Origin of the sequence: Microbispora sp. ATCC PTA-5024 (genome assembly GCF_000511135.2) — a bacterium.
In the GTDB taxonomy this organism is placed as follows: domain Bacteria; phylum Actinomycetota; class Actinomycetes; order Streptosporangiales; family Streptosporangiaceae; genus Microbispora; species Microbispora corallina.
Genome location: NZ_KI866522.1, coordinates 2364981 through 2414512 on the forward strand (window position 1 = coordinate 2364981; position 49532 = coordinate 2414512).

The window sequence follows — 49532 nt, forward strand, 5'->3', positions numbered from 1 at the left end:
GCCGCGGAGTCGGTCCGGTTGGTCAGGGAGTTGTACGGCACGGGTTACCTCCTGTGTGTGGGATCCGCAGCCCCGCGCCGTGCCGGGTGCGGCCTCAGGATCAGCCCAGTCCCGCGCTCTGGCGGATGAGCTGGTTCATGTCTGTGGTGGTGGCGGTCCTGCGGGGGCCGCCGTTGAACGGCGGAGTCGTCTCCGCCGGCGCGACCGAGGCGAGCCTCGCCACAGCCGCTTTGATCGCCTTGGAGTCCGGTTCGCCGTCCTCCGTCAGAAACTTCGCGAGGTTCAGGTCTTCGAGCACGGCGTCGAGGTCCTTGACCTTGCCGGCCGCCTCCGCCTTGAACTCGGCCTTCACCAGGCGCTGCCCCACGGTGGACAGAACCTCCGTGCGCCCTTGCGTGGCGCCCTCTTCGCGGGCCTTTGCCACAGCCCGCTCCAACTCGGTCTGCTGGGCCGCCTGCAGTTCGTCGAACTTGTCGGCCTTGGCCTTCACGTCCCGGTAGTTGGCGTACTTCTTCCGCTCGCGAGACAGCCGCTCTTCGACGATCCGGTCGACGTCGGCCTGGCTGAGCAAGCCGCCCTGCTCAGGACTCGCCTCTGCGGTTTCGGGCGTGCTGGTTTCGGGTGCGTTCTCTGACATGGTGATTCTCCGTAAGCCCGTCGGCACTGCACCGGCCTTGAGCGCGGCCGTAGCGCACCCCCGGCCATGCGGCCGGGGAAGTCTCAGATGATGTAGCCGAACCTTTTGAGCAGGCGGATGGCCTCCTCGCGGTCCCCTGCGGCGTCCTCCAGGATCTGCTCCGGCATCAGCCGCACCGGCGACTTGCGCCGCCCGGTGGAGCCCATCCGTTTACCGGCCACGCCCCTGCGGGTGGTGCCCTCCGTGGTGACCTTCCGCCCCTCCAGGGTGGTCGTCATGCCGCGGCGGGCGTTGACGACCTGCCCGAGGTCGGCGCCGAGCCGGATCGACTCCGCCCCGGCCTTGCCGAACACCCGGTCCTGCTCGCGGGAGGGCATCGACTCGAACAGCTCCGCGGGGCTGCGCGGCTCGGGCCCTTCACCGCCGACGCGGGGCACCATCGTGCAATCGCAGTTCGGGTGCCTAAGGAACCCCGTCGACCAGGAGTATTCGCGGCCGGCGAGGATGATGCACCGCGAGCAGGCCGGGAGGCTGACGTGCCGCACGTATGTGGTGAACGACCGGTTCGCGGTCGTGGCCACGCTCACGGCGGACCGTCCAGCGTCCGCGACCTGGGTCTCGATGATCCGTGTCAGCGACGACAGCCCGGTCACCATGGCGGCCTGTTCGTCCGCCCCGGCCCCGAGCGCCGCCAGCGACCGCAGCGCGGGCTGCACCAGCAGCGACTGCAGCTGCCGGCCGTCGGAGGCGACACCGGAGAACAGGCGCGGCACCAGCCGCAGCCGGGACCGGCGCCCGCCCTGCTGCGCCGCAAGCAGGTCGACGTACGGCTGCGCGAGCGTGGCCGCCTTGACCTGGCCACCGATCAGCAAACGCAGCAGGTCGTTCAGCAGGGCCAGCCACGACGGCACGATCGCTTTGGGCTTGACCTGCCGCCACAGCTCCTGCCCCTGCTGGGCGGTGTCGCGGACGATGGCCTGCTGCCGCCGGTAGTGCTCCGCGGCAAGTTCCTGGACAGGCATGGCCTACCCCGCGGCCGGCGGCCCCGCGGGGGGCGGCTGCTGGTCGTTCGGCCCCGCGTCCGGCTTGGGACCAGTGAGGGCGGCCAGGTCCCCGCCGAGAAGGCGCGAGGCGGCGTCCTGCTCCCGCTGGTCCCGGATCTCCCGCCACCGCTTGATCTCCTGCGGCGACGCCCCCCACCGCTCCCACAGCGCCTCATCCGGAACACCGAGCGTCTTCATCTTGGTCAGCGCATCCACCAGCTCGCCCTCGGTGCGGAACTCGGGGTTCTTCCACACCACCTCGGTGGAGTAGTCCACGGGGCGGGCGTCGCCGGCCGCCTTCAGGTACAGGCGGGTCGTGTCCTCGATCGCCTCACCGAGGTACAGCATGTGGTCCCGCACCTTGGAGATCAGGCCCGCCTCCGCCGCCTTCAGCGCCTCCGCGGACAGGTTGACCATGTCGCCGAGCAGGTAGTGCGGCGGAGTCGCGGTGATCGCGGCGATGTCCTTGATGTCGTCCCGCATCGCCGACAGGTACGGCGTCAGGTCAGTGGCGTTGAAGTCGCCGAACCGCGACGCGGGATCCTCCGACAGGAACAGCCGATCCACCGCCGCCTTGTACGGCTCGACCGCCTGACCCGTCTCCGGATCGCTGGGGATCTCGATGCCCGTGGCCCACTTCTGCCGGAACGCCCCGTACTCCTGGGCCATCAGCCGGTCGGCCAGCGTCTTGTTGATGCGGTCCTGGATGTCGACCACACCGGCGATCTCCGACGTGCCGGGCTCCAGCATCTGCGGCCGGTTCGCGTACTCGACCAGCGGGACCTCACCCAGCGGGTTCGGGCCATCCTCGCCCGCCTCCCACCGGATCTCCTGCTGCCCCTGGCTGTACTTCGCCTGGAAAGGGTAGATGCGGTCCGGCAGCATCAGCGTGGCCACGATATTGCCCGTCCAGTCATCGAGGAAGCACTTCAGCCCGGCCGCCTTCTTCCTACGGGACCCCGGCTGGTACTCCACGATCGCCTGCGAGGGATGCTCCGGCGTCACCAGCGGCATCGCCGGGTCATCCTTGTTCGGCTCGACCAGCATGTACGCCGTCCCCAGCTTCACCGACTCCGAAAACACCAGGCGGGAGTCCGCGTCGAGGCGGTTGGCCTGCCAGATCTCCCACACCCGGTCATCCGGCTCATCCTCCGCCGACGACATGCGGATGCCCATCACCTGCAGCCGACCCACCACCGCGTCGACCACGAGCTGCATGTAGTTCGCCCGCGCCATGCGCAGCAGCCGCCGGAACTCACCCCGGGCCTTCTCCGGCAGGAACGGCAGCGGGTGCTCCCCGCAGTAGTAGTCCTGCAGGACGTCCAACGGCTCCTGCCGGTCGGCCAGTTGCTTGTGCAGGCGCCGCACCCACCAGTCAGGGGACAGGGGCTCGTACTGGGTCGCCACGAAACCCCCTCACCTGGTCAAAAGCCCATCGCGCGATAGGTGCGCTTCTTGCCCCACCCGGCGGCGACGGCGTCCGCTCGCGCCTCGTACGCGAGGGCTGCGGCCACCACAGAGTCGATCTTCCGGGGGGATGATTCGTGTTCCTTGCGGACCAGCCGGTGCGCGCCCTTACGCCGCACGTAGGCGTTGCCCACATGCTCAGCGACCACCGGGTCACCGTCGTGGAACACCGTGCCGGCCACCACGTCCGTGCGGAGCCGGTCCAACGCAGCAGCCATCTGCACATCGCGCCGGGTTTCCCACGCCAGCACCCGCTCCGCCCCGAGGTCCTCAGCGAGCTTGTCGACGTCGCTGCGCCACTCGTGGGGGTCCGCGTACAGGCGGGTCACCTCGTACCGGGAGAACGCCTCACGGACCGCTTCCAGGACGTCCCCGCGGGGCACCTCCCACCACGTCCCCTCCGGGCCGTTCGGCTTGGCCCAGATCCCGATCGGGAACAGGAACCCATCCGACATGCGGGACGCCATCAGCACGGTGGCGTCGTCCCGCAGCGACCCGTCGAACCCCAGCGCGATCGCCGTGCCCGGCGCCACCACCTCGGTGCGGGCCTGCCGCTCCCACACATCCCCCGCCAGCCAGGCGTCCTGCCCGGAGATGGCGCGGTTCAGGTAGTAGCGGGCGGCGGTCGCGTCGTCCGGGCACGAGCGGGGGTCCCGCATCTCGCGGTAGATCCGGTCCAGGTCCATCCAATCGGCGGCCGAACCGTACACGTGCCGCAGCTGCGCGAGCGTGTGGTGCTCGTCGTCGAGGTCGATGCGGCCCTTCGCCTCCCGGTGATCCACGTATACCGTGGACGACAGGTCGCCCTTCCGCCACGCGGTGAGGGTTTCCTCGGCGATCGACTGCTCCCCCGGCCGGTACGCGGTGGTGGTCTGCAGCATCCACGGCTCGGCGAGCTTCCTTTTGCCCAGGTTGCGGCGCACCGTGCCGTACATCGCCTTGAGCTCGCGCAGCACGTACAGGTGCGTCTCGTCCGGGACGACGAACGTCTCTTTCCCACCGTCCTTCGAGGCCGACCCCGCGGTGCAGGCCCTGATCTCCCCGCCGTGCGGCAGGTACAGGGCGGTCGCCGACTGGTACTGCCGGATGCCCGACACCCCGCCGAACACCTCAGGGTGAGCGTCCGGGCCCCAGGTGCCCGCGATGAACGCGATGTTCTCGAAGGTGTTTCCCGCCTGGGACTCTTCCGTGGCCAGGCACTTGATCAGCGGCGACCGGACCGGCCGGCCAACAGGCTGACCGTCGGCGTCCCACCCGTCGAACCTGACCGGGCCGAACCCTTCAGCCACCCCGACGAACCCCGCGAGCTCCGACTTCGCTCGGCCCTTCGGCCGGGACAGCACCGCCTCGTCATACACCCGCCGGCCAGTCGCCGGGTCGATCCGGTACGCCTCTACCAGGAAGGCCAGCCACTCGTCGTCCAGGTCGATCGGCTCGCCCTGCACATCCCCTGGGCCGTGGCAGCAGTACGCGGTGATCCAGTCGGCGACCTCGTACCCGAGTGAGCAGACGTGGCCGGGGAACAGCGGGCCTGCCCACCCCATCGCCTACGCCCCCGACGCCCGCTGCCTCATGCGGTCCAGCGACGACACCGAGCCCGCCCCCTTCGGCGCCTGCACACCGCGCGCCGGCCTGGACTGCGGGCGCTTACCCGACGCCGGGTCAGGAAGCCGCAGCGACGCCACCAGCTGCTTGAGGAGGTTCTGCTGCTGCCGCGACTCCGCGAACGCCGGGTGCGCGATCAGCCCGCCCTTGTCGGTCTCGATCACCGGCTCCGACACCCGGCAGATCGCGTCCAGCCGTTCCAGCCGGTCAGCGACCCGGCACGCCTCCAGCACGACCTCACGCTCGGGGTCGGTCAGCCCCGGGTGCTGCTCGTGCACCGACGCCCAGAGGCGGGCGCCCCGCTCGTCCAGCCCCTCAGGGACCGCAGGAATGTCACTCATCGTCACCACCTCGCGCGCGCGTGGGAAGGTCTCAGGGGTCTGGACTGCGAGCCACCTCTCCCGCGGTCCTCATTTAAATCGGACATAGGGGACACCCGCCTGGGGCCCCCTTCTGCCGGTCACGCTGCGTGACGCGCCTCGGTGAGGCTGTGCCATCTCGTCCGGGGGCTACATGCCGTGGCGTGCCCTTGTGCGTGCTGCCTTCTTGGCCATGCGCACTCTCGCCTCGTGTGTCTTGCCGGCGTTGGCGATGCGGGCTGCTGCTGTCTGCCCAGCCTGGGCTTGAGCGCCTCGTAGACGTTGACCCGGGTGGGGGTGATGCCGCGGACGCGGCCTGCTCCCTTGGGCATGGGCTGTGCCTCGCCTCCGTGCTAGGTGCCCATCTGGCGGTCGTAGAAGCCGAGGCTTTCCGCCACCTGCTCGGCGTTGGTGGTTGCGTCTGCCCAGGCTTCCTGGCTTGGGCCGTCGATCACGAGTCCCCAGCTGTCGTCTGTGGCTGTGATCTCCAGCCTGTCGGCGGGCGGGTTGTTGCCGTTCCAGTCGCCGAAGAGTTGGACCCGGACCTGGCCCACGTTGGTGGGGAAGGTGACGGCTGTGACGCCTTCGGCTGCGTCGCCCTTGGTGAACTCCTCGAACTCGTCGAGCTGGTCGATCACCACGTCGACCGCCCGGTTGAGCTTCGCGAACGAGGCGGGATCGAACCGGGTTTCGACGGGCCGGCCGTCGTCTCCGAGGTGTCGGATGCCGAAGGTGTTGTCGTCGCCGATGAACAGGTCGGCGTCGCCGTTGCCGGTGTCGATGCGGGTGGCGGCCTCGGAGCGTTCGTGGGCTGCGTGGATGCGGTCGAGGTCTCTGCCGTTGAGCTGTGTGGGCGGGGTGTCCGCGAGGTCGTCCCAGCTTGGGTCGTCGTCGCGGAGCCGCAGGTCGTATGTGTTCTTCCCGGTGCGGTCGAGCCGGCCGAGGAGTGTGGTCCGGGCGGCGGACCGGTCGGGGAGGACGTCCACGGTGCGGATGGGCTCGGTGTCCCCGACATCGAGATCGTCGGCGTTGGCGAGGTCCTTCATCAGCCGGTCGGTTTGGGCTTTGGTGTAGGTGACCTGGCCGTTTCCGGTGGTGATGGTCATGCCGCCGTCGGTGTGGCGGTCCATGGTGAGGGTGTCGCCGTTGGCAAGCTTCGCCTGGTTGGTGGACAGGACGCTGGGCATGCCGCGCTGGTCTCCGTGCCCGCCGGCGCCATGCTCGTGGTGTGGTAGGCCGTGGCCGTGGCCGAACCTGCCGTGGTCGTCCCTCGGGTGGTCGCCCTCGTTCCAGTGGGCCATGCTCACCCCCAAGGCTCAGCGGGCGTTCCACCCGCCCGGCGCCGTCGCCCCGGTCTTCTTCGCATGACAGCCGTTACAGACGCCCCTCATGCGGTGCGGGGCGTCAGGGTCGGTCACGCCTGCGGCGACCAGGTCTTTCCGTTCGTGCGGGTAGTGGTCGGCCACGGTGGACGGCTTGCCGCAGCGTCCCTCATGGCCGTGTCCTGAGTCGGTGCACACGCAGGTTGGGTCGCGTCTCAGGACGGCGTTGCGGGCGCTGTCCCATGCCCGGCCGCCGTAGCCGCGTTGCCGGGCGGTTCCGCGCCGTTGCTCCGCCTCGCGCTTGTGTTCGTCGCAGCGGCCCCCGGCGCACAGCGTCGGACACGAGGGAACCGAGCAGACGGTCAACGCCTTGCGGGGCATCTCAGACGTCCGTGACGGTGATCCACCCGACGATGGCGGGTTCGGTCTCCCCTGACACGGTTGGGATGATCTTGTACCACCAGGTCGACGGGGCGTCCGTCACCAGCGTGGGGATGTCCAGTCGCACCGTGCCCTCTGCGGCGTCCAGAATCGTGAGCCCGTTGCCCGCGGTCAGGGTGTGGGCGGCAGCGTCGTCGTCCTCGTACGCCGGGGACGGCTTGATCACCGCGGTCACGGTCACGCCGCTCAGGTCGAGCGGTGCCCCGTCCGTGGTGAGGCGCCAGGTGCGGGATGTGTCGGAGCCTTCGGGGATGGTCACGCTGACGGTGTCGGCCATGTGACCTCCCTAAACGAGTGAACCGCCGAGGGTGCCGGCGGTGTCTGGTGCGCCGCCGTACTTGGTGGTAACGGCGGACCCGCCGAGCCCCTGATCTGCGGCGGACCCGCCGAGCCCGTCCGCCAGGACCGACCCGCCGAGCACCCGGGTTGTGACGATGGCCCCCCCGAGGTGGGTCAGCGTTGGTGCGCCTGTGGTCGTCACCAGCGGCGTGGGGACGGTCGCCACCGCTGCTGCTACGACCGGGCGTGCCGTGGTGGACAGCAGCGCCGCGGGGACGTTGGCCATGGCCTGTACGGCGGCTGGTGTGGCCGCGACCAGCACCGCCCCTGTGGCGGTGGGGATGGTCGCGGTCGCGAGGACCGGGGTGGGCGCCGCTGTGGAGCCGATGCCCGGTGGGGGCACGGCGGCGACGCCTGTGACCGGGCCTGGGGTGGCGGTGTCGTTCCCGCCGGCGGACACGGCCGGGGCCGGCACTGCGGCGGTGCCTGCCACCACCGCGGGGGTGGCTGTTGCTCCGGTGCCCGTTGCCGGGGCTGTGATCGCCGCAGACGCGTTTACGGGGGCGGGTGTGGCCGTTGACCCTGCCGACCCGGTGGGTGCGGGCACAGACGCGGTCGCGCCCACCACAGCGGGGGCTGTGGAGGAGCCCGCACTTGTGCCCGGGGTGGGAACGGTGGCCGAGCCGGTCACCAGGGTCGGGGTGACCGTGGTTGAGCTGCCCGACTGCACCGACGGCCCAGGCACCGACCCTGCACCAGTGACCACGGTCGGGGTGGTGGTGCTGCCGGCCGAGACCGTGCCTGTGGGGACGCTGCCCGCGCCTGTGACCGCTCCTGGGGTCGTGGACGCGCCCGCGGACCCTACCGGTGAGGGGACCGCAGCAGACGCGGTCACAACGGCTGGTGAGGCGGTCGACCCCGACGACACGCTGGCGGTCGGGACCGACCCCGCGGCGGTGACAACGGTCGGGCTGGCCGTGGTCACCGCAGTGACCGACGGCCCAGGAACACTCGCAGCCTTCGCCACCACGCTTGGTGAGGCGGTCGCCCCGGCCGAGACCGTGGGGCCTGGAACCGAAGCCGCCTTAGCGACGACGGTTGGGGAGGCTGTGGTGACGGCGGTGACAGCCGGGCCGGGCACCGCTGCCGTGCCTGTGACCGCAGACGGGGACGCGGTGGCACCCGCCGACGGCGTGGAGGCTGGGACGGTGCTGGTCGCCGACACCACACCAGGCGTGACCGTGGACCCTGCGGACCCGGTCGGCGCGGAGACCGAGCTGGTACCGGCCACCACAGGCGGTGTCGCGGTCGAGCCTGCTGACGGCGTCGGGGCCGGAACCGAACTCGTGCCGGAGGCGACCGACGGGGTGGCCGTAGAGCCCGCCGACTTGGTAGGCGACGGCACCGACGACGACGCCGACACCACAGACGGCGTCGCCGTGGCGTCCACGCTGGTGACGGACGGGCCCAGCCATGTGACGTCGGTCACGCCGACGTCGTCGTACAGCCACGTCATGGTGGACGCGTAGGTGAAGTCGACCGTGACGGGCACCTGCGTGCCGAGGTTGATGTTGTTGGCGGTCGTCGTCTCGGACGAGGTGGTGGAGTCCGCGGAGTCGAACCTTCGGATTTCACACGAGCTGTTGCTGGTCGTGGTCCCGATGGACCACATCACCTCGACCCGCACCCACTGGTTGATCGGCACCGAGCCGGTCTGCTTGGCGAAGTCCGTGGTGCCGCTGCCGCGCCGGACCGACAGGCGGCGGGAGGTGTCTATGTACAGCACGGCCGGTGTGCTGGAGACGCCCGTGCAGAACATGCACAAGTCGGCGGCGCTGGGCGAAGCCGTGATGTAGATGTAGGCCCGCACATACATCGTGCGGCCCGACAGGGTGAGGCTGCCCCACTCCAGCTCGTCGTTGGTGCTGGACTTGACCTGTGCGACCATCGGCGACCGGTTGCCGCTGGCCTGGCTTGTGGTGTAGGTCGGGGAGCCGGTCACCGCGGTGAAGGCGTCGCCCGACGTCCCGCCGCTGTTCCCCGTGGTGATCGTCGCGGCGTTGGTGCCGCCAGCAAACGAGTTGGTCTTAAGCACCAGCGCCGACCCCCTCGATGATCAGCAGGGGCGATCAGGCCAGGGTGAGGCGGAAGATCCCCGACGCGGACCACGTGATCTGCAGAGTCCCATTCGACGTGGAATACGAAGCGCCGAGGTCGACCAGTACCAGGGCGCCCTTCCCGGCGAGGGTGTTGTCGTAGATCAGCACACCGCGGGCGCCCGAGATGGTGGAGCTGGCCCAGGAGGTGTCGGCGGCGTCGAACGTCGCCACACCACCCGAACCGGTGAACGTCGTCGAGGTGAGGGTGGCGCCACCGGCGGTGTAGCCGGTGCCGGTCAGCTCGGTGCCGGAGTAGACGCCGGCGTTGTAGGCGGCGTTCGCGGCGGTCGCATTAAAGTCCGGGGTGATCGTGCTGGGGTAGAGGGCCGCCTTGAGCGTGTCGGAGTCGAGGTTCACGGCGAGCTGCGTCGTGTCGAAGATGTCGACCACGGTGGCGACGAACAGCCCGGACTGGGTGATCGACATGGTTACGCCTCCTCGTCCACGTAGGCGTCGCCGCCGACCGTGTGCCCTTCGGACCGGATGGTGGCGCGGGCTTCACGCAGCGCCAACGCCACCCGCTGCTTTTCGGCGCGGGTCTTCTCGGTGGGGTTGGCCGCGTACGCGGCCTTGGCCTTGGCGAGGTCGGCTTCCAGCCCGGCGATCGAGTCGAGGGCGTCGGCCTGGGCGCGGAGTTCGGCCGCGCGGTCAGCGGTAGACATTCAGCCCTCCTGGGGCGGGCAGCGGGGCGAGTTTGGCAAGGTAGGAGGCGTGCGCAAGTACAGGCAGCCCGCCGAGGTCACCGTGGACGACGACGGGCAGCCGGCCCGGTTCACCGCGTGGGGGCGGACCTACCTCGTGGTCGAGGTGCTGGGGCCGCACTGGGAGTCGCTCGACGAGTGGTGGACCAACGCCAACGTGGGCCGGTCGCTGGAGGAGCTCACCGTGCGGCACTACTTGGTGCGGGCGCACGGGGTGCAGAGGGACGCCGTGGTCGCGTTGGAGCAGCACGCCGACGGGTGGCTCGTCGTGGGCGTCGAGGACTAGCGGGCCCGCATGTCCCGCTCAACCTCGGCGAGGTCTTGCAGGTCGTAGGCGTTGTACCGGCCCAGCTTCCCGAGCGGGCGGACACCTTTGCGTTGGATCCACTTGCGCATCAGTTCCGGGGAGACGCCGAACAGTTCAGCGGCCTGGGAGGGGATGACCACGTCCTGGGGTCGCATGGTTCACCCCCCGGAAAACGACGATGCCCCCGGACGTGACGTCCGAGGGCATGGTTATGGCTGGGACCAAGCGTGACATACCCCTGACCTGCGGGCAAGTCACACGGCGCGATCAGCCATGAGGTGTCCGCCACTCCACGTGATCGGAGGTCAGGACAGCTTGTGTTGCTTGCCCTCGCGGCCGAACACCTCGGGCAGGGCCACCTCCGCTGCGGCGACCACTTCGGCAACTCCTCCAGGCGTGTCCGGATCGGCGGTCGCCATGGCGTCGATGATCGGGCGGAGGATGGCCCCGAGGACGGGCCAGACCACGGCGACGTACGGGCTTTCTGGCCCACGCTCCCAGACATCGTCCACCATCGCGCGCGCTGTGGTCTCGGTGACTTGCTGGGTGGCGGCGAGGCGGGATGCGAGCGCGGCGCGGGTGTTGTCGTCGACGTCGGTCATGGCTGGTCCTTCGGGTAGTCCAGGTGCGAGGCATTGGCGATGACCGCTTGCACGTCGGGGCGGTCCACCCAGTCCAACAGCCCGGCGATCACCTCCGCGCCGAGGAAACCGAACTGGGCGACCAGCCCCTCCGCTGCTGCGCCGAACCGGTTGTAAGCGCGGTCCATCAGGTCGGGCGGGAGGGGCGGGGCGTCGTAGTGGACGTGCATGGCGTCCAGGGACGGCCATTCCGAAGGGGCGGTCACGGCTTCCACTCCTCGCGCCAGCCGGGCCGGTGGCGGTAGCCGTATGCCAGCCGCCGCACAGCGTCTTCCAAGGCGCCCGCCCGGGCAACCCCCTGGTCGGACTCCGAGTCCCACGAGCGATGACCAGGCCACTCCGCACGCTCCCGCTCACACAGGTCGAGTATGGCTAGTTCCACCTCGCAGCGGGCGATCGTATGCATGGGCTGCTGAAGCACGATGTGCTCGGCCGCCTCGCGCGCCCAGACGCCACCCCCGTCCTCGTAGTTGAGCGTGGCCACTCGGGACGGGACGCGGACGACATCGCCCACCTCGTCGTTCCATTCGACGCCTGACTCCTCCGTGGGTGCTCCGTGGATCTGCCATGCATCGCCGAGCCCGGCCTGCCCGCTGTTCACCCACGGACCCGGGCTAGCAGCTTCCGCCGCCTCAGATGCCGCCTTGTCGCCCTCGATGGTGGCGCGCAGCCAGGTCATCAGCTCGTCGCTCATGATGCTTTCGCCTCCTGCCTGACCGCCTGGTCCACCATCGCGTCGTACTCGTCCAGCCGTATCACCCTCCCGCACCCCGGCGTGGCACATCGCACAGAGTCGTCCCCGTCCCGGTACTCCAAACGGAACGTCTGGCAGGCCGGGCAGCGCAGCGACTTCCGCTGCACCGTCACGTCCGACGGGTCGTACAGGCGCAGCCGCCCGTACCACTCGTGGACCTGGCCGGCGAACCGGTCCGCCAGGTCAGGGCGGCGGAGGATCCCTTCGACGCGGGCGACCAGCCACGCCGCGCCGACGGTGATGGAGTCCATCAGCTGCCGGCTGCGGGCCAGGGGTGTGATGCCGAGGTACTCGGCGTGCCAGGCGCGGAGCCACTCATCGAGCTGGTCCAGGTCATCCACGGTGGGCGACGGGGAGCGGGCGCTGCGTGAGGAGCTGACCTTCGCCTCCCCCGCCGCCCCACGGTGGCCGTCGGCTTCGCGGGCGTACACGGCGGCGATGCCGTCGAGGCGGGACAGGCGGGACTTCACCTCCCAGGAGCAGATCTGGCAGAAGATCGGGTTGCCGTAGACGGGGATCACCTTGGGCGGTTCAGGGGCGCGCGGCTCCGGTCCCCGATCGGGGTCGTTGTTGTCCTCCCAGTCGTTGAGGGCTTCCTGGTAGGCGGCCATGGCGCGGGCGTGCGCGGCGACTCGTCTGCGCGAGCCTGCCATGCAGGGGCCGATGCACCAGTGCTCCATGTCGTCGAACGGCATGCGTGTCCTCCAGGTCTCGTACGCTTCCAGGTGGCCCGGTTGTGCAGCGGGGTCGGGTGGGCGGCTCCCCCGGAGGGGTCTGAGGGGAGCCGCTCCCGAACGTCAGGGGACCGGCGGCAGCGAGCCCAGCGGGACGTCGAACGGGACCCGCTTCGCGATCTCGCACTCCTCGACGATGTGCCGGTGGTTCAGCGGGCAGTACCCGTTGCCCCGCTCGTCGCGGTCGTACTGGAACACCCGCCCGAACAGGCAATCCCCCGGGTACACCTCGATGCGGTAGGTGTCGACGGGGTCGATGTCGTTGGAGCACGCCCAGTCCTGCAGCCGGGCGAGGAGGCCGGGTGTGGAGGTGATGCGGGCCCACTCGTCGCGGTCGTGGCAGTCGATCACCGCCAGCGGTTTCAGGTCGGCGGTCACGGTGGCGTCTTCTGTTTGAGGTCCGCTTTGAGGCTGGTGATCCTGTGCAGTGGGCGGCTCAAAGTCAGCGATCATCGGGTGGTCTCCTCGGTGGTGAACAGGCGGTACATCTCCTCGTCCGTGGCGTCCGCGTAGCAGGGATCGCAGCCGGGGTCGGAGCAGGGCGGGACGTGACGGATCAGCTCACCCATTGCCGCCTCCGGTCTGCTCCTCGGAAACGAACCGGTCGAGGTGCTCGATCAGGTCGCCCGCGTACCGGGCTGCGATCCCGTTCGGTGAGCACCAGAACCGAAAGTCGTCGTCGAGGAACTTCCGGAAGCGGGCGAGGGCGCGGAGCGCTGAGAGCGTCTCAGAAGCGATGGGATGAGCGGATGACCCAACGCCTCGGGAGACACCCTCCGGGGCGCTCTCCGTGGATTCTGGGGCCGCCTGCGACCCCTCCACGCCCGACCGGTCCCCCGTCATCACTTCGGGAGGTGCCGAAGTGAACGCCTCGCGGGCGATCCGCATGCACCTGCCGACCGCGTCCACCCCATACGTGGTGCGGTGAGCCCCGGCAACCTCACGGGTCCACTCCCACACAGGCATCAGCGACGAGGCGATGCACTCGGCGAGGACAGGTGCGGCGGCCTCGACCGCCATGCGTGCCCGGTCCACCTCGATCTCGCTCAGGTCGCCCAGTTCGCTCGTCAACGCGGCGAGTGCGGCTTGTACGGCATCCGCCGGGATCTCAGGCATCCGGGGTCTCCTTCGCGCAGGGGCAGGCACAGGGGTTCTTGGCGGCCGTCTCCGCCGGGAGTGGCCACGGGTGGCCCGCGTGCTCGGCGTCCTCGCGGTCCATCCACGTGTGGGCCTTCGGCGGGTCGTGGTGTTCGCCGAACTGGCAGGGCCAGCAGCGCGTGTAGCAGACGACCGCTGAGCCGTCGCTGACCGCGTTGGCGATGGCGGCCAGGTGCTCCGCCGGGATCTCAGGCACCGGGCACCTCCGCAGGCAGGTCGTACTTCCCGGCCTTGGCCTCGTCGAGGAACCGCGTCCACTCCCCCGGACCGAACACCAGCACCGGGCCGCCCGGCTGCTTGGTGTCGGTGACGCCCACCCCGTCCGGGAGGACCGCCACAGCCACGCATGAGCCGCCGTTGCAGGCCGACGACGAACGCCACACGATCCGGTCAGACATGGGCGGGCTCCTCACTGTTCGCGATCTCCATCAGCACAGATCGGTGGCAGTGGTCCGGCTCGCCATCGGCGGGCAGCGCGCAGAAGCACGCCAGGTCCTTGCCGCCCAACTCGCGGCGGATCCCCTCCGGCGGCCACTCGTCGTCGTGGAACTCCACGTAGGCGCGGAACAGGGCGGTTGCGTCCTCGGCGTCCCGCACCTCGCGGATCACGTAGCCGTAGGGGCCGCCCATCCCGGTCCACCGGTAAGTGCCGGGCTCCATGAAGCCGCTGTACGGGCATGTCGGGCTGTTGTAGGGGCCGGGCTCCATGACGAGGGAGCCGACCTTGAACGGGTTGCCCCACCGTGAGGTGCGGTCCACGATCACGGCTCCTTCGGGGAGCCGCCAGCCCTTCGTGCGGCGGCGCTGGATTCGCTCAGGCATTGGTGGTCCTTTCGGTGGTTTCGGTGAACAACAGGCGGGCGGCCTCCCACGAGGAGTCGACCCGGGCGGTCTCATCCATCAGCTCGGCCAGCGCCAACCACTCGTCCAGCCCGTCCGCGTCGGTGACCTCCCAGTCGGCCTTCCACCGGGGCAGGCAACCTGGTTGGGCTTCGGCGTACACCGACGACACCCACCCGTTGGGGGCGGGCACGCAGGGTGGTTCGGCCGGCGCGGTCTCAGCGGGCGGGTTCACGCCGCCACCCCCTCACGAGCAGCGAGGCGGGCGTCCACGGCGACCAGCCGGCGGCTCACCCACTCGGCCATCGGGACGGGGACGGCGTTGCCGAGCTGCCGGTAGCGGGGGCGGTCGTCCTGGCCGGCCGTCCACCCATCAGGGAAGCCCTGCAAACGCTCGCACTCCAAAGGCGTGTGCCGGCGCACCACGTCGGTCGCCACCATCGGATACGAGGACCCGCCGCCCGGAGTGCGGAGCGTGAACGCCGGATCGCCCGGCTCCCCCCACTCGATCTGCGACCCCGAGCTGCGCCCGCGCAACGCCACGGGCGCCGGCGTCACCCGGCCGCGGTCGTCTCCAGCGCCCGGCGCAGCCAAGGCGGCAGGACGCGGCCGGCCGCCCCCGCCCGGCGCAGAATCCCCACCGCGGCCTTCGGGCTCAAGAAGTACCTCGACAGGTCCTCGTGGGTCTCCTCCAGCACGTCCGACAACGACGAGCCGGCGACGCTGCTGGGGGACTCCGAATCGTCGAGCGTCCAGAACCCGCCAGCAGAACCCCATCCCGAGCTTGGCCAGGTCGTCGAGGACGACAGCGAAATCCTGTCCGCGGTTGACGCCCAGAAGACCGGTGACGTTCTCGCCGATGAACCAGGCGGCGCCTGTGTCAGCCAGGAGGCGCACGACATCTCGCCACAGTCCGGAGCGTGGGTCAGCCAGGCCGCCACGACGTCCTGCCGCGCTGTTGCCCTGGCAGGGCCATCCTGCGGTGATGATTCCTCGTCGGGGAACAAACCCGGCTGCTCGTAGGGCATGGCCGGTCACCTCTCTCACGTCTTCGAACAGGGTCACGTCGGGGAACTGCCGGCGCAGGACGGAGCGGGCGGCGGGGTCGATCTCCACGGCGGCGACCACCCGGACGCCGGCCCGTGTGAGGGCGAGATCGAAGCCGCCGATCCCAGCGAACAGGCTCACTGCGGTCAGGTCGGTCATGACGGGTCCTCCTGGTTGCCGGCCCACGAGGTCCCGCACCGGCACACCAAGGCGTCAGGACCCTCACCCGGGTAGCAACCGAGGCAGGAGGGGTTAGGGCAGCGGATCACGACGCCTCCCCCGACTCCCAGCGGGCTTCCTCGCGGACCATGGCCGCCCACTCCTCCACCGACTGGTCGTCACCGCCGGTCTCCCGCTCCCGCCACACCGCTGCGAGGTCCTCCGGGGTGCAGGGCGGCGGGGTGGTGGTGTGCCAGTCGAACGGGTAGCCGGTGGCCTGCAGCCACTCGACCCAGCGGCGGCGCTCCTCGCGCGCGGCGGTCATGACGCCTCCCGCATGGCGGTACGGGACACCCGACGGCCACAAGCAGACGCAGCACCCTCCAACACCGCGTTCCAGTCGGTGGAGGCGAACCAGTTCTTAGACATCAGCCGGGCCGTGGTCGTCGCCAGCCGCGGCCAGGTCCGGACCTGAGCCACGGGCACGTCGTAGGCGTCGCCGCCGTCGTCCGGGGCGCACGCCGTGTGGCGGGCATGCCACGTCGGCCGGGTGGGGCGGCTCATCAGGGACTCCAGCGACAGGACCGTGGTGTCCTCGTCGGCCTTGGCGGACCACAGGTCGCGGACCTTGGCGAGCTCCACGTACAGGAAGCCTTCGCCGTCGTCGATCGGCCGGCCGCAGCCGTCGCAGATCACCAGGAGCATCTCCTCGGCCATCAGGCACCCCGCAGGCCGGCGGTGGGCGACCACTCGACCGGGGGCTCGTGACCGATCTGCATTGCCGACCACGGCCACACGCCGCCAGCGCCGAGCCGCTCCGGCCAGTTGCGCTCGTCGCGGTCCCCACGCCAGGACTCGAAATCAACGATCCGGCGGCTCTTGGCTTCCTCGGTGTCGGCGCGGCGGATGCCGTACCCGCACTCCGGCCAGCCGAGCAGCGCCGACGACCCGCGGGGGCGGAGATCGCGCCGTCCGCCGGCCATCAGGGCGTGACCGGCGTGCGCCTCCAGCAGGACGCAGGCACCTTTGGCGCGGATCATGTTCAGCACCGCGAGGATCGGCGCGGCCTCGTCGTCGGTGTTGAGCGCCCGCGGGGCCAGGCGGTACAGCGGGCCGAGGAACACGATGTCGGGACGGATCAGTGAGATGCGGCGCAGCAGCCAGGACACGTCCCGGTCGTTGGCGAGGTCGAGTCCCTCGGGGCGGATCTCCAGCCACAGGTTCGTCTCCTCGATCGGTCGGCGCTGGAGCTCGGCCTGGGCGACCATCGGGCGGATCTTCCGGCGGACCTGCTTGGGCGTGTTCTCCACGTCCACGACCAGGACCCGCTTGGGCTCGATCTCGTAGTGGTCGAACGGATGGATCCCCGCGGCGATGGTGACCGCGAGCTGCCGGAACAGCGTGCTCTTGCCCAGCCCCTCTGTCCCCGTGAGGATCATGCGGTCTCCGCGTTCCAGCAGGTCAGGGACGATCCAGTCGTACTCCTCGTCCTTGACCTCCAGGAACTCCTTGATGGTGAGCGTGGAGGCGGCGTCGTCCTCGCTGATCTCGAAGTCGCGGACCGACTCCAACTCGCGGACAGCCATCTCGGCCAGCCCGACGGCGTCCTCACCGTCGGCGGCGTATGCCCGCTGCGTGATGCCTCTGCTCGCGGCGATGAGGCGCCGGCGCACCGCGCGCTCCCGCACGATCGCGGTGTAGTGCGTGATGTTCGCCGGGGTGAGGCACGTCTCCATCAGGGTGTGCAGGTACGGGCCGCCGCCGACGACGTGGAGCCAGTTCTCGCTCTGGAGACGGGCCATGACGATCGTCGCGTCCAGGGGCTCCCCCGAGCGGGCGATCGCCGTGATGGCCTCGAAGATGATCCGGTGCGCCGGCCGGTAGAAGTCGCCGGGAGTGACGCGGGCCAGGGCTGTCTCGACGGCTGCCTGGGAGATGAGCATGGCGCCGAGGACGGACTGCTCGGCGAGGATGTCGTGCGGCTCCAGCCGCATGTCGTCGGGGGTCATTGGCGTTCCATCCAGCGGTCACGGGGTGAGGTGGCGGGGGGCGCGGCCGGCGGCGGTGATCCTCGGCCCTTCTTGGCCGACGCCTGGAGCCGGAGCGCGTCGTACTTCTCGCGGAGCTTCGGCATCGACATGACGTGGCTGCGCCAGAATTCGTCGTTCTGGCACCAGTCGATGGCGGCGTGGATCTGCTGCTCGGTGCGGCCGTCGGCGGTCATCATCAGCCGGGCGGCGTCGCGCCAGCGGGTCCCGACAGTGGGCGGTTTGCAGCCGTTGGCGACGATGCGCTGAGCGAGGTGGTCGCACACTCGGTCGACGGCTTCGACGATCTCCGGGGAAATGTCGGCGGCTCTGCCGCCCGACGACGGAGGTTCTTTTTCTTCTGTATCTGTATCTGTATCTGTATCTGTATCTGGGTAGTCGTTTGCTTCAGCGGCGTCGTAGCTACCGCCTAGCAAATTGCTAGGGTTTTGCTTCGCTCCCGCTTGGGCGTTTGCCGCCTTCTGGGCGCCACCCTTGCTGCCGGAAATGGCCCTCTTACCTTTGATTTCTTCGACCTTGGCGGCGGAGCGCTGGTGGTGGAGGTAGTCGTGGATCAGGTACTCCCCGACCCCCGGCTCGGGGCATCGAGGGCAGTCGTGGCCGGCCTTGTGCCACAGCCCGACCTCGACGAGTTTCGTCGCGAGTTTCGTCGGCTGCTTGCGGTCGGACAGGCGCGGCACGACCCCCTCGGGAATGAGGCCGTCGGTGAGGTTCCGCGACGCGTACGCCAGTGCGCAGACGTGAAGCCACGCGGCGTCACCTCCAGCCGCGACAACCTTCCGGTTCTCCGGAAAGCCGTCGTGCAGCTTCAGGTACGTGTCGGCCATGTCTCTCGCTTTCGGGGGCGTGCGTGGGGTTGAGGGATCAGTTCTGCGGGGCCGACGGGCTCCCCGGCGCGCACTCGTCGCACCGGGGACCGCACGGGTAAGGCCGGGTGGGGACACGCCCACACGGGCCCACACCAGCCCCACAAGGGCCGCTCAGGGGCGTCACAGCCCTCGGCGGCGGCGCCACGACCGGCGCACTCTCAGGCAGGGCGGTGCGCTGGGTGGACGCTTGGTTGGGGTCGTCGGTCCTCCCAGGGCAGGTGCAGCCGGGGGCGGTGCACCAGCCGGTAGCCCCGACCCAGATGGGGTCGAAGATGGGCCAACCGGAGCGGGTGTAGCCGCCTACGTGGCCGGCGTTCTGGTGGTCGCATCGGGCGCAGGGCTGGGCGAGCTCGTCGAGGGTGACGCGGGGAAGCTTCTCCCGCCGGCGGGCGGGCGCCTCGTTGGTGGTGGTCATGCCGCGGCACCGCCTCTCGCGGCCTGGTACACGGCCTCCGGGCAGACACCAAGCTCGGCCAACGCCGTCGTGGTCCACCCCTCAGGGGGTGCGTCCTGGGTGCGGTGCCACACGCTGAGGGCGATCTCGTCCGCCCGGTCCGGCGCGACCTGCACGAGGGTGCGGAGGACGAACGCCAGCCCGTCCAACGCCGCAGCAGCCGTGTCGGAGCCTTGGGAGGCGTGCCAGTGGGCGGCGACCGCCAGAGACGCGGCGAGGCGCTCACAGGTCACCTCAGACGCGCAGGCGGGGTACCGAGGGAGCATCGGCAGTCACCTCCATGAGGGTGTGGTGGTGGTCCGGACGGGTCAGGGAAGGCATGTCGTGCTCGGCGAGACAGGGCGTGGGATGTCGGCATGTGAGGGGTTGGCCGGAGCTGCGACCGGCGAGGCTCGTCGGGCAGGGAAGACCAGAGCCGGGACGGGTAGTCGGCAAGGCTGGAAAGGGCTGGGAGAGTCGATCTGGTGTGCTGCGGCACGGACTGAGCGGCGTAGACAGGTCGGCGTGGCATGGTGAGGCAGGAGTCGGCAAGTCGCGTGAGCAGGGCAGGCGGTAGCAACGGCTCGTCGGACCGGCGTCGGCAGGGGACGGCTCGGCTTGTCGGCGAGGGAAGACCTGGACTGGGTTGTCAGCCGGTTTGCCTGGGTTAGGCGTGGTCTGTTGGGTCGGCTGGGTGCGGCCCGGCGGGAGAAGTCGGCTCGGGTAAGGCAAGGCATGTCGGAGTGGCCCGGCGTGGGGCGGCTCACCTTGGCTTGTCGGCGAGGACGGACGTGGGGTGGACTGTCGGCGAGCGAAGGGAAGGAAGGGTAGGGCTTGTCGTTGCGGCCAGTCGTGCGCAGTGACGGCCTGTCGTAGTGGCTAGCCGTATCCGTCACGGCGTCGCAGACGTTCAAGGAGACCCCCGGGTACAGTCGTGGGTGGGAAGGGGCCCCAGCCGTCGTGCTGGGGCCCTGTGCGCGTCTCAGGCCCGTTTGAAGGCCAGCAGCTCGAACCGGCCGTCGGACCGGCCGCGGTCGGAGCCGATGCCGATCTGCTCGCCGGCCTGCCAGATGCGGGACCACGCCTCCACCGGGAGGAAGTCATCCCGGACCCGCAGCGTGAAAGCCAGCTCGGGTTCCTGCACGTACTCGACTCGGTTGATGGACGAGCGCGGCCCCTGCGGGGTCATGACGTGCTTGATGCGCTCCTCGACCCCGGTGGGTTCCTTGGTGCCGAGGCCGATGTAGATGTCCTCGACGAACACCCGCTCCACCAGCGTCGACATCAGGCCCTTGCGGAACGTCGGGGCGACCTGCTTCTTCCCCGGCCACTCGGTGCCCGGGTAGGCGGAGTTCGACCACTCCTTGATGGCGGCCTTCATGCACCGCCCCTCATACGCCAGCTCCCCCGTCCCCGGGATGCGCTTGAAGCCGTTCACCGAGGGGGCGGCGTCGGTCGACATGATGGCCTCGGCCAGCTCGTCCGGGGACGGCTGCCGGTCGGGGAACCGCTCGGCCAGGGTCTTGTCGACCATGTCCTGAAGGTCGCGGTCGCCGAGCTCCATGCGGGTCTTCAACCAGCCCTTGATCACGCTGGCGCTGGAAGGGACACCACCCACCAGCTTGTCGATGCACCGCAGCTGCACGTGGTAGGTGGTGAACTCGTCGGTCAGGCCGAAGATGTCGCGGGCGCTCATGAGGCGACCTCTCCCTTGATGGTGTGGCGGGGAATCGCGGTGACGTTGCCGGCCCGCAGCGCGGCCTTGAGGGCGGCGTTCTCGGCCTTCGCCTCGTCCAGGCGCCGCTGCACGTCCGCGACGTACTTCGCGGTGTCGACCGGCATGTCCGCCGGCGGCAGGTCCTGCATTTCGATGCGGGTCTGGCGGACCATCTGCCGGGCCCGTCCGTAGCGGACGACCGCGGCCTGCACCTCGGCGGCCTGGTCGATCGCGCGGAACAGGTCGAACAGTTCGCGGGGGTTCTTGCCGGTGACCTTCTGCCCGGTGATGGCTTCGATGTCGGCGCGCAGGGTGGCGTCGTTGTGGATGAGGGCCACGGCGGTGTCGAACTCTTCGGGGCTGTAGCCCTGCGCGTTTCTGGGCTTCTTCATCACAGCCGCCACCACTCGGTGTCCAGGCCGTCGCCGTCGTCGCCGATCAGGGCGTCATCGACGAGGCGCTCCACCTGGTCAGGGGTGTGAAGGCGGTGCATGCCGTGGTCGGTGGCGAACCGGGTCCACTCGTCGTCGTCCACACCGACGGCTTTGAAGCCGACGCTGCGGAGCTCGCCGATGTGCCGCGCCCCCGCGAGGTCGCGGGCGGTGACCCGCGCCCTGCGCGCCTTGTGGGCCCGTCCCACCAGGCCGACGACGGCGGACACCGCCACGACGATCCCCACGGCGACGGTCCCTGCCCACTGGCCCGTCATGACGGGCTCCCCGAAGACGTGGACGGGCGCAGGATCTCCTCGACCTCGGCCTTCGCGTGCGCGTCGTACAGGGTCACCCCGTCGTCTGGGTGGGCGTCCCACCACCGGTCGATCTGTGTGCGGTACGCGTCCAGGAGGACCGCGAACGCCGACAGGCTCGCCCCGTAATGCGACAGGGCCGGGTTGCGGAACACGGGCGGGTGCTGCTGGAACGCGCGGGTGAAGCTGCCTCCCCGGAGGCCCCACCTGCGGCGGAAGACGACCAGGGACATGAAGTCGAAGGAGTCGGGCTCCAAGGTGGGGACAGCGAGGGTGGTCATTGGGTGTCGTCCTTCCTGAAGTCGGCGGGGATCGGGCGCAGCCCCTTCCACACCTGCGTGGGCTGCGTACAGGACCGGCGGGACTTCGCGAACTGCCGGTCGTAGGCGTTGCGGACCGTCACCCGCTCACCCGACTGCGTGGTCCTTGGAGCGCGGGCCATCACCGACGCCTCCTCTTCGCCTCACGGGCCGCCTCCTGAGCGGCCTCCCGCTGCGCCTCCTCCTCGTGCGCGGCGGTGAAGTCCGCCACGACTCCGTCGGGGTTGTCCGACAGCTCCGGGGCCTCCGCGTACGGGTCCCGCCCAGCCGGCCGGTTGCCGATCCGGACCAGCGTCGGGTCCGGCACCGTCTGATCGACCTGGGCGAGCATCTGCTGCCACTGCCGGATCTCGTACTCCTCCTGCGCCCGCAGCTGGTCGATCTCCTGCTGGATGCGGGTGCGGATCTGGTCGATCTCCCACTCGGCGACGACCCGGAAGCGGGACTTCACGTTCGGGGAGTACGGGATCTGCACGTTCTCCGCCTCGGCGGCGACAGCGGCCGGGACGACGGGCATCTCCTGGGTGTTCGTGCTAACGGTCATCTGGGTGTGTCTCCGATCTGGGGTGGATCTCGTGCGGGGGGTGGCTGCTCCCACCCCCGAGGAGGGAGCAGCCGAAAGAAGCGGGGATCAGGCGTTCAGGCCGTGCTCGCGGAAGCAGCCGCAGCGGCAGGAGCACGCACGCCCGTCCTGCGGGCGCTGGCAGCGGGTGCGGTCGCACCAGCAGTAGCCGTTGCAGTTCGAGCCGTCCCGGCCGCAGGAACCGCACATGCCGGTCTTGGCGAGCCACTCCGTGTCCGGGACGCGGGTCGGGTCCCACCACTCGTCGTCGGACCAGGTGCGGGGATCGCCGATCTGGCGGTCGGTGGTGACGTGCTCACTCATCGGGGGTCTCCTCGTCGTCGGGGCGGGATTGGTCGCGGGCGTCGGTGACGCACTCCGCGTCCTTCGGGTGGGTGTGCCGGCAGTACGGGCACGCGCTGGGCGGCAAGTCCTCGACCGGGATCACGACGCCTCCCGCGCCCAGCCGGCGACGAGCTCGCACTCACACGGGCCGCACAGGCGGCACACCAGGCACGCCGGACAGGCATCCGTGACCAGATGGAGCCCGCACTCAGCGGGCGGCGCGTCAGCCGGCGGGTCGTTCGACAAGCCGCCCTCAGGGGTCAGCCACACCCGGGCAGGGCCGAACTCCGTCACGACCTGCACCGGGATGAACCGGGGGTCGATCTCCGGCCACGCCGGGATGACATAGCCCCTGCTCTTGTCGGCCTGCCCGCGGGACTCCATCCGGGCGTGGCACCCGGTGGTCGCCGACCCGTAGACCGTGATGAGATTCTGCGGCTGGTCGATCCACGGGAGGCGGGAGCCACCCATCTTCCGGGCCCTGCGGTGCTGAAGGCTGTAGGGCTGGCCGATAATGGACCGGCCGCAGCACACGCAGGAGTGGTTGTCGCGCTCCAGCACCAGCTTGCGGACCTTGTCGGAGACGCTCATCGCGCACTCCGGTAGATCTCCTTGGCGTTGTTGTTGAGCGACTGCATGATCCGGACCTGGTCCTTGACCTGCCAGCCGTAATCGATCGCGTTCTCCAGCGCGATCTTGGCGTCGTTCAGCGCCTGATACTCCGCCATGATCCGGTTGTTGATCCAGGCGTCGCGCTCCGCGACCGTCACCTCGCCGACACCGCGCCCCACCGGCGGGCACTCCGCAGACAGCAGCAGCGGGATCCGCCTCATCTCGTAGGCCTTCTTGCAGTTGGCCGCGTGAGTGCGGGCCCGGCGGATGGCGAGCTGCGACAAAACCAGCTCGTTGTTGAGCCGCTTCAGGAAGGCCTCGGTCTCCACTGTGGTGAGAGCTTCGCCTTCCTGGATGAACTCCAGGCCGCCGGTCTCGCCCCGGTCAAAGCTCGCGGTCACTGGCCCTCACCCGCCTCGACGGCCGGGCGGACCAGGTCGCCGAGGAACGGCTGGAGGATTCCGGCCTCCCACGCCGCCCACACGGCCTCACGAGCGGCCGGGGTTGCCTTGTACCGAAACTCCCCCGTCGGCTCCCCACGGGTCACCTCAGCGACCTTGATGAGGGTCCCGGCGGCGTCCTTCAGGTAGCCGTTCTCATCGACCCGCTTGAACACCCGCTTCAGGTGCTCGTCGCGGATCTTCTTGACGAGCAGGTGCGGCATGTGGTCGCGGACGAACGCCAGCAGGTCGGGATCCGCGACGGCTTCGGGGCGGATCTGCTCCACGAACTCGTCGGGGTCATCGTTGGCAACGATCGCGGCGATGGCCGACATGTTGAACTTCCGGCTGGCCGGCCCGCCCAGGATGCTGATCGTGCCGAGCACGGTCCCGTCGGGCAGGGCGGCGTCCAGGGTCCGCGCGTTGTACTGGGTGCGCAGTGCCGCGAACTCGGGTTCGGCCTCCTTGCGGAGCTGCTCGTAGCCTTCGGTAACGATGTCGGCGAGGACCTTCGCTGCGGCCACCTTGAGGGCGTGGGTGGCGCTCACGCCGCCGCCCCCTTGTCCTGGCCGGCGCCCTGCTCGCGGGCCTGTGCGTCCTTGCCGCGGGCCACGATGAGGTCGCCGAGGCTGACCGTCTCGCCGGTGTCGTCCATGACGGCGGCGCCGAGCAGGCCCCGCTTCTTGACCTCCTCGTACAGGCCGCGCAGCTCGGCGTAGGTCGCCTCGTGGGCGATGGCCTGGTCGCGGTAGTCGAGGGAGCTCGGCATCGGCTTGCCCTGGCCCAGCCAGTCGAGCACCGTGAGGCCGAACGTCTCGTCGGGGACGCGGATGACGGCGTCCGCGAGGGGCTTGGCGCGGGACTTGGAGATGACGAGCGTGTGCTCCAGGTCCATGTCGCCGACGATGGTGAACTCGTACTCGATGCCCTCACGCTGCTCGGGCTTGGTGCCGATCTTCTTCGGCTCCTTGCGGCCCTTCTCGTTCTCCTGCACCACCCACTCGGTCTTGGTGCGCATCGTCACGATGACGTGACCCGGGTAGGCGAGCAGGGCGTCGATCATCTGCCGCTCGATCGGGCGGGCTTCCTTCCACCCGCCGAAGGAGTTGCCGCCGTAGGACCGCTTCGCCGCGTTGTCGACCTGCTCCAACATGCCGCCGATGCCCATCCAGAAGTGCGACAGGGAGTCGACGATGACCACGTCGTAGCGGGCCTCAGCGGCGGCGGCGAGCGCCTTGGCCAGGTCCCGCGGGTCGTAGGTGTGCATGTTCAGCGTGTCGAAGGCGAACTCGTCGGCGTAGAGGCTGGCCGACTCGCGCTCGGTGTCGATGACCGCGATCCGTCCGGCCGGGCCGGCGAGGGCGCGGGCGGTGACCAGGGCGGTGAAGGTCTTGCCGGAACCGGACGGGCCCGCGAGCGCGATGCGGGCCTTCGCCTGCTCCTTCGTGGCGGGGGTGAAGGTAAAGGTCACAGCTCGTCGTCCTCTCGCACGTCGTCGTAGTCGGCCTGTTCGGTCCGGTACTGCTGCTCGGTCCACTCGTCGAGGCGGGGGCCGCCACGCCAGGGGATGCGTCGGGTGGCGATCGGCTGGGTGGTCACCACAGGCCCCCCTCGTGGAGGCGACGGCGGAGCTCGTCCTCGGCGTGCTTTTCGGCTGCGGCCCGCTCGTACGCCTTCACGGTGGCGATCGGGTCTTCCAGGTCGGCGGCGAGGATCAGGGCGTCGGCGGCGGCCAGCGCGTCGGCGGCGCTCATTCGGCACCCGCCTTTGCGTTCGCGGCCATGCGGTCCAGCTGGGCGCGGCACGTGTCGCACACCCACACCCGGCCGCACGCGTCCACGTGCCCGGTGGCCTGGTTGGGGCAGGCGCCCATCTCGCAGTGCCGGGGCAGGTCCCGCGTGAGGTTGCCGGGGACGTCGAGCAGCGTCATCGGTGTGTCCGGCCACTCCTTGACCGCCTCCCGGCGGCCCTCATGCGTGTACACCTGGCACGACCAGCGGCCGTCGGCGCAGGGGGACGGCTCCGTGGCCACCACCATGGGGAGGCCACCGGGGAAGCAGACGCGGTGGGCGTAGTGGGCGGCGGACCAGGTGGTGGCGACGTTGAGGGCGGTCATCGCGCCTCACCCGCCACACGCTCCAGAGCGTCCGCGACATGAGACAGAGCGGAGATCACGGCCGCGTCTGAAGGGTGTCCTTCACGGCTGTCAACACCGTCGTGCCAGTTCGCTACGACGTTGATGACTGTGTTGGGGTCCTCGCGGTCGGTGAGGAGGTGAAGCTCCCACGCCAGGGCGCGGGCGGCGTCAATAGCTAGGTCCTCTGCCGCAGTTTGCGGGTCTCCGAGAGAGTGGTTCCGGAGATCACACCCGGCGGCCAGCGCGATCGCGCCGAGGACACAAACCCGGCAGTGGACCGGCTCGTCGTCGTCGCCATCAATCTGGTTCAGGTCGTAGTAATCGCCGATGTATCGGCCATTGACCTGAAGAACTTCGACGGCCTTGCGGAGGATCCCGGGGCGCGGGTCGGTCAGGTGCTCGCTCATCGGGTCACCGCCCCAGCGCGGGCGCGGCGCCGCTGGACGGACTCCATCGCGTAGATGAACCCGTTCTCGTCGCTGCCGAGCAGCAGCATCAGCATGGAGTGCGCCTCGGACGGCGTGACCGTGTCCAGGAACGCGAGGGCGTCATCTGTGGACAGTCGGGGGGCGGGTTTGGTGGTGGTCGGCTCGGGCAGTGCTGCGATACTGGAGATCACTCCCGGCTCCTTCCTGAGTGAATGGGGTTGTTGAGCTGGGGGTTTGCGGGTCTCGGCCGGGGCAATCGGTCGGGGCCCGCCTGCGTCTCAGCGAGACGGCTCGGCGTCAGCGGCATCCAGGGCGAGATCCACAAGGCGGACCAGGAACCCTCGGCTGGCGTAGAACTGGTCGGCGGTCATGCGACCTCTCCGATCAGCGACGTGAACGGGGCCGTACCGCCGAGCTGCTTGTGCAGGTAGCGCAGCCCGTCCACCGTGATCCGCACCTGCTGGGTAAGCTGCGGCTCCCCCGTGCGCGGGTGGTCGTAGTGCCGCGACCGCAGGGTCACGTGCCGCTGGTGCGTCGCGTACGGGGTGTTCCCGGCGTCGATCATCCGCAGGTCGCGCAGTGTCCCGAACAGGCGGTTCTGGCCCGTCGAGATGGCCGGGTCCCGGTTGAGGATGAACGCGGCCTCACGCACCGAGTAGTCGCCGTGCGCGGACGCGAGGACGTCCCAGGCGTGCGCGGCCGGCTCCAGCTCGGCCATCCGCTGGTTCGCGGCGTCGATCGCGCGGGCCTGCCGGGCGGCGAGCTCCAACGCGTCGGCGTAGGTGCGGGGGATCTCGAACTGCGGGCCCGCCGAGTACGACCCGGTCTTCCGGATCGCCGGCAGGACGTCGTGGGTGACCCACCGCTTGAACGCCTTCGCCTCCGGCTTGCGGCTACGGAGGATCAGCGAGTAGAGGCCGGGCTCGTTGATGACGATCGTCATCTGCTGACGGCCCATGGAGTCGGTGACCGGGATACTGTCCCGCTCATCCTCATCGAGCAGGTTGAGGGATGCTCGGGCGTCGGCGATGCCGAGGATCTCGCAGGCGTCGCGGCCGACGAACCACGGCTCGCCGTCGATCAGGACGGTGCGGACCGGCTGACCGGTGCCGGGGAACTCGAAGCGCTGGAGCTCGGTCATGCCGCGCGCTCCGCGGCGGCCTTCTTGGCGGCCTTGGCCTTACGCGCCTTGCGGGCCAGCGCCTCGTAGTAGGCGGTCTTGGCGTTGTTCGCGCACTTCAGCCGCTCGGAGTACGGCAGGTTCGACTCGGGGTCGACCTTGCGCATCCAGTAGTCCAGGGATGCGGGGCTGTTGTTGCGGGCCTTAGCGGTAGCCCCCGCACGGTTAGTCTCCTGTGACCATCTGGTGTTAGCCGCAATCCTGGCGATCGTGCGACGATCACCCGGGGTCGCCGTCATGCCGACCTCCTGATCTCCTGAGAGAGGTCGTCCATGCAGATGGCCTGTGCGGGTACACCGAGGGCCTGCGCGATCTTGTTGAGGGTCCGCCGCGTGGGCTGCTTCACCCCGTGGACGTAGTAGTGGACTGCCGAGCCTGCAACCCCAGCGCGCCGCGCGAGGTCGGCGATGGTCAGATCGCCCATGTCGCAGAAGGCCCGGATCGCATGTCCGTTGGCGCGGACAGTCGGTATCGGAGGCATATGGAGAACCTAGGAGAAACTCCAGCCCACCGTCAAGAGATCTCCACTATTCTCCTGAGATTACAGGAGTCAAGGACTCCTGAAAGAGAACCTAGGAGATAAGATCCCCTAGCTTCGGTCCAGGTCACACCACAGGAGGCGTGTATGGTTAGCGCAGTCCAGTTTCTCCATCCCTCTCCTAGTCGGGGCTTCCCCATGGAGGAGACGTTGATCCACCCGCGAGACGGCTGGGAGCGCGTCGCCTCCCTGCTGGTGGACCGCCGTGTCCAGCTCAACCCCCGCTACAAGAACCGCCTCAAGTTCGCCGCCGACACCGGCCTGAACGAGCGGCTCATCTCCGACCTGGAGAACGCCAGACGGCACAGCTACAGAGACACCACCCTGCGGGCCGTCGAAGCGGCCTACCAGTGGACGGCGGGATCCATACAGCGGATCCTCGAAGGCGGCGACCCCGGGGTGGTCGCACAGGTCACCGGGGGCGCCGGCCGCGTGGCAATGGCTGCGGGGCAAACCGTCTCCGTGCACGCCGAAGACGCCGCGACAGCGACCGACACCATCACGGTGCAGCACGTGCCGAGGTGGTTCGCGAGCGAGGCCGAGCGCCGCGGGATGACTGTGCCTGCCCTCCTGGAAACCCTGACCGCCCTGCGGCAGCTAGCGGGGCACTGGAGGTACTCCCTCGCCGAGCTACTCCTCCACGCCGGCCTTGTGTCCGAGGACGACCTGAAAGTGGAAGAGCGCCCCGCCCCCGAGCCGGAGCCCGAGAGCGAGGCGCTCGCCGAGTTCGACAACGCCATGAACCAAATAGCGTCATCACCATTTCTCACTCGTCGCCAGCGCCAGGAGATTGAGGCCCTCGCAGCGCAGGCGCGGAAAGATGCGATTGAGAAACGTTCTGGGGACGTGTAAACCTAACGACTCCTTCAGACGACGCTGTTGAGGTGCCGCTGGGCGCGCAGTTCCATCGCGCGCATTTCCGCCTCTTCATGGAGCGCGCCGTTAAGACGTGCCTCCGCGATGCGGAGGCGAGCCTGGGCGAGCACGCTGTGGTCTGCCTTCATGGCCCAAGCAGCCAACGTCCACAGGGACGACAGGCCAGTGGCGAGCCAGATCAGCAGGTAGAAGCGGATGCCGAACTCGTAGGTGGCGGCTACGAGTGCGGCTCCCCACAGCAGCACTGTTCCAGTCGTCACTGACCGGCGCATGTAACGTTCCATGTAGTGCTTGTCCCTCCCGTGGCTGCACTGTCTTTAGTGCCGCCGTACCGCGACCGTTTTCCCAGGGCGAGGCGCAGTCCGCTAACTCTAGGTGACATGGACCTGTGCGGGAATAGGGAGATACCTACTACTGCGTATCAACAAAGCACGTTTATCACCACGCCGCAGACACGCTCTCACAGCGCGTAGCCAATAGCGGTCACGACTCCGCGATATGCCCGGTATGCCGGAAATGGCACACCTGCCGAGGCTACACGACCATAGCTTGGAAGATAGCTCACGCGATGATCGCGGACGCTATGATCAACGGTTTCTAGATGCGGTCCCCCGGCGACAGCTTCGCGTGCGCCGCCCATGCCCGCCTATCCGCCGCGGCCCTCCCGTACCGTCCGACCATCTGCAGCGACGACCAGCCGGCGATCCTCATGAGATCGTGCGCGTTGCCGCCGGCGTCCAGCCAGTCATCCGCGAAGGTGTGGCGGAACCGGTGCGGATGCACATTCGACACCCCGGCCCGCTTGCCCCGCCGCTCCAGCATCTGCCTGACCCCGGACTGCGTGAGGCGGCCCTTCTTGCCCAACCACAGCGCCGGCTCCTCGGCAAGGGGATGCCGAGCTCGGATACGGATGTACCGGTCGAGGTCTCGGGCGGCCTTCTTGCCGATCGGGACGAAGATGACGTTGCCGCCCTTCTGTCGGATCCGCAGCAGCTTCTTCGCGAGCATGACGTCGGACTCTTCCTGGTCGGTGCTGTAGCGCAGGCCGGAGAGGCTGGACGCGCGCATCCCGGTGTCCATCAGGATCCGCATGATGGCGGTGTCCCTCCGGTCCTCGAAGGAGGGCCCGGACGCTTCCTTGAGCAGCTTCGCCAGCTCGTCGTCGGTGAACACGTCCGGCGGTTGGTCGGGGACCTTCGGCTCGGTCACGTTCATCATGGGGTGTGGGCCGGTTCGTTCGCCGTCGCGGATGAGCCAGCCGAGGTAGGCGCGGAGGTTGCGGTAGTGCTTGTGGGCGTTGCCTGGACTGGTCGGGGCGATGCCGCACGGGCAGGCCGTCTGCTGCTCCGCGTCGAGCCAGCACCCTTGGCGGGCGGCGAGGAGGAAGGCGCGGATGGTTTCGGGGTCGACCCCTTCGACGGTGGCGGGGAGACCGTGGTGGGTGGTGAAGCGCAGGAACAGGCGGCAGGTGGCCATGTACGACTGGATGGTTCCGGGCGACCGGTTTGCGGATTCCAGCGCGAGAGTCCACGAATCGAGCAGGTCAGCGAGCCCCGGTGATCTATCCTTGGAGCGAGGGGTCATGCTGGCGAATCCTACGCTGTTGTCTTTGTGTGCGCCTATGGTACGGTCCTTCAGTCTTGGTAAACCCGCAGGCAGATAAGCAGTTTCTAGGGGCGGTAGCTCAGCCGGTCAGAGCATCGGACTCATAATCCGTGGGTCGTGGGTTCAAGTCCCACCCGCCCTACCACGTACGACCAGCGATCAGCGGTCTCACCTGCGGTTTCGCGGATGATCAAGCTTGCTGCGAGCTGATCACGTCCATAGGACTGCAACAAGGGCACCATCTACAGTTGGCGCATGGCCGAGATCAAGCCGCCTCAAGACGGTCGCTATGTCGAACTACAAAGGCTCGGCGAAGAAGAACGTCGTATGGCGCTTGAACTGCGAGAGATCCGCGCACAGATAGCAAGCCTCGTGCAGCAGCTCTTACCGCACCACGCACGGACCGAGAAGATCGATGAAGTGGTACAAGCGAGCGGATACAGCCGACACCTGATCGATGTCCTCCGGTACAAGGAGCACCCCTGGCACCGCCCGCAGTAGCCAAGCTGCCCAAGAGCAACCTCTGGCAGGGGACCCCGGCTTCGGGGTGATCACCAAGGCCGCGCGTAGTGGCTGTCCCTACCTGTTTGAGGTAGGGGCCTGATCATCCCCACGCCATCAACGCCGGGACAAGCCGAGCAGACCAAGGCCAGCTTCCCCTTCGTGCGGGTCGACGGTAGACGGGGTCGTCGGGAGGGCGGTCTGTACGTGCCGCGTATGTAGGGTTTACAGCAGCCCGGCGCACAGGCAGTTCGCCGGGCGGTGGAAAGCGGCTGCCGCGCTCTATGCCACCGTGGCAGCCGTCCTCACGGTTGTCGCTCTCGTATTCGTCGTTATCCCGATCGGCCAGCGGAACAGTACAAGACACGCCCCCATATGGACGCCGTCGTCCTATTACTGCGTCGAACACAGCGGGGGCGACAACGAGTGCCCGGGCGGTTGATCATGTCGACACGGACTTCGCGGAACACTCCGCCTCGCATGCACTCGCCGGCTCAGGCGTCGACGACGACCACCATCTTGCCCTTGGCCTCGTTGGCCTCCATGACGCGGTGGGCCTCGCGAATCTCGTCGAAGCGGAACACACGGGATGGTCCGGCCCTGAGTCGGCCGGCCGCCACCTGCTCGGCGATCTTCTGTAGGGGTACGTCGGACAACGGGAAGCCGGGAGTGCCGAAGACGAAGCTGCCGAAGAAGGTCAGGTAGACCCCGCTGGCCATCTGCAGCAGCGGGTTGAAGTCGGCGATCGGGTCGAGGCCGCCCAGCCAACCGGCCAGGCAGGCACGGCCGCCCCGGCGCAGCATGGCCAGGGAGTCGAGGATGGTGCTGTTGCCCACCAGGTCGAGCACCGCGTCGATCCGCTTGCTCTCGGCGATCCGCCGTGACAGGTCCGGCACCTCCCGTTCGGCGCGTTCGGCGCCGAGTTCCTCCAGCAGGGCGAAGCGATCGGGGTTGCGGGTGGTGGCGATGACCCGTACGCCGGCGTCGACGGCGAGGTTGAGGGCGGCCTGACCGAAGGAGGAGGTCGCGCCGCGAATGACCAGCAGTTGGCCGGGGACGATTTCCAGGCTGCGAAACAGGCAGGTCCAGGCGGTGGCGTACGTCTCCGGGATGGTGGCGAGCCGTTCCCAGGGCAGGCCGGACTCGATGAGCGCCACGTTGGACGCCGGCGCCCGGGTGTACTCGGCGTAGCTGCCGTTGATGGTGCGTCCCAGGCCGCCCATCAGCGCCGCGACCTTCGCGCCGATCGGGAATTCCCCGCCGGGGCAGGCTTTCACGAGCCCGACGCACTCGATGCCGCTGACCTTCGCGGCCTCGGCCCACTCGCCGCGGCGCATGTGCATTTCGGCGTGGTTGACGCCGAACGCCTTGATGGCGATGACGACCTGCCCGGCGACCGGCTCAGGCTCCGGAAGTTCGGTGTAGACGAGGCACTCCGGCCCGCCGAACCTCTCAATGACGATGGCGCGCATGCCTTCCCCCGGTGGACACGTCCCGCTCGTGGCACCCCGATTCCCACGGTAAGCCCCCGTCGTCCCCCGTACGCCGAAGGACCGGGAGGCTGTGCCGCAGGTCAGTCCCGGCTCGTTTCGAGATAGCCGGTGAGATAGGTCAGCGACGCGGCGATGTCCTCACCGGTGCCGTGCGGCCGGCGCAGCTCGTCGACGAAGATGGCGATGTCGGCGAGCCGCCACCACAGAGGATAGAGACCGAGGCCGGCCGGTGAGACGGTCCGGCCGGTGGCCCGGGAGTAACGGTCGAGTACGTCGTCGGCGTCGCCGACGGGGTCCTCGCCGAGCATGCGGGCGAGGGCGGGAGTGAGCATCCACAGGTCCCGCTCCGGTGGAGCGATCTGCACGGTGCCCCAGTCGATGAGCCGCAGCCCGGCCGGGGTGCGCATGACGTTTCCGGGGTGCGGTTCACCGTGCGTGACCACCCAGGCCGCCGCGGTGTCGCGTACCTGGTCGACCCGCCGGTCGAAGTCGGCGAGCGATCGCTGGACGTGCCCGGCATGGCCGGACAGCAGCTTCCTGGCCGGCTCGGCGTAGGGCCCACCGGTCCACTCCCGATCGAGGTCCTGAAGCGCCTCCTCCAGCGTGTCCCGGCCGGGCAGCACCAGGTCGGCCCGTGACGCGATGTCCGCCACCATCGGGGTCGCCCCGTGCAGCTCGGCCAGCACGTCGACCACCTCGACGAGGTCCTCGGGCCGGTGCGCGCCGAAGTGCCCGGCTGCCCCCGTCACCATCGGAAAGACCGACAGGGCGTACCGCGAGGTCAGCCGCCGGACCGCGGCGTCGGTCGCGGTCGGGATCGGCGCGAGGACGAAGTCGAGCCCCGCGTCCCGGCGCAGTGCCAGGGCGGCCCCGAACGATCGATCGAGCCGGTCGAACGCGTCATCACGTCCCGCGTCCTCGGCGCCGAGGTCGTCCACCTTGACGAACCAGGCCGCTCCACGCCGGTCTGCCACCGACCAGTGGTAGCTGCCCGCGCCCACCGGAAGGTACTCGGCCGAGTGCGGCTCGATCCCCCAGTGCTCGGCCAGTGCCGCCGTCAGTTCGGCCTCTGCCAGATCCACCGGTCTATCCCTCATACGCCGGTATTGTGCCTCACAAGATCGCATCAAGCGTCCCATCGCGGGCCCGCACGACCACCGACGCGTCCTAGGTGAGCGCCGCCAGGGCTTCGGTGGGGGTGAGGGCGGCGGCGCGTCGCGCGGGGTAGATGCCGGAGACGACCCCGACCAGCACGGCCGCGGTGACCCCGAGGACGACGACCTGGGTCGGCATGGCGAAGGGCCAGCCCTGGCCGAAGGCGAACAGCAGGCTCGCGGCGAGGCCGGCGATGGTCCCGGCGACGCCCCCGCACAGGGCCAGGGCCACCGCTTCGACCACGAACTGCAGGCGGATCTGCCCTCGCGTCGCCCCCAGGGAGCGGCGCAGGCCGATCTCCTGGCGGCGCTCCAGCACCGAGATGACCATGATGTTGGCGATGCCGATCCCGCCGACGAGGAGGGCCACCGCGCCGAGCCCGACGAACAGGCCGTTGAACGCGGCGCGCGCGGCCAGTTGCGCCGTGAGCGCGTCGGACGGGCGGCTCACCTCGACCTGGTCGGGATGTTCGGGGTCGGCCGTCGCGGCCAGCACCTTCGCGATCGCGCCGACGCGGTCGTCGGCCGACCGTTCGTAGACGACGGTGGGATGGCCGTCGAAGCCGAGGTTCGCCCGCGCGTACGGCCAGCCGACGAGCGCGGCGCTGTCGAGGTCGGGGGCGAGTGCGAGCGAGTCGAGTATGCCGACGACCGTCATCCACCGGCCCGCGACGTAGATCTGCCGTCCGGGCCGGTCGACGCCGAACCGGTCGGCGGCGTAGGCGCCCAGGACGACGGCCGGGTAGCGGGCGGTGGCCGTGTTGAGGAACGTGCCCGACCTGACCGTCCCCTTCAGCGTCGCGAGGAGGTCGAGCCGCACGGCTGCGACTCCCACTCCGTTCGTGACGGCCGGGTCGATCAGCCTGGTACGGCGGGCGGTCGCCCCTTTCACGTACGCGATGGCGGTGGCGCCGACGACACCGGGGATGTGGGAGACGCGGGCGACCGACTCGAGCGGCAGCGACGCCTGGTCCCCTGTGATCGAATGTCCCGGCGCCACGGTCAGCACGTTCGTCCCGACACGGGCGAGTTGCTCCTGGAGTCCGGCACCGCTGACCGCGCTGATGCCCATCACGGCGACCATCGACGCGATCCCGATGGCCACTCCGAGAGCCGACAGGACGGCCCGGCCCCGGCGTGCCCGCAGACCGGCCAGCCCGACGGCGACCAGGTCCCACGCGCTCAGCCGGGCGGGCGCGGGGATCACGGGAGTCACCGGGATCACAGGAGCCTCCCGTCCAGGACGTCCACGCGGCGCGGGAGCGCCTCGGCCAGGTCGGTGTTGTGGGTGATGACCACGACGGTGGTGCCCTCCTCGTGCAGTCTCCACAGGATGTCGACGATGCCCGCGCCGGTGGCCGTGTCCAGGTTGCCGGTGGGTTCGTCGGCGAACAGCACCACCGGCCGGGCGACCAGGGCGCGGGCGATGGCCACCCGCTGGCGTTCGCCGCCCGACAGCTCGTGGGGACGGTGGGTGAGCCGGTCGCCGAGCCCGACGCGTTCGAGCGCCTCACGCGCGGCAGTGACGCGGCGGCGGGCGGGGACGCCCAGGTAGAGCAGCCTGGTGGCCACGTTCTCCAGAGCCGTCAGGTGAGCGGTGAGGAAGAACTGCTGGAAGACGAACCCGATCCAGTTCGCCCTGACCGCCGACAGCCGCCGGTCGGACAGGGTGGCCATGTCGTGCCCGAGGAGCCTGACGTGTCCCTCGCTCGGCCGGTCGAGCGTCCCCATGAGGTGCAGCATGGTCGACTTGCCCGACCCGGACGGCCCGCAGACGGCCACCAGCTCCCCCGGGCCGATCGACAGCGTCGCGTCCCGCAGGGCCCGCACCCCTCCCGGGTACGTCTTGGACGCGTGGTCCAGTTCGATCACGCTCATGGTCTGGGCACCTGAACTCGCGTGCCCTCGGCCACTCCGGTGACCTCGACGAGCCCTCCGGCGAACAGTCCCAGCTCGACCGGGACGAGCCTTCCCGCCACCTCGACCGCGAACGTACCGTCCGCCTGCCCCAGCAGGGCCTCGACCGGTACGGCGAGCACCCGCTTGTGAGCGGCGCCGGCGAACCCGGCGGTGACAGGCGCCGCGACGAGCCGTCCGGCGGCCGCCGGATGGTCGAGGGTGATCGTGACGGCGATGGTGGCGGTCTCGGTGCCCTGCCCGGGCTGGCCGGTGGTCGCCGCCTTCGCGACGGTCCCGATGGCGGTGACGTGCCCGGTCGTGGTCTTCCCGCCGGGGAGCGTGATCGTGACCTTCCCGCCCCTGACCGCGAGTTGCTGCCGGTCGACGGGGATGTCGGCGACGACCTGCCGTTTCAGGCCGGTGACGGTCAGCAGCGGGCCCGAGGCCGGGCCGCCGAGCCGTCCGGTACGTGAGGCGACCCTGATCGGGCCGGGTTGGACGACGACGTCCGACGGGGTGAGCGTGCCGGTCCGAGGGCGGCCGAGGCGGCGCTGCCACGCCTTCACCGCCTGCGCGGTCGCCCAGGTGAACCGGTCGTCCACGACCAGGGGGTACCCCAGGGCGGCGAGGTTCCGCTCGACCACCCGCACATCCCGGCCCCGCGCGCCGACCGACAGTGTGCGCCACAGCGGGGTCCGCCCGTAGATGAGCGGGACGGCGTGCCCGTCGGCCGCGTACACCCGCCGGCCACGCCTGATGACCCCGCCGTCCGGAGGCAGCCACGTCACGATCCCCGGGCCGCCCGTCACGGTCTCACGGCCGGCGTAGCCCAGCGTGCCGTCCACGCTGGTCCTGCTGACCAGGTCCGTACGGACGACGGGTGTCGTGGGGAACGGCGGGGTGGCCGCCTGCGTGGGGGTGCAGGCGGTCAGCACGAGGGTCACGGCGAGCAGCCGCCTCACTCCCCCACCTCCTTCCGGCAGGCGGTCATGATCGCGTCGAGATCCTTGCCGGGCGGGGGCGCGCCGACTCTGATCCCCGGATCGGCCACCGTCGGATCGGACGCCTCGACGCCGTTCCTGCGCAGGCAGGCGGCCGTCTTCCGCATCCTGTCGAGGTCCTCCGCGCTCGGCGGCTCCTCCTGCGGGGCGTACTTCTTGCAGGTCTTCATCGCCGCGTCGAACCTGTCCTTGGGCACACCACGGGCGTCGACGTGGAAGCTGTCCTCGCCGGGGGGAGGATCGGCCACCTGGATTCCCTGCTGCCGGAGGCACTGGGCGTACCTGACGAGCTGGTCGTGCTTCCTGCCGTCGGAGCCGAGGCCCGGGATGGCGCCGCAGCCCGCGACCAGGAACGCCAGGGCGACAACGAGTCTCTTCATGCGGCAGACGATCGCGGAGGAGACGTTTCCCGGCCGTCTCCGCGCCCCTTAACACCCAGGCAACCCCTGTATGGGTATTACTTGGGTCATGCGCGTGCTGGTGGCCGAAGACGAGAAGACTCTGGCGGACCTGGTCGCCGAGGGACTGCGCAGGTACGCGATGGCGGTCGACGTCGCCTACGACGGCACGGCGGCGGCGGAACGGCTGAGCGTCAACGACTACGACGTGCTCGTGCTCGACCGCGACCTGCCCGGGACGCCCGGCGACGCCATCTGCCGCGACCTCGCGCAGGCGGGCGCCCGTACGAGGATCCTGATGCTGACGGCGGCGGCGTCGGTACGCGATCGGGTCGCCGGGCTCGGCCTCGGTTCCGACGACTACCTGCCCAAGCCGTTCGACTACGCGGAGCTCGTGGCACGTGTCCAGGCGCTCGGACGCCGCAGCCAGGCGCCCGTCCCGCCGCTGCTGACCCGTGGAGACATCGTCCTCGACGCGCCGCGCATGCAGGCGTTCCGGGACGGCCGCTATCTGGCGCTGTCACGCAAGGAGTTCGCCCTGCTGGAGGTTCTCATGCGGGCGGACGGCGCGATCGTGAGCGCGGAGGAACTGCTGGAACGGGCCTGGGACGAGCACACCGACCCGTTCAGCGGGGTCGTCCGGGTCACGATGAGCAAGCTGCGCGCCAAGCTCGGCGACCCCCCGGTCATCGGGACGGTCGCCGGCCGGGGGTACCACCTGCCATGACGCTCAGGGTCCGGCTGGCCGCGCTCTACGGCGTCCTGTTCGCCGCCACGTCCCTGGCCGTGCTGGGCGCCGTCAGCGTCTACATCCAGTACGGCGTCGTCCTGTACGGATCGAGGACCGAGACGGGGGCCGTCCGGTCCGAACCCGGGGGCGGCAAGGTCGCCATGCGCCAGGTCACCGACACCGGCCCCGGCGTCTCGATCGGCACCCTGGTGATGGGGATCGCGCTGATCGGTGTCTCGATCTGGGCCGGGTGGTGGCTGGCCGGGCGCACACTGCGGCCGCTGGGGCGGATCACGGCGACCGCACAGCGGTTGTCGCTGACCAACCTGCACGAACGGATCGCGCTCACGGGGGCCGAAGGACGAGCTGAAAGAGCTGGCCGACACCTTCGACGCCATGCTCGACCGCCTCGAACGCGCCGTGGCCGCGCAGAGCAGGTTCGTCGCGAACGCCTCGCACGAGCTGCGGACGCCGCTCGCCATCCAGCGGGCGGCCATCGAGATCGGCCTGGCCGACCCGGCCCCCGACCGGATCGAGCGATTCAGGGCGGAACTGCTGGAGGCCAACCGGCGGACCGAGCACCTGATCGACGGACTGCTGGTGCTGGCACGCGGCGACCACGGCCTCGACGAGGTCGAGGCCGTGCGGTTCGACCGGGTCGTCGGCGACGTCGTCGCCGGCTTCCCCGGGGTCACGCTGCGGTCCCGGCCGACCACCGTGATGGGGGACCCCGTCCTGCTCACCCAGTTGGTGACCAACCTGGTGGACAACGGGGTCCGGCACAACGTGCCCGGCGGAAGCGTGGACGTGCGGGTGACGCCGGAGGGCGGGCTGGTCGTGTCCAACACCGGCCCGCGGATCCCTGCGGAACGCGTCCCCGATCTTTTCGAGCCCTTCCGGCGCCTGGCCCCGGACCGCACGGCGAGCGCCGGCGGCTCCGGCCTGGGGCTGTCCATCGTCGCCTCGATCGCCAGGGCCCACGCGATGACCGTGACGGCCGTCCCGAACCCCGGCGGCGGGCTGACCGTCCGCTGCGGCCTCGCCCGGGATCACGAGATCGCGACGCTCCACCCCGAGCGCGCCGGCGCGCCGTGACCCGGATCCTGTCGATCCCTCAGATCCGCTTGGATCCTCGCGGCGCCGCACTCAACTGGTCAGCCCCTTCGCGGTGATCGCACCCGACACCCGGTTCCTCCACACGCAGGGAGACGTCGCCCTTTGTGGATCGACCCTTACGAGGCTCATGCCCGATTGATCGCCGGAAACCTGATCAGAAGCCAGGGGTGTCCCGGCGGCGGGTCAGGTCGTCGCGGAGGGCCTCGCCTTCCCCGTACGGCAGGCGGTGGTCCTGGGAGACGCGGGAGACGCGGGAGCCGATGGCGCCGTAGATCTGCATCTGGTCGTAGTAGATGCGGCCGGTCACGAAGCGGCCCCCCTCCATCGTGTAGGCCGCCACACCGTCCACGCTGATCCGCCGGTCGCTGCGGGACACCTCCGTGCCGCCGGGGAGCAGCAGTTGACCGGTGTGCGTCCCGGTCACCCGCCATTCCGCGACGATCCCGTCCTCGCACGAGAACCGCCGCGTCACGGTGATGCCGAAATCCCCGAACGCCGAGAAGAACTGCTGGAAGTACCAGGCGATCTGCTCCCGCCCCTCCACGACGCACTGCGGCGTGACCATGACCCCGTCGGGGCTGAAGCAGGCGGCCAGGCGGTTCTCGTCGTGCTCGTTGAGAGCATTGATCCACTCGTCGTAGAGCTCGCTGCTGTCGGGCATCTCCGTGTTCCCCCCACTTCGGATGAATGCCCAAATGGCAGGATCCGACGCTTTGCAACTCGGGCACGAGAACCACGACGGCCCCGGACTCCGTGAGAAGTCCGGGGCCGGATGCCGTGGGACGCCGGGCCCGCGGATCAGCGGGCCCGTCATCCGGGCTCAAGCACGTTCTAGAGCGGGCGGACCTTCTCGGCCTGCGGGCCCTTGGCGCCCTGACCCGCGGTGTACTCGACCCGCTGGTTCTCCTCCAGCGAGCGGTAGCCGCCGGCGTCGATGGCCGAGTAGTGGACGAAGACGTCCGGGGTGCCGTCGTCGGGGGCGATGAAGCCGAAGCCCTTCTCGGCGTTGAACCACTTGACGGTTCCCTGAGCCATACTGCTATCTCCTTGATGAGACGATCTCGAGTGCCACGGGCGTGGTCCTCGGGCTGCTGCGACCGACCGCCTTGGAAAAGCCTCGGCTCCCTACGGTGACGCCCGCTGTCATAACTCCGCGGGCGCTGTAACGCATACCGGGACTTCGACACAACCTGTACCCCTGACACTACACGGCGCGCGACGTTCCCGCGCCATCGTCACGAGAAACCCGGTACGCGTCCCCGGCAAAGCCATGCTCGCGTGCACCGGGGAACGCTAACGGAGCCGCCGGATCTCCCCGTAGGCGCGGTAGAAGCCGCCGCGGCCCGAGGGGCGCACGCCGTCCACCAGGTAGCGGGCGCCGGCCTCGCGGACGTCCTTGGGGAACTGCACGTTCCACGCCTCGTACCCGGGGCTGGCCACCCGGACGCGCAGGCGGTCTCCTTCGCGTACGCACTCCACCACGACGCCGTCACCGGCGTGGGTGACGGTCTCCAGCACCACCGACGGCTCCAGCACCGGCAGCGGCGCCGCGGCCTTGACGTCGACGGTCTCGGGCACCGTCCCCTCGCGCGCCGCGGCGATCGCCGGCTCGCTCGCGTCGATGCAGGCCAGAGATCCGTCGGTGGTCACGATGTAGAGGCGGTCGTCGAGGAACTGCATGGAGAAGGCCGACCCGCAGCCGGTGCCGAGCTTCCACAGCCGCTCCCCCGACGCGGCGAAGCAGTACACCGAGGAGTGGCTGTCGCCCGCGAAGACGTAGCGGCCGCCGGGCGACGTCGCGCAGGAGTAGACGGGCCCGTCGCAGCCGTACACGGCCTCGACCCGGCCGTCGTCCTTGGCGAGCCGGTGGACGGCACGGCGGGCGGTCGCGGCGTAGACGGCGTGGTCCTCCTGCCAGCCGAACAGCACGTGGTCGGCGGACGGGGTGTGCCAGACGAGGGCGCCGTCGGAGGCGTCGTAGCGGGCCACGCCGCCGGAGTGGCCGTGGTAGACGGCGTCCTCGTCGCACCGGACCATCCAGGCGAAGTCGCCCCGGCCCGTACGCGCCCACTGGAACTCGTCCTCGTAGTCGATCGTGGTGATCCGCCCGGCGCGGTCGGAGACGCCGAGGACGCCGTCGTGGATGTCGAGCCAGTAGATGTCGACGTCGGCGGCGATCTCGTAGGCCGGCCTCGGCACCTTGCCGCTCAGGTCGTACACCTTGCCGTCGTCGCACCCCGCGTAGATCCAGAAGTCGTCGGCCACGATGCACTTGACGCCGTCGGGCAGCCGGAAGCGGCCGGTGACGGTGCCGGAGTGGGCTTCTCGCCGATCTTCCTTGCCGCCGCGGCCTGCGCCTTCTCCTCGCTGGGGAAGTCGGTGATCTTGGTCTGACCCGCCTCGCCGATGCGCCCGTACGAGATGGTCACCCGCGTCCCTGAGACGGTCGTCTCGTAGAACTTGTGCGCTCCGCCGCCGTCCTCGGACAGCTCAAGGTAGGTCATGTCCCGCCATCTCCAGATGAGGTCCGCTTGATCAATTGACCCGGAGACTAGAGGACGGCGGCGACGATCTCCGGGCGGCGAATCCTCGCCGGGAGGCGCACTCGCCGACGGGACGCTCAGACGTCGTCGCGCGACGGTCTCAGGACATCGGCGCCCCGCTCCTCCAGGAGGTCCATCAGCCGGGCGGCGTTGCGCTGGGAGTTGTCCGCGCAGCAGTTGTTGGTCAGCACGTGCGTGGTGACGGCCCGGGCGGACAGGCCGGCGATGCGGCCGGCCCAGTCCTGGAGCTCCTCCTCGGAGTACAGGTAGCCGAACCGCTCCTCGATGATCCGGCTCGTCCACTTCTGCGAGTGGCCGTGCAGCCGGACGACGGCGAGGTCCGAGGTGGCGGCCAGCACCGGCGGGACGGACGACGGGTGCCCCTGCGGCATGTCCACCCCGACGTACGGCAGGTCGTTGGCGGCGAGGAAGCCGAGCGTGTCCTCCCGCGCGGCCCCGTCCATCCACGCCGCGTTGCGGAACTCGACGCAGACGCGCATGGGCAGGCAGCGGTCCCGGCACTCGAGGATGTAACGGCGGCTCGCCTCGCCGGGCGGGAACCACTGCGGGAACTGGAACAGCAGCGCGCCGAGCTTCCCCGCCTCGTGCAACGGCTCCAGGGCGGCCAGGAACCGACGCCACACCTCCTCGACGACCTCCGCGGGGAGGTCGCGCGCGTAGAGGGACCGCCCGGGCTCGCCGAGGCCGGCCCGCAGGTCCTTGTACAACGCCGAGGGACGGGTCGGATGCCGGGTGAGCAGGGAGAACGCCTTGACGTTGAAGGTGAAGTCCTTCGGCGTGCGGTCCCGCCACAATTCGGCCGTGCGCCGGGCGGGCGGGTTGTAGTAGGTGGCGTCCACCTCCACCAGGGGGAACCGGCCGGCGTAGAAGCCGAGCCGCGCCTCGGGGGTGGAGGCGCCGGGGGGATACCAGCCGGAGGCGAGGAGCGACCGGTCGGTCCAGGAGGCCGTGCCGACGAGGATCTTGCCCATGCCCCGACCGTAGGCCGCTCCGCGCCGCCGCGGGCGCGCTTTCCGCACAGAACCGGGACGCCGCGACGCCCTCCCCCGCACAACCGGGGCACGGACCGCCACGACCACGCTTCCCGCAGCGCCGCGGTTCTTCCCGCACAGAGCCCCGGCGCGCGTCGCGGCGCCCCTTCCGGCGCACCGCCGGAATCGCGGCCTATACGCACAACCAAGCGCTTGCTACGCTCCGGTCATGGTCTCCACGATCGTCTGGGGTACCGGAAACGTGGGCCGGGCGGCCATCCGCGCCGTCGAGGCCCATCCGGCACTGGAACTCACGGCCGTGCTCGTCCACGACCCCGGCAAGGCCGGCCGGGACGCCGGCGACCTGGCCGGGCTCGGCCACTCCCTGGGCGTCGCGGCGACGGACGACGTCGACGCGGTGCTCGCCGCCCGTCCCCGTGCCGTCGTGTACGCGGCGTCCGGCGACATCCGTCCCGACGAGGCCCTGGCCGACGTCGTCCGCGCGATCCGCGGCGGGGCCGTCGTCGTCACGCCCTCGCTGTACGCCCTCTACGACCAGCGCGGCGCGCCGCCTGAGGTGCGGGAGCCGGTGCTGGCCGCCGTCGCCGAAGGGGGCGGCTCACTGTTCGTGTCCGGCGTCGACCCCGGCTGGGGGAACGACGTCCTCCCGCTGATGATCAGCGGGCTCGGCACGGTCGTCGACGCGATCCGCTGCCAGGAGATCTTCGACTACTCGACGTACGACCAGGCGGACGCGGTGCGCTACCTGGTCGGCATGGGACAGCCGATGGACTACGAGCCGCCGATGCTCTCCGCGGGCGTCCCGTCGATGGTGTGGGGCGGCCAGGTGCGGTTGATCGCCAGGGCGCTCGGTGCCGAGCTCGGCGAGATCCGCGAGATCGTGGAGCGCCGTCCGCTCGACGCCACGGTGACCACCGCGACGATGGGCGACTTCGAGGCCGGCACCCAGGGCGCCGTCCGGTTCGAGGTGCAGGGCGTCGTCGAGGGCGAACCGCGCGTCGTCGTCGAGCACGTCACCCGCATCCACCCGTCCTGCGCCCCCGACTGGCCCGCGCCGCCGGACGGCGACGGCGCCCACCGGGTGATCATCGAGGGCCGGCCGCGGATCGAGGTGACGGTCGAGGCCACCGACGAGGGCGGCAACCGGTCCGCCGGCGGCAACGCGACGGCCGCCGCCCGGCTGGTCAACGCGATCGACTGGCTCGTCGGGGCGGAACCCGGGCTGTACGACGCCCTCGACGTCCCGCTGCGCCCCGCGACCGGCAGGCTCGGGAGGAAACGGCCATGAGGATCGACGTCCCCGATGGCAAGGACCCCATCGCGTACGTGTGGGGCGAGATGGTGCCCGGCATCGGGCCGGCGGCCTCGGCGTTCTCGCTGGCGGTGTACGCCCGCACGACGCTCGGGCTCCGCGAGTTCGAGGCGGCCCGGCTGCGGATCGCGCAGATCAACGGCTGCGCCTTCTGCCTCGACTGGCGGACGGAACGCGACGGCCGGAAGGTCGAGGACGAGTTCGCCGGCGCGGTGACCGAGTGGCGCACCACCGGCGCCTTCGACGACCGCACCCGCCTGGCCGCCGAGTACGCCGAGCGGTACGCCCTGGATCACCACGGCCTCGACGACGAGTTCTGGGCGCGGATGTCCGCCCACTACAGCCAGCGGGAGATCGTCGAGCTGACCATGTGCATCGGCTCTTGGCTGACGTTCGGCCGGCTCAACCGCGTGCTGGGACTCGACGCCGTGTGCGTGCTGCCCGGCGGTCCCCCGCCCGTCCCGGTCCCGGACCGCGCCGCCTCCGCAGAAAGCGAGGACCTCCCATGAGCGACCCCACGCCGTCCGGTGCCGGCATCACGGGCATCTCCCGCCGGGCGTTCATCGCCGGGACCGGTTCGCTGCTGGGGGCCGCGGCCCTGGCCGGCCGCGCCCCCGCGGCCCGGGCCGCCGTCGCCTCGACGCCGATCGCCGGCGGCGCGCACGTGCCCGTCCTGGTGATCGGCACCGGGTACGGTGGCTCGGTCGCCGCCCTGCGCCTCGCCGAGGCCGGCGTCGACGTGCACATGGTCGAGATGGGCATGGCCTGGGACACGCCCGGCTCCGACGGCAAGATCTTCTGCAACACCCTTCAGCCGGACCGCCGGTCGTACTGGCTGCGCACCCGGACCAAGGCGCCGCTGAACTACTTCCTCGGCTTTCCGATCGACAGGGACATCCCCCGCCACACCGGGGTCCTGGACGCCGAGGAGTTCGCCGGCATCACGGTCTACCAGGGCCGCGGCGTGGGCGGCGGCTCTCTCGTCAACGGCGGCATGGCGGTCACCCCCAAACGGGAGAACTTCGCGGGCATCCTCCCGTCGGTGGACGCGAACGAGATGTACGACGTCTACTACCCCCGCGCCAACGCCGGGCTCGGGGCGGGCCTGGTCGACCCGGCCTGGTTCGACTCCACCGCGTGCTACCAGTACGGCAGGGTCGGCCGTAAACAGGCCCAGCGATCGGGCTTCCCGTTCGTCTTCGTCCCCGACGTGTACGACTGGGACTACATGAAGCAGGAGGCGGCCGGGACCGTCCCCAGGTCGGCGCTGGCCGGCGAGATCCTCTACGGCAACAACTACGGCAAGAAGTCGCTGCAGAAGACCTACCTGGCCCGGGCCGCCGCCACCGGCAGGGTCACCGTCTCGGCGCTGCACAAGGTCACCTCGGTCGCCCCCGCGCCGGGCGGCGGCTACGCGGTCGTGATCGACCAGATCGACACCGGGGGGAATGTCACGGCCACCAAGACCGTGACCGCGGACCGGGTGTTCTTCGCCGCCGGCAGCGTCGGCACCAGCAAGCTGCTGGTCAGGCTGAAGGCCACGGGCGCGCTGCCCGCCCTGAACGACGAGGTCGGCAAGGGCTGGGGCGACAACGGCAACGTGATGTGCGGCCGGGCCAACCACCTGTGGGACCCGACGGGCAGCCTCCAGTCGTCCATCCCCTGCTGCGGCATCGACAACTGGGCGGCCGGCGGCGCCTTCGCCGAGGTCGCGCCGCTGCCCACGGGCATCGAGACCTTCGCGTCGTTCTATCTGTCGATCACGAAGAACCCCAACCGCGCCGCGTTCTCCTGGGACGCCGCCACCGGGACCGTCGTGCTGAACTGGCAGACCGCCTGGAAGCAGCCGTCCATCGCCATGGCCAAGACGATCTTCGACAGGATCAACGCGACCGAGGGCACGATCTACCGGACCGACCTCTTCGGCGTGTACAAGATCTGGGGCGATCACCTGACGTACCACCCGCTCGGCGGCGCGGTGCTGAACAAGGCGACCGACAACTACGGCCGCCTCACGGCCTACCCCGGCCTGTACGTCATCGACGCCTCCCTGATCCCCGGCAACACCACCGTCAACCCGTTCGTCACCATCACCGCCCTGGCCGAGCGGAACATCGAGAAGATCATCGCCACCGACCTGTGACGCGGAGCCGGACCGCCCCGCCCCTCCCGGTGCCCCGGCGCCGCCGTATGATCCATGCGCCGCCGGGGCCGTGCGCGGCCGACGCGTAGCGCGCCGGGCCGGCGTCCGGGCCTCGCGGCGTCCCAGCACCTTCGCGGAACGGAAGACACGATGGCAGAGCGGGCCGATCAGGCGATCAAGGCGCTTCGCGCGGAACTCGACGACCTCGCCGCGCTGGTGCGCGGCCTCACGGCGGACGACCTCGGCCGCCCCTCGGGGGCCGCCGAGTGGGACGTCTCCCAGGTGCTGAGCCACCTGGGCAGCGGCGCGGAGATCAACCTGGCCGCCCTCGACGCGGCGCTCGGCGGGACCGACGGCCCGGACATGGACTTCATCAAGGGCGTGTGGGCCCGATGGGACGGGATGTCGCCCGCCGCCCGCGCCGAGGAGTTCGTCAGGGCGAACGAGGCGCTGGTGAGCCGCCTGGAGAGCCTGGACGGGCGGACGCGGGACGACCTCCTCGTCCCGATCTGGTTCCTGCCGCAGCCGATCGACGTGGCGGGGTTCGCCGGCATGCGGCTCAGCGAGGTCGCGCACCACACCTGGGACGTGAAGGTCGCGTTCGACCCGGCCGCCGCCCTGGACCCGGTCGCCGTCGACCTGCTGGTCGACGAGGCCGGCCGTCTCGCCGGGTTCCTCGGCAAGGCGGACGCGCTGGGCGGCCGGCAGGTGACGGTCGCCGTGCACGTCACCGCTCCGGAGCGCTCGTTCGGCCTCGAGATCCGCGACGCCGTGGCGCTCGTCGACACCCCGGCCGAGCCCGACGCCGTCCTCACGGCCCCCGCGGAATGGTGGCTGCGCCTCCTCACCGGCCGGCACGCGCCCGAGCGCACCCCCGCCGGCGTCCGGCTCACGGGCGACGCGCTCACCCTGGACGACCTCCGACGGGTATTCCCGGGGTTCTGACCCTCCCGGCCTCATAATCCCACCAAAACCGGTAGGTTTTTGACACGCGAGCGGCCTGCTGGGCGTGTCCGTCCCCCGGGAGCACGCGGGCGCCGAGGTGGGGGCGGCCACGCTCGCCGAGGTGTTCCGCCTGCTCGCGACCGGCGACCCCAACATCGCGCAGATCCCGCAGAGCCACTTCGTGTACGTCAACGTCCTGCGCGCGCAGGGGTCACCGGAGCAGAAGAGGTTCTTCTTCGGCGAGGTGCTCGCGGGCAGGCGGTTCGGCAACGCCCAGTCGGAGGCGGGCACCAGGCACGTCCAGGACTACCGGACCCGTCTCACCCCCGCCCCTGACGGCGGCCACGTCCTCACGGGCGAGAAGCACTACAGCACGGGAGCCCTGTTCGCCGACTGGATCCCCGTCCTGGCCAGGGACGCCGACGAGCTGCTCCAGGTGGCGTACGTGCCCAGGGACGCCCCCGGCGTCGAGGTGATCGACGACTGGGCGGGGATGGGCCAGCGGGTCACGGCCAGCGGCACGGTCCGCCTCCGGGAGGTGCGGGTGCCGGCCGCGCACGTCGTGCCGCACCACCTGACGTTCACCGGTCCCCACCTCCACGGCGCGCTCGCCCAGCTCCTGCACGCGGCCATCGACGTCGGTATCGCGGGCGCCGCGCTGCGGGACGCCCGGGAGTTCGTGCTGACGAAGAGCCGGCCGTGGTTCGAGAGCGGCTCCGCCACGGCGGCCGAGGACCCTCTGCTCATCCAGCGGTTCGGTGAGCTGGCCGTCACCCTGCGGGCGGCGCAGGCCCTGCTGCGGGAGGCGGGCCGGGCCGTGGACGACGCCCGTGCCGTCCTCGCCGCCCACGACGCCCACGACGCCGCAGCCGGCGCGGGACCGGGCGCCGCGGACGACCGGGAGGCCGCCGAGGCCGCGGGGGCGGCGTCCATCTCCGTCGCCACCGCCAAGGCGTACGCGGACCGGGCCGCGATCGAGCTCGCCGACGCCGTCTTCGAGGTGTCGGGAACGCGGTCGAGCCTGGAGGGGCTCAACCTCAACCGGCACTGGCGCAACGCCCGCACGCACACCCTGCACGACCCGGTGCGGTGGAAGGTGCAGCACATCGGCCGGTACACGCTGAACGGCACCCTCCCGCCCCGCCACGGCCTCCTCTGACCCACGGAGAGCACGACCATGACCTCGTCGCCCCTGACGTTCCACTGGTTCCTGCCCACGTACGGCGACAGCCGCTACATCGTCGGCGGCGGGCACGGCCTGGCCGCCGGCTCGGCCTCCGGCGACCGTCCCGCCACCCTCAGCTACCTCGGCCAGATCGCCCGGGCCGCGGAGGACCTCGGCTTCGCGGGCGCGCTCACGCCGACCGGCGCGTGGTGCGAGGACGCCTGGCTGACCACGGCGATGCTGGCGGAGGCCACCGAGCGGCTGAAGTTCCTCGTCGCGTTCCGGCCGGGCCTGCTCAGCCCCACGCTCGCCGCGCAGATGGCCGCCACCTACCAGTGGCACTCCGGCGGGCGGCTCCTGCTCAACGTGGTCACCGGCGGCGAGGCGCACGAGCAGCGGGGGTACGGCGACTTCCTGGACAAGGCCGCGCGGTACGCCAGGGCCGGCGAGTTCCTGGAGGTGGTCCGGGCGCTGTGGTCGGGCGGCCCGGTCGACTTCCGGGGCGAGCACGTCCAGGTCGAGGGCGGACGCATCCCGCGCGTGCCGGACCCCCTGCCGCCGATCTACTTCGGCGGGTCGTCCCAGCCGGCCGGGCCGGTGGCCGCCCGCCACGCCGACGTCTACCTGACCTGGGGCGAACCGCCCGCGGACGTCGCCGCCAAGCTCGCCTGGATGGCGTCGCTCGCCGCCGCCGAGGGACGCTCCCTGCGGTACGGCATCCGGCTGCACGTCATCACACGCGACACGGCGGACGAGGCGTGGGCGGCGGCCGACCGGCTGCTCGCGGCCGTCGACCCCGAGACGATCAGCCGGGTGCAGGAGGGCCTGCGGCGCAGCGAGTCCGAGGGGCAGCGGCGCATGCTCGACCTGCACGGCGGCCGGTCCGCGGACCTCCTGGTCGCGCCCAACCTGTGGGCCGGCGTGGGGCTCGTCCGCGGCGGCGCGGGGACCGCCCTCGTGGGCAGCCACCGGGAGGTGGCCGACCGGATCGCCGAGTACCACGACCTGGGGCTGACCGAGTTCATCCTGTCGGGCTACCCGCATCTGGAGGAGGCGTACTGGTTCGGCGAGGGCGTCCTGCCGCTGCTCGCCGAGCGCGGCCTGTGGACGCACCCGGCGCGGGCCGCCGCCCTCTCACCGGCCGCCGTCCCCTTCGCGGGGGTCTGACCGCCTCCGGCGCCGGGGGCCGGGCGGTCACGAGGCCGGGACCCCGTCGCCGAGTGTGCGGCGATTCCGGTAGAGGTCGCGCAGGAGCAGGACCTCCGCGCCGTGGTGGACGACCTCGCGGTTGATGTGCAGGATCAGCGCCGCCAGCGGGAACCCGGCGTACGGGCCCTCACTCGGCCCGCACGGCCGGGCGAGGCCCTCCTCCCCGAGGCCGCGCACCCCCTCGATCCAGACGGTGTACGCCTCGTCGAGCTGGCGCAGGGCCTCGCCGGCCGATCCCGCGTAGGGGAAGTGGTCGTGATGGACCGGAGGGCCGCCGAAGTGGGCGGCCGACCGCATGCCGAGGACGCCGACGATCACGTGTGCGAGCCGCCAGGCGATCGTCGTCACCGGCGCCGGGCGGGGCTCCGGCAGGGCGAAGTCGATCGCGTACTCCCCGTC

76 protein-coding genes and 1 tRNA gene (2 of these 77 cut by a window edge) are annotated in these 49532 nt (G+C 70.4%); 14 read left to right on the forward strand and 63 right to left on the reverse strand.

The window, feature by feature from the left end; all coding sequences use genetic code 11:
• The 9 genes from MPTA5024_RS10555 to MPTA5024_RS40765 form a co-directional block, all read right to left on the reverse strand.
• Positions 1-41, reverse strand: partial view of a phage major capsid protein gene (locus MPTA5024_RS10555; protein WP_051457909.1) — the 5' portion only. Its footprint begins 904 nt before the window's first position; the window shows 41 of its 945 coding nt (coding positions 1-41); the start codon lies at positions 39-41; its stop codon lies beyond the left edge, outside the window.
• Positions 42-100: 59 nt separating this feature from the next.
• Complete coding sequence (locus tag MPTA5024_RS10560; protein WP_157099363.1) at positions 101-637, reverse strand: hypothetical protein; 537 nt, start codon at positions 635-637, stop codon at positions 101-103.
• An 83-nt stretch (positions 638-720) separates the two neighbouring features.
• The gene (locus MPTA5024_RS10565) at positions 721-1659 is read right to left on the reverse strand and encodes a VG15 protein (protein WP_036322075.1); all 939 of its coding nucleotides are present in this window, start codon (positions 1657-1659) and stop codon (positions 721-723) included.
• Between the two features lie 3 nt (positions 1660-1662).
• Positions 1663-3087: a phage portal protein gene (locus MPTA5024_RS10570; protein WP_051457911.1), complete on the reverse strand. Its 1425-nt coding sequence runs from the start codon at positions 3085-3087 to the stop codon at positions 1663-1665.
• A 17-nt stretch (positions 3088-3104) separates the two neighbouring features.
• The gene (locus MPTA5024_RS10575) at positions 3105-4691 is read right to left on the reverse strand and encodes a hypothetical protein (protein ID WP_036322077.1); all 1587 of its coding nucleotides are present in this window, start codon (positions 4689-4691) and stop codon (positions 3105-3107) included.
• Between the two features lie 3 nt (positions 4692-4694).
• Positions 4695-5093: a hypothetical protein gene (locus tag MPTA5024_RS10580; RefSeq protein WP_051457912.1), complete on the reverse strand. Its 399-nt coding sequence runs from the start codon at positions 5091-5093 to the stop codon at positions 4695-4697.
• A 371-nt stretch (positions 5094-5464) separates the two neighbouring features.
• Positions 5465-6412 (reverse strand): hypothetical protein, encoded by a 948-nt coding sequence (locus tag MPTA5024_RS10585; RefSeq protein WP_036322079.1) that lies wholly within the window; start codon positions 6410-6412, stop codon positions 5465-5467.
• Positions 6413-6815: 403 nt separating this feature from the next.
• Positions 6816-7151, reverse strand: a complete 336-nt coding sequence (locus tag MPTA5024_RS10590; RefSeq protein WP_036322081.1) for a hypothetical protein — start codon at positions 7149-7151, stop codon at positions 6816-6818.
• Positions 7152-7160: 9 nt separating this feature from the next.
• Complete coding sequence (locus MPTA5024_RS40765; protein ID WP_157099364.1) at positions 7161-7646, reverse strand: hypothetical protein; 486 nt, start codon at positions 7644-7646, stop codon at positions 7161-7163.
• A gap of 10 nt (positions 7647-7656) precedes the next feature.
• Between MPTA5024_RS40765 and MPTA5024_RS40770 the strand changes: the two genes are divergently transcribed.
• Both MPTA5024_RS40770 and MPTA5024_RS10600 read left to right on the forward strand, forming a co-directional pair.
• A complete protein-coding gene (locus MPTA5024_RS40770) occupies positions 7657-8682 on the forward strand; it encodes a hypothetical protein (RefSeq protein WP_198167035.1) in 1026 nt (341 codons plus the stop codon).
• On the forward strand, positions 8683-9009 hold the full coding sequence (locus tag MPTA5024_RS10600) for a hypothetical protein (protein ID WP_036322086.1): 327 nt from the start codon (positions 8683-8685) through the stop codon (positions 9007-9009).
• Positions 9010-9282: 273 nt separating this feature from the next.
• Here the strand turns inward: MPTA5024_RS10600 and MPTA5024_RS10605 are convergent, their stop codons facing one another.
• Together MPTA5024_RS10605 and MPTA5024_RS10610 are read right to left on the reverse strand one after the other, a co-directional pair.
• Complete coding sequence (locus MPTA5024_RS10605; RefSeq protein WP_051457913.1) at positions 9283-9738, reverse strand: hypothetical protein; 456 nt, start codon at positions 9736-9738, stop codon at positions 9283-9285.
• 2 nt (positions 9739-9740) lie between these two features.
• Complete coding sequence (locus MPTA5024_RS10610) at positions 9741-9974, reverse strand: hypothetical protein (RefSeq protein ID WP_036322088.1); 234 nt, start codon at positions 9972-9974, stop codon at positions 9741-9743.
• Between the two features lie 49 nt (positions 9975-10023).
• On the opposite strand from MPTA5024_RS10610, the gene MPTA5024_RS10615 reads away from it, so the two are divergent.
• Complete coding sequence (locus MPTA5024_RS10615) at positions 10024-10299, forward strand: hypothetical protein (protein ID WP_036322091.1); 276 nt, start codon at positions 10024-10026, stop codon at positions 10297-10299.
• On the opposite strand, the gene MPTA5024_RS10620 is transcribed toward MPTA5024_RS10615, so the two are convergent.
• The 37 genes from MPTA5024_RS10620 to MPTA5024_RS10780 all read right to left on the reverse strand — a co-directional run bounded on the left by MPTA5024_RS10620 (position 10296) and on the right by MPTA5024_RS10780 (position 27973).
• Positions 10296-10475: a hypothetical protein gene (locus tag MPTA5024_RS10620; protein ID WP_036322094.1), complete on the reverse strand. Its 180-nt coding sequence runs from the start codon at positions 10473-10475 to the stop codon at positions 10296-10298. The genes MPTA5024_RS10615 and MPTA5024_RS10620 overlap by 4 nt on opposite strands.
• A gap of 150 nt (positions 10476-10625) precedes the next feature.
• A complete protein-coding gene (locus MPTA5024_RS10625) occupies positions 10626-10922 on the reverse strand; it encodes a hypothetical protein (RefSeq protein WP_036322096.1) in 297 nt (98 codons plus the stop codon).
• Positions 10919-11167, reverse strand: a complete 249-nt coding sequence (locus MPTA5024_RS10630) for a hypothetical protein (RefSeq protein WP_036322100.1) — start codon at positions 11165-11167, stop codon at positions 10919-10921. The genes MPTA5024_RS10625 and MPTA5024_RS10630 overlap by 4 nt, the downstream gene beginning before the upstream one ends.
• Positions 11164-11655, reverse strand: coding sequence for a DUF6221 family protein (locus MPTA5024_RS10635; RefSeq protein WP_036322103.1), 492 nt, complete (start codon positions 11653-11655; stop codon positions 11164-11166). Before MPTA5024_RS10635 ends, MPTA5024_RS10630 begins: the two co-directional genes overlap by 4 nt.
• Entirely contained in the window at positions 11652-12410 is a 759-nt protein-coding gene (locus tag MPTA5024_RS10640; protein WP_036322105.1) for a hypothetical protein, read from the reverse strand. Before MPTA5024_RS10640 ends, MPTA5024_RS10635 begins: the two co-directional genes overlap by 4 nt.
• A gap of 102 nt (positions 12411-12512) precedes the next feature.
• Positions 12513-12827, reverse strand: a complete 315-nt coding sequence (locus MPTA5024_RS10645) for a hypothetical protein (RefSeq protein WP_036322108.1) — start codon at positions 12825-12827, stop codon at positions 12513-12515.
• 183 nt (positions 12828-13010) lie between these two features.
• The gene (locus MPTA5024_RS10650; RefSeq protein WP_036322112.1) at positions 13011-13565 is read right to left on the reverse strand and encodes a hypothetical protein; all 555 of its coding nucleotides are present in this window, start codon (positions 13563-13565) and stop codon (positions 13011-13013) included.
• Complete coding sequence (locus MPTA5024_RS10655) at positions 13558-13803, reverse strand: hypothetical protein (protein ID WP_036322114.1); 246 nt, start codon at positions 13801-13803, stop codon at positions 13558-13560. Before MPTA5024_RS10655 ends, MPTA5024_RS10650 begins: the two co-directional genes overlap by 8 nt.
• Positions 13796-14005, reverse strand: a complete 210-nt coding sequence (locus MPTA5024_RS10660; protein WP_036322117.1) for a DUF397 domain-containing protein — start codon at positions 14003-14005, stop codon at positions 13796-13798. Before MPTA5024_RS10660 ends, MPTA5024_RS10655 begins: the two co-directional genes overlap by 8 nt.
• The gene (locus tag MPTA5024_RS10665) at positions 13998-14429 is read right to left on the reverse strand and encodes a DUF4326 domain-containing protein (RefSeq protein ID WP_036322120.1); all 432 of its coding nucleotides are present in this window, start codon (positions 14427-14429) and stop codon (positions 13998-14000) included. Before MPTA5024_RS10665 ends, MPTA5024_RS10660 begins: the two co-directional genes overlap by 8 nt.
• On the reverse strand, positions 14422-14682 hold the full coding sequence (locus MPTA5024_RS10670; protein ID WP_157099366.1) for a hypothetical protein: 261 nt from the start codon (positions 14680-14682) through the stop codon (positions 14422-14424). Before MPTA5024_RS10670 ends, MPTA5024_RS10665 begins: the two co-directional genes overlap by 8 nt.
• Positions 14679-15653: a DNA cytosine methyltransferase gene (locus MPTA5024_RS39495; protein ID WP_084369553.1), complete on the reverse strand. Its 975-nt coding sequence runs from the start codon at positions 15651-15653 to the stop codon at positions 14679-14681. Before MPTA5024_RS39495 ends, MPTA5024_RS10670 begins: the two co-directional genes overlap by 4 nt.
• Positions 15654-15759: 106 nt before the next feature.
• Positions 15760-15978 (reverse strand): hypothetical protein, encoded by a 219-nt coding sequence (locus MPTA5024_RS10685; protein WP_036322126.1) that lies wholly within the window; start codon positions 15976-15978, stop codon positions 15760-15762.
• On the reverse strand, positions 15975-16370 hold the full coding sequence (locus MPTA5024_RS10690) for a hypothetical protein (protein ID WP_157099367.1): 396 nt from the start codon (positions 16368-16370) through the stop codon (positions 15975-15977). Before MPTA5024_RS10690 ends, MPTA5024_RS10685 begins: the two co-directional genes overlap by 4 nt.
• A complete protein-coding gene (locus MPTA5024_RS10695) occupies positions 16370-17662 on the reverse strand; it encodes a DnaB-like helicase N-terminal domain-containing protein (RefSeq protein ID WP_051457917.1) in 1293 nt (430 codons plus the stop codon). The genes MPTA5024_RS10690 and MPTA5024_RS10695 overlap by 1 nt, the downstream gene beginning before the upstream one ends.
• The gene (locus tag MPTA5024_RS40775; protein ID WP_157099368.1) at positions 17659-18528 is read right to left on the reverse strand and encodes a hypothetical protein; all 870 of its coding nucleotides are present in this window, start codon (positions 18526-18528) and stop codon (positions 17659-17661) included. Before MPTA5024_RS40775 ends, MPTA5024_RS10695 begins: the two co-directional genes overlap by 4 nt.
• A 453-nt stretch (positions 18529-18981) precedes the next feature.
• Positions 18982-19290 (reverse strand): hypothetical protein, encoded by a 309-nt coding sequence (locus MPTA5024_RS10705; RefSeq protein ID WP_036322130.1) that lies wholly within the window; start codon positions 19288-19290, stop codon positions 18982-18984.
• Positions 19291-19985: 695 nt separating this feature from the next.
• A complete protein-coding gene (locus MPTA5024_RS10710; RefSeq protein ID WP_036322132.1) occupies positions 19986-20699 on the reverse strand; it encodes a hypothetical protein in 714 nt (237 codons plus the stop codon).
• Entirely contained in the window at positions 20696-21112 is a 417-nt protein-coding gene (locus tag MPTA5024_RS10715; RefSeq protein WP_157099369.1) for a hypothetical protein, read from the reverse strand. Before MPTA5024_RS10715 ends, MPTA5024_RS10710 begins: the two co-directional genes overlap by 4 nt.
• Positions 21112-21429 carry a hypothetical protein gene (locus tag MPTA5024_RS10720; protein ID WP_036322138.1) on the reverse strand — a complete coding sequence of 106 codons (318 nt, stop codon included), beginning with the start codon at positions 21427-21429 and terminating at the stop codon, positions 21112-21114. The genes MPTA5024_RS10715 and MPTA5024_RS10720 overlap by 1 nt, the downstream gene beginning before the upstream one ends.
• Positions 21426-21749, reverse strand: coding sequence for a hypothetical protein (locus MPTA5024_RS10725; RefSeq protein WP_036322141.1), 324 nt, complete (start codon positions 21747-21749; stop codon positions 21426-21428). Before MPTA5024_RS10725 ends, MPTA5024_RS10720 begins: the two co-directional genes overlap by 4 nt.
• A complete protein-coding gene (locus tag MPTA5024_RS40780; RefSeq protein WP_157099370.1) occupies positions 21746-21910 on the reverse strand; it encodes a hypothetical protein in 165 nt (54 codons plus the stop codon). Before MPTA5024_RS40780 ends, MPTA5024_RS10725 begins: the two co-directional genes overlap by 4 nt.
• Positions 21910-22332 (reverse strand): hypothetical protein, encoded by a 423-nt coding sequence (locus MPTA5024_RS10730; protein ID WP_157099371.1) that lies wholly within the window; start codon positions 22330-22332, stop codon positions 21910-21912. The genes MPTA5024_RS40780 and MPTA5024_RS10730 overlap by 1 nt, the downstream gene beginning before the upstream one ends.
• Before the next feature lie 87 nt (positions 22333-22419).
• Entirely contained in the window at positions 22420-22674 is a 255-nt protein-coding gene (locus MPTA5024_RS10735) for a hypothetical protein (protein ID WP_036322144.1), read from the reverse strand.
• Complete coding sequence (locus tag MPTA5024_RS44210; RefSeq protein ID WP_269750559.1) at positions 22667-22798, reverse strand: hypothetical protein; 132 nt, start codon at positions 22796-22798, stop codon at positions 22667-22669. Before MPTA5024_RS44210 ends, MPTA5024_RS10735 begins: the two co-directional genes overlap by 8 nt.
• Positions 22795-23286 carry an HNH endonuclease gene (locus MPTA5024_RS10740; RefSeq protein ID WP_036322146.1) on the reverse strand — a complete coding sequence of 164 codons (492 nt, stop codon included), beginning with the start codon at positions 23284-23286 and terminating at the stop codon, positions 22795-22797. Before MPTA5024_RS10740 ends, MPTA5024_RS44210 begins: the two co-directional genes overlap by 4 nt.
• On the reverse strand, positions 23283-23708 hold the full coding sequence (locus MPTA5024_RS10745; RefSeq protein WP_036322148.1) for a hypothetical protein: 426 nt from the start codon (positions 23706-23708) through the stop codon (positions 23283-23285). Before MPTA5024_RS10745 ends, MPTA5024_RS10740 begins: the two co-directional genes overlap by 4 nt.
• Positions 23705-24295, reverse strand: a complete 591-nt coding sequence (locus MPTA5024_RS10750; RefSeq protein ID WP_036322150.1) for a hypothetical protein — start codon at positions 24293-24295, stop codon at positions 23705-23707. Before MPTA5024_RS10750 ends, MPTA5024_RS10745 begins: the two co-directional genes overlap by 4 nt.
• A complete protein-coding gene (locus MPTA5024_RS10755; protein ID WP_036322152.1) occupies positions 24292-25218 on the reverse strand; it encodes an ATP-binding protein in 927 nt (308 codons plus the stop codon). Before MPTA5024_RS10755 ends, MPTA5024_RS10750 begins: the two co-directional genes overlap by 4 nt.
• Complete coding sequence (locus MPTA5024_RS44215) at positions 25215-25346, reverse strand: hypothetical protein (protein WP_269750560.1); 132 nt, start codon at positions 25344-25346, stop codon at positions 25215-25217. The genes MPTA5024_RS10755 and MPTA5024_RS44215 overlap by 4 nt, the downstream gene beginning before the upstream one ends.
• Entirely contained in the window at positions 25343-25501 is a 159-nt protein-coding gene (locus tag MPTA5024_RS40785) for a hypothetical protein (protein ID WP_157099372.1), read from the reverse strand. Before MPTA5024_RS40785 ends, MPTA5024_RS44215 begins: the two co-directional genes overlap by 4 nt.
• Entirely contained in the window at positions 25498-25863 is a 366-nt protein-coding gene (locus MPTA5024_RS10760) for a hypothetical protein (protein WP_036322154.1), read from the reverse strand. Before MPTA5024_RS10760 ends, MPTA5024_RS40785 begins: the two co-directional genes overlap by 4 nt.
• A complete protein-coding gene (locus tag MPTA5024_RS10765) occupies positions 25860-26291 on the reverse strand; it encodes a DUF6197 family protein (protein WP_036322156.1) in 432 nt (143 codons plus the stop codon). Before MPTA5024_RS10765 ends, MPTA5024_RS10760 begins: the two co-directional genes overlap by 4 nt.
• Entirely contained in the window at positions 26288-26503 is a 216-nt protein-coding gene (locus MPTA5024_RS10770) for a hypothetical protein (RefSeq protein WP_036322159.1), read from the reverse strand. The genes MPTA5024_RS10765 and MPTA5024_RS10770 overlap by 4 nt, the downstream gene beginning before the upstream one ends.
• A gap of 176 nt (positions 26504-26679) precedes the next feature.
• A complete protein-coding gene (locus MPTA5024_RS43360; RefSeq protein ID WP_036322161.1) occupies positions 26680-27453 on the reverse strand; it encodes a phage antirepressor in 774 nt (257 codons plus the stop codon).
• Positions 27450-27599, reverse strand: coding sequence for a hypothetical protein (locus MPTA5024_RS40790; protein WP_157099373.1), 150 nt, complete (start codon positions 27597-27599; stop codon positions 27450-27452). Before MPTA5024_RS40790 ends, MPTA5024_RS43360 begins: the two co-directional genes overlap by 4 nt.
• Positions 27600-27727: 128 nt before the next feature.
• On the reverse strand, positions 27728-27973 hold the full coding sequence (locus MPTA5024_RS10780; protein ID WP_055725765.1) for a helix-turn-helix domain-containing protein: 246 nt from the start codon (positions 27971-27973) through the stop codon (positions 27728-27730).
• A 144-nt stretch (positions 27974-28117) separates the two neighbouring features.
• On the opposite strand from MPTA5024_RS10780, the gene MPTA5024_RS10785 reads away from it, so the two are divergent.
• Positions 28118-28882, forward strand: a complete 765-nt coding sequence (locus tag MPTA5024_RS10785) for a hypothetical protein (RefSeq protein ID WP_036322164.1) — start codon at positions 28118-28120, stop codon at positions 28880-28882.
• A 14-nt stretch (positions 28883-28896) separates the two neighbouring features.
• On the opposite strand, the gene MPTA5024_RS10790 is transcribed toward MPTA5024_RS10785, so the two are convergent.
• Together MPTA5024_RS10790 and MPTA5024_RS10795 are read right to left on the reverse strand one after the other, a co-directional pair.
• A complete protein-coding gene (locus tag MPTA5024_RS10790; protein WP_198167036.1) occupies positions 28897-29190 on the reverse strand; it encodes a hypothetical protein in 294 nt (97 codons plus the stop codon).
• Between the two features lie 313 nt (positions 29191-29503).
• Entirely contained in the window at positions 29504-30490 is a 987-nt protein-coding gene (locus MPTA5024_RS10795) for a tyrosine-type recombinase/integrase (protein ID WP_036322166.1), read from the reverse strand.
• A gap of 89 nt (positions 30491-30579) precedes the next feature.
• Here MPTA5024_RS10795 and MPTA5024_RS10800 point away from each other — a divergent pair.
• Both MPTA5024_RS10800 and MPTA5024_RS40795 read left to right on the forward strand, forming a co-directional pair.
• A tRNA-Ile gene (locus MPTA5024_RS10800) sits at positions 30580-30656 on the forward strand.
• A 110-nt stretch (positions 30657-30766) separates the two neighbouring features.
• Positions 30767-31012, forward strand: coding sequence for a hypothetical protein (locus MPTA5024_RS40795; protein WP_157099375.1), 246 nt, complete (start codon positions 30767-30769; stop codon positions 31010-31012).
• A 494-nt stretch (positions 31013-31506) separates the two neighbouring features.
• Here the strand turns inward: MPTA5024_RS40795 and MPTA5024_RS10805 are convergent, their stop codons facing one another.
• The 6 genes from MPTA5024_RS10805 to MPTA5024_RS42040 all read right to left on the reverse strand — a co-directional run bounded on the left by MPTA5024_RS10805 (position 31507) and on the right by MPTA5024_RS42040 (position 36939).
• Positions 31507-32484: a zinc-binding alcohol dehydrogenase family protein gene (locus tag MPTA5024_RS10805; protein WP_036322167.1), complete on the reverse strand. Its 978-nt coding sequence runs from the start codon at positions 32482-32484 to the stop codon at positions 31507-31509.
• Positions 32485-32585: 101 nt separating this feature from the next.
• A complete protein-coding gene (locus MPTA5024_RS10810; protein ID WP_232326381.1) occupies positions 32586-33587 on the reverse strand; it encodes a phosphotransferase in 1002 nt (333 codons plus the stop codon).
• 85 nt (positions 33588-33672) lie between these two features.
• Complete coding sequence (locus tag MPTA5024_RS10815) at positions 33673-34884, reverse strand: ABC transporter permease (RefSeq protein ID WP_036322168.1); 1212 nt, start codon at positions 34882-34884, stop codon at positions 33673-33675.
• Entirely contained in the window at positions 34881-35537 is a 657-nt protein-coding gene (locus MPTA5024_RS10820) for an ABC transporter ATP-binding protein (RefSeq protein ID WP_036322169.1), read from the reverse strand. The genes MPTA5024_RS10815 and MPTA5024_RS10820 overlap by 4 nt, the downstream gene beginning before the upstream one ends.
• On the reverse strand, positions 35534-36520 hold the full coding sequence (locus MPTA5024_RS10825) for a peptidoglycan-binding domain-containing protein (RefSeq protein WP_051457920.1): 987 nt from the start codon (positions 36518-36520) through the stop codon (positions 35534-35536). The genes MPTA5024_RS10820 and MPTA5024_RS10825 overlap by 4 nt, the downstream gene beginning before the upstream one ends.
• A complete protein-coding gene (locus tag MPTA5024_RS42040) occupies positions 36517-36939 on the reverse strand; it encodes a hypothetical protein (protein ID WP_036322170.1) in 423 nt (140 codons plus the stop codon). Before MPTA5024_RS42040 ends, MPTA5024_RS10825 begins: the two co-directional genes overlap by 4 nt.
• A gap of 88 nt (positions 36940-37027) precedes the next feature.
• On the opposite strand from MPTA5024_RS42040, the gene MPTA5024_RS10835 reads away from it, so the two are divergent.
• Complete coding sequence (locus MPTA5024_RS10835; protein WP_036322171.1) at positions 37028-37684, forward strand: response regulator transcription factor; 657 nt, start codon at positions 37028-37030, stop codon at positions 37682-37684.
• 79 nt (positions 37685-37763) lie between these two features.
• Here the strand turns inward: MPTA5024_RS10835 and MPTA5024_RS42045 are convergent, their stop codons facing one another.
• Positions 37764-38036, reverse strand: coding sequence for a hypothetical protein (locus tag MPTA5024_RS42045; protein ID WP_198167038.1), 273 nt, complete (start codon positions 38034-38036; stop codon positions 37764-37766).
• Positions 38037-38083: 47 nt separating this feature from the next.
• Between MPTA5024_RS42045 and MPTA5024_RS42050 the strand changes: the two genes are divergently transcribed.
• The gene (locus MPTA5024_RS42050; RefSeq protein WP_051457922.1) at positions 38084-38782 is read left to right on the forward strand and encodes a sensor histidine kinase; all 699 of its coding nucleotides are present in this window, start codon (positions 38084-38086) and stop codon (positions 38780-38782) included.
• A gap of 175 nt (positions 38783-38957) precedes the next feature.
• On the opposite strand, the gene MPTA5024_RS10850 is transcribed toward MPTA5024_RS42050, so the two are convergent.
• The 5 genes from MPTA5024_RS10850 to MPTA5024_RS10865 form a co-directional block, all read right to left on the reverse strand.
• Positions 38958-39464 carry a nuclear transport factor 2 family protein gene (locus tag MPTA5024_RS10850; RefSeq protein WP_051457923.1) on the reverse strand — a complete coding sequence of 169 codons (507 nt, stop codon included), beginning with the start codon at positions 39462-39464 and terminating at the stop codon, positions 38958-38960.
• Positions 39465-39634: 170 nt separating this feature from the next.
• The gene (locus tag MPTA5024_RS10855) at positions 39635-39838 is read right to left on the reverse strand and encodes a cold-shock protein (protein WP_036322172.1); all 204 of its coding nucleotides are present in this window, start codon (positions 39836-39838) and stop codon (positions 39635-39637) included.
• A gap of 258 nt (positions 39839-40096) precedes the next feature.
• Complete coding sequence (locus tag MPTA5024_RS10860; protein ID WP_232326388.1) at positions 40097-41068, reverse strand: outer membrane protein assembly factor BamB family protein; 972 nt, start codon at positions 41066-41068, stop codon at positions 40097-40099.
• A complete protein-coding gene (locus MPTA5024_RS43365) occupies positions 41011-41307 on the reverse strand; it encodes a WGR domain-containing protein (RefSeq protein ID WP_232326390.1) in 297 nt (98 codons plus the stop codon). The genes MPTA5024_RS10860 and MPTA5024_RS43365 overlap by 58 nt, the downstream gene beginning before the upstream one ends.
• A gap of 116 nt (positions 41308-41423) precedes the next feature.
• On the reverse strand, positions 41424-42338 hold the full coding sequence (locus MPTA5024_RS10865) for a DUF72 domain-containing protein (RefSeq protein WP_036322173.1): 915 nt from the start codon (positions 42336-42338) through the stop codon (positions 41424-41426).
• 229 nt (positions 42339-42567) lie between these two features.
• Here MPTA5024_RS10865 and MPTA5024_RS10870 point away from each other — a divergent pair, with 229 nt between their 5' ends.
• The 6 genes from MPTA5024_RS10870 (at position 42568) to MPTA5024_RS10895 (ending at position 49091) form a co-directional block, all read left to right on the forward strand.
• A complete protein-coding gene (locus tag MPTA5024_RS10870; protein ID WP_036322174.1) occupies positions 42568-43647 on the forward strand; it encodes an NAD(P)H-dependent amine dehydrogenase family protein in 1080 nt (359 codons plus the stop codon).
• The gene (locus MPTA5024_RS10875; RefSeq protein WP_036322175.1) at positions 43644-44180 is read left to right on the forward strand and encodes a carboxymuconolactone decarboxylase family protein; all 537 of its coding nucleotides are present in this window, start codon (positions 43644-43646) and stop codon (positions 44178-44180) included. Before MPTA5024_RS10870 ends, MPTA5024_RS10875 begins: the two co-directional genes overlap by 4 nt.
• Complete coding sequence (locus MPTA5024_RS10880; RefSeq protein ID WP_036322176.1) at positions 44177-45814, forward strand: GMC oxidoreductase; 1638 nt, start codon at positions 44177-44179, stop codon at positions 45812-45814. The genes MPTA5024_RS10875 and MPTA5024_RS10880 overlap by 4 nt, the downstream gene beginning before the upstream one ends.
• A gap of 150 nt (positions 45815-45964) precedes the next feature.
• Complete coding sequence (locus tag MPTA5024_RS10885) at positions 45965-46759, forward strand: maleylpyruvate isomerase family mycothiol-dependent enzyme (protein ID WP_036322177.1); 795 nt, start codon at positions 45965-45967, stop codon at positions 46757-46759.
• Between the two features lie 58 nt (positions 46760-46817).
• A complete protein-coding gene (locus MPTA5024_RS10890) occupies positions 46818-47918 on the forward strand; it encodes an SfnB family sulfur acquisition oxidoreductase (RefSeq protein WP_269750569.1) in 1101 nt (366 codons plus the stop codon).
• Between the two features lie 18 nt (positions 47919-47936).
• Entirely contained in the window at positions 47937-49091 is a 1155-nt protein-coding gene (locus MPTA5024_RS10895; RefSeq protein ID WP_036322178.1) for an LLM class flavin-dependent oxidoreductase, read from the forward strand.
• 27 nt (positions 49092-49118) lie between these two features.
• Here MPTA5024_RS10895 and MPTA5024_RS10900 read toward each other — a convergent pair whose 3' ends face one another.
• Positions 49119-49532: the 3' portion of a DinB family protein gene (locus MPTA5024_RS10900; protein WP_036322180.1), read on the reverse strand. 171 nt of this gene lie beyond the right edge of the window; the window shows 414 of its 585 coding nt (coding positions 172-585); its start codon lies off the right edge, out of view — the gene reads right to left on this strand; it ends in the stop codon at positions 49119-49121.

What these genes read in the sequence shown, in the direction of transcription:
- MPTA5024_RS10560 (WP_157099363.1), bottom strand. Translation starts at nt 637, where the DNA reads ATGTCAGAGAACGCACCCGAAACCAGCACGCCCGAAACCGCAGAGGCG.
- MPTA5024_RS10565 (WP_036322075.1), bottom strand. Translation starts at nt 1,659, where the DNA reads ATGCCTGTCCAGGAACTTGCCGCGGAGCACTACCGGCGGCAGCAGGCC.
- MPTA5024_RS10575 (WP_036322077.1), bottom strand. Translation starts at nt 4,691, where the DNA reads ATGGGGTGGGCAGGCCCGCTGTTCCCCGGCCACGTCTGCTCACTCGGG.
- MPTA5024_RS10580 (WP_051457912.1), bottom strand. Translation starts at nt 5,093, where the DNA reads ATGAGTGACATTCCTGCGGTCCCTGAGGGGCTGGACGAGCGGGGCGCC.
- MPTA5024_RS10585 (WP_036322079.1), bottom strand. Translation starts at nt 6,412, where the DNA reads ATGGCCCACTGGAACGAGGGCGACCACCCGAGGGACGACCACGGCAGG.
- MPTA5024_RS10590 (WP_036322081.1), bottom strand. Translation starts at nt 7,151, where the DNA reads ATGGCCGACACCGTCAGCGTGACCATCCCCGAAGGCTCCGACACATCC.
- MPTA5024_RS10605 (WP_051457913.1), bottom strand. Translation starts at nt 9,738, where the DNA reads ATGTCGATCACCCAGTCCGGGCTGTTCGTCGCCACCGTGGTCGACATC.
- MPTA5024_RS10610 (WP_036322088.1), bottom strand. Translation starts at nt 9,974, where the DNA reads ATGTCTACCGCTGACCGCGCGGCCGAACTCCGCGCCCAGGCCGACGCC.
- MPTA5024_RS10620 (WP_036322094.1), bottom strand. Translation starts at nt 10,475, where the DNA reads ATGCGACCCCAGGACGTGGTCATCCCCTCCCAGGCCGCTGAACTGTTC.
- MPTA5024_RS10625 (WP_036322096.1), bottom strand. Translation starts at nt 10,922, where the DNA reads ATGACCGACGTCGACGACAACACCCGCGCCGCGCTCGCATCCCGCCTC.
- MPTA5024_RS10635 (WP_036322103.1), bottom strand. Translation starts at nt 11,655, where the DNA reads ATGAGCGACGAGCTGATGACCTGGCTGCGCGCCACCATCGAGGGCGAC.
- MPTA5024_RS10640 (WP_036322105.1), bottom strand. Translation starts at nt 12,410, where the DNA reads ATGCCGTTCGACGACATGGAGCACTGGTGCATCGGCCCCTGCATGGCA.
- MPTA5024_RS10650 (WP_036322112.1), bottom strand. Translation starts at nt 13,565, where the DNA reads ATGCCTGAGATCCCGGCGGATGCCGTACAAGCCGCACTCGCCGCGTTG.
- MPTA5024_RS10660 (WP_036322117.1), bottom strand. Translation starts at nt 14,005, where the DNA reads ATGTCTGACCGGATCGTGTGGCGTTCGTCGTCGGCCTGCAACGGCGGC.
- MPTA5024_RS10665 (WP_036322120.1), bottom strand. Translation starts at nt 14,429, where the DNA reads ATGCCTGAGCGAATCCAGCGCCGCCGCACGAAGGGCTGGCGGCTCCCC.
- MPTA5024_RS39495 (WP_084369553.1), bottom strand. Translation starts at nt 15,653, where the DNA reads ATGACCGACCTGACCGCAGTGAGCCTGTTCGCTGGGATCGGCGGCTTC.
- MPTA5024_RS10685 (WP_036322126.1), bottom strand. Translation starts at nt 15,978, where the DNA reads ATGACCGCCGCGCGCGAGGAGCGCCGCCGCTGGGTCGAGTGGCTGCAG.
- MPTA5024_RS10690 (WP_157099367.1), bottom strand. Translation starts at nt 16,370, where the DNA reads ATGGCCGAGGAGATGCTCCTGGTGATCTGCGACGGCTGCGGCCGGCCG.
- MPTA5024_RS10695 (WP_051457917.1), bottom strand. Translation starts at nt 17,662, where the DNA reads ATGACCCCCGACGACATGCGGCTGGAGCCGCACGACATCCTCGCCGAG.
- MPTA5024_RS40775 (WP_157099368.1), bottom strand. Translation starts at nt 18,528, where the DNA reads ATGGCCGACACGTACCTGAAGCTGCACGACGGCTTTCCGGAGAACCGG.
- MPTA5024_RS10705 (WP_036322130.1), bottom strand. Translation starts at nt 19,290, where the DNA reads ATGCTCCCTCGGTACCCCGCCTGCGCGTCTGAGGTGACCTGTGAGCGC.
- MPTA5024_RS10710 (WP_036322132.1), bottom strand. Translation starts at nt 20,699, where the DNA reads ATGAGCGCCCGCGACATCTTCGGCCTGACCGACGAGTTCACCACCTAC.
- MPTA5024_RS10715 (WP_157099369.1), bottom strand. Translation starts at nt 21,112, where the DNA reads ATGAAGAAGCCCAGAAACGCGCAGGGCTACAGCCCCGAAGAGTTCGAC.
- MPTA5024_RS10720 (WP_036322138.1), bottom strand. Translation starts at nt 21,429, where the DNA reads ATGACGGGCCAGTGGGCAGGGACCGTCGCCGTGGGGATCGTCGTGGCG.
- MPTA5024_RS10725 (WP_036322141.1), bottom strand. Translation starts at nt 21,749, where the DNA reads ATGACCACCCTCGCTGTCCCCACCTTGGAGCCCGACTCCTTCGACTTC.
- MPTA5024_RS40780 (WP_157099370.1), bottom strand. Translation starts at nt 21,910, where the DNA reads ATGGCCCGCGCTCCAAGGACCACGCAGTCGGGTGAGCGGGTGACGGTC.
- MPTA5024_RS10730 (WP_157099371.1), bottom strand. Translation starts at nt 22,332, where the DNA reads ATGACCGTTAGCACGAACACCCAGGAGATGCCCGTCGTCCCGGCCGCT.
- MPTA5024_RS10735 (WP_036322144.1), bottom strand. Translation starts at nt 22,674, where the DNA reads ATGAGTGAGCACGTCACCACCGACCGCCAGATCGGCGATCCCCGCACC.
- MPTA5024_RS10740 (WP_036322146.1), bottom strand. Translation starts at nt 23,286, where the DNA reads ATGAGCGTCTCCGACAAGGTCCGCAAGCTGGTGCTGGAGCGCGACAAC.
- MPTA5024_RS40785 (WP_157099372.1), bottom strand. Translation starts at nt 25,501, where the DNA reads ATGAGCGCCGCCGACGCGCTGGCCGCCGCCGACGCCCTGATCCTCGCC.
- MPTA5024_RS10760 (WP_036322154.1), bottom strand. Translation starts at nt 25,863, where the DNA reads ATGACCGCCCTCAACGTCGCCACCACCTGGTCCGCCGCCCACTACGCC.
- MPTA5024_RS10765 (WP_036322156.1), bottom strand. Translation starts at nt 26,291, where the DNA reads ATGAGCGAGCACCTGACCGACCCGCGCCCCGGGATCCTCCGCAAGGCC.
- MPTA5024_RS43360 (WP_036322161.1), bottom strand. Translation starts at nt 27,453, where the DNA reads ATGACCGAGCTCCAGCGCTTCGAGTTCCCCGGCACCGGTCAGCCGGTC.
- MPTA5024_RS40790 (WP_157099373.1), bottom strand. Translation starts at nt 27,599, where the DNA reads ATGCGCAAGGTCGACCCCGAGTCGAACCTGCCGTACTCCGAGCGGCTG.
- MPTA5024_RS10780 (WP_055725765.1), bottom strand. Translation starts at nt 27,973, where the DNA reads ATGCCTCCGATACCGACTGTCCGCGCCAACGGACATGCGATCCGGGCC.
- MPTA5024_RS10785 (WP_036322164.1), top strand. Translation starts at nt 28,118, where the DNA reads ATGGTTAGCGCAGTCCAGTTTCTCCATCCCTCTCCTAGTCGGGGCTTC.
- MPTA5024_RS10790 (WP_198167036.1), bottom strand. Translation starts at nt 29,190, where the DNA reads ATGGAACGTTACATGCGCCGGTCAGTGACGACTGGAACAGTGCTGCTG.
- MPTA5024_RS10795 (WP_036322166.1), bottom strand. Translation starts at nt 30,490, where the DNA reads ATGACCCCTCGCTCCAAGGATAGATCACCGGGGCTCGCTGACCTGCTC.
- MPTA5024_RS40795 (WP_157099375.1), top strand. Translation starts at nt 30,767, where the DNA reads ATGGCCGAGATCAAGCCGCCTCAAGACGGTCGCTATGTCGAACTACAA.
- MPTA5024_RS10805 (WP_036322167.1), bottom strand. Translation starts at nt 32,484, where the DNA reads ATGCGCGCCATCGTCATTGAGAGGTTCGGCGGGCCGGAGTGCCTCGTC.
- MPTA5024_RS10820 (WP_036322169.1), bottom strand. Translation starts at nt 35,537, where the DNA reads ATGAGCGTGATCGAACTGGACCACGCGTCCAAGACGTACCCGGGAGGG.
- MPTA5024_RS42040 (WP_036322170.1), bottom strand. Translation starts at nt 36,939, where the DNA reads ATGAAGAGACTCGTTGTCGCCCTGGCGTTCCTGGTCGCGGGCTGCGGC.
- MPTA5024_RS10835 (WP_036322171.1), top strand. Translation starts at nt 37,028, where the DNA reads ATGCGCGTGCTGGTGGCCGAAGACGAGAAGACTCTGGCGGACCTGGTC.
- MPTA5024_RS42050 (WP_051457922.1), top strand. Translation starts at nt 38,084, where the DNA reads ATGCTCGACCGCCTCGAACGCGCCGTGGCCGCGCAGAGCAGGTTCGTC.
- MPTA5024_RS10850 (WP_051457923.1), bottom strand. Translation starts at nt 39,464, where the DNA reads ATGCCCGACAGCAGCGAGCTCTACGACGAGTGGATCAATGCTCTCAAC.
- MPTA5024_RS10855 (WP_036322172.1), bottom strand. Translation starts at nt 39,838, where the DNA reads ATGGCTCAGGGAACCGTCAAGTGGTTCAACGCCGAGAAGGGCTTCGGC.
- MPTA5024_RS43365 (WP_232326390.1), bottom strand. Translation starts at nt 41,307, where the DNA reads ATGACCTACCTTGAGCTGTCCGAGGACGGCGGCGGAGCGCACAAGTTC.
- MPTA5024_RS10865 (WP_036322173.1), bottom strand. Translation starts at nt 42,338, where the DNA reads ATGGGCAAGATCCTCGTCGGCACGGCCTCCTGGACCGACCGGTCGCTC.
- MPTA5024_RS10870 (WP_036322174.1), top strand. Translation starts at nt 42,568, where the DNA reads ATGGTCTCCACGATCGTCTGGGGTACCGGAAACGTGGGCCGGGCGGCC.
- MPTA5024_RS10875 (WP_036322175.1), top strand. Translation starts at nt 43,644, where the DNA reads ATGAGGATCGACGTCCCCGATGGCAAGGACCCCATCGCGTACGTGTGG.
- MPTA5024_RS10880 (WP_036322176.1), top strand. Translation starts at nt 44,177, where the DNA reads ATGAGCGACCCCACGCCGTCCGGTGCCGGCATCACGGGCATCTCCCGC.
- MPTA5024_RS10885 (WP_036322177.1), top strand. Translation starts at nt 45,965, where the DNA reads ATGGCAGAGCGGGCCGATCAGGCGATCAAGGCGCTTCGCGCGGAACTC.
- MPTA5024_RS10895 (WP_036322178.1), top strand. Translation starts at nt 47,937, where the DNA reads ATGACCTCGTCGCCCCTGACGTTCCACTGGTTCCTGCCCACGTACGGC.